The sequence below is a fragment of the Algoriphagus resistens genome, from assembly GCF_001442615.1.
Lineage (GTDB): Bacteria > Bacteroidota > Bacteroidia > Cytophagales > Cyclobacteriaceae > Algoriphagus > Algoriphagus resistens.
Map to the genome: position 1 here is coordinate 1 of NZ_LMXN01000014.1, position 57671 is coordinate 57671.

Consider the following 57671-nt stretch of genomic DNA (forward strand, 5'->3'; position numbering starts at 1 on the left):
CTTTGCCGCATTGACATCCCTATCATGAATCTCACCACAAGATCCACAGACCCACGCTCTTATGGAAAGGGTTAAGTCTTGTTTTATCCATCCACAGGTTGAACAGCTTTTGCTTGAGGGGAACCATCGGTCGATTTTAACGAATGCCCTATCGTTCCAATTGGCCTTATATTCAAGCATACTGTAAAATGCACCCAACGAAACATCGCCCATTGCTTGTGCCAGGCAATGGTTCTTCATTATATTCTTTACAGCAAGGTCTTCAACTGATAGTATGTCGTGGTTTTTGACAATTTCAGTTGATACCTTGTGCAGGTAATCCTTTCTGATATCCGTTAGTTGTTCGTGGACAGCTGCAAGTTTTTGTTTTTGCCTGCCCCTTGATCTGCTTCCTTTTGTTTTCTTCGAAAGCTGTCTTTGCCCAAACCGGAGCTTCTTTAAGTTGGCCTTAAGTGATCCGATGTTTTTATAGCTGCTTCCATCTGAACGAACGGCAAGCTTTTTTATGCCCGAATCAATACCTACCGATTTACCTGTTTTATTATAGGGTTCTGCATCCATCTACACTTGGTAAACACTATGGGGATCAGTATCTACTTTGGTTGGATGGAAATTTCGTTTGTTCAATAGGTGAAGCATCACCGAAAACGATCCGTCAGTACATTCTTTCACCAGGTTAGTGTTTGTCGCTTACATCCCACACACGCTAAGGCGATGGGTGGGTTTTACGGTACTATTTATAAAAAACAAAACCCCGCTCGATTGCTCAAGCGGGGTTATTTAGTTTAAATAGCTGGTTTAGCTTATAGGCTAGTTACGTAGCTTTCGAAGCCTGAGGCTGTTTTTACTTTGAAGTTGATGCCTGCTCCACTCACTTTATCAAAAGAGTAGATTTTGTGAAGTCCCTGAGGATTGTCGATTTTTTCCGTGTGTATCAATTTGTCTCCATCGTAAATCAATACTTCGATATCTTTCGCATCCAAGTTGCTTACAAGCAATCTGTATTTGTTATCGCCCATAGGAGATACTCTAGAGAAAACAGCTGGAGTTTCTACTACAAAGTTGTTGAAAGAAGCAGTTCTCAATACACCTGACTCATCTGTTACTTCTACTGAGTAGTTTCCATGAGGAAGAGCTTTAAGATCATATTTTTTTGCAAACGCTTCGTCTTTGTTGATTCTGTCTCTTAAGATCAAACGATCTTCAGAATCTGTGATTTTCACGATCACAGTTCCTTGTGGTGCTTCATTGAATGATACTGCTACTTTCGTGGTTTCAGTTTGTCTGATTTGAACAGCAGTGCTTTCAGATTTCGCAAACGCTCCTGCAGCGATCCCCGCTACAAAAAGCAAAGTGAATAATTTTTTCATTTTAATAATTGGTTTGAATAGGTTCTAGTTTTTGTTGTAACCGCCGGACGGCTGATCCGTCTCTAGGTGGGGTAATTTGGGCTACAGTTTCCATCGGGGTAACCGATTGGTTTGTTATTATGATTCAAAGGTACTATAGAAAACTTGAATTGCAAATATTTCAATGAAAAAAGATTATTGTTAATGATTTAGTAACAAATCATTGTAAATATTGCTGATTTAATAAAATGTTCCCGCAATCGATAGCGGAACTTCCTGTGTTTTGAATTTTGGGCATTTCAAAGAATAATTAACGGTTATTTGATTGATTACAGAATATAATAACTTATGAATCCGTTTATTTGCCTAGATTTCCAATGGAAATTCCGTTGAAAAAAAACATAAATTTTTTTTAAATCACTTTTATTTAAGGGGGTGAATCAAACTGATTTCTTTAAATTCATATGTTTTTCCGTAAATAAACCAGCTTTTATTAACCTTGTAATTCTAAAATTGACAAAAAAAACAGGTTTAGAAATTAATTTCTAAACCTGTAAATGGAAATCTTGCGAAAATTGAAGTTCTGTGTTTTTTTTGATTTTTACGACCGGGTTAGTTTTTCCCCTTATAATTTGTCGCTTTTGCTACCAATTCCTGGTCAAATGTACCCTTTAATTCCACTACCATTAAGTCTCCTTCATCACCTCCTACAAGTACCACCAAATCCGAAATGGTATTACCTCCTCTGGAATAAACCATCACCCCACCTTTTTTGCCTTCAGAGGCTTCCATCAGCAGCTCATACCTTTCTCGTTCCAAGCCCTTCTGTAGTGCTTTGTATTCTACCCGAGCTTCATCTGCATGGTCAGGTAGGGTAAAGAAGTTTAGTTTTTCGATAGACTTCGCCACTGTTGCCATGTCGTTTTTGTCAATGTCGATTTTAAAGCCTTCGGCAAAGTTCATGAAGTTGCCTCCCAGCTCCATGTGGAAGAAGTCATCATCGCTTTTATATTTTTCGTAGAGCGCTTTGACGCTTTTGCTTTGTGCCTGGACGGATATAACCGCTCCGATTAATGCCAGGGTTAGAATTAGCTTTTTCATAGTAGTGAGGATTAGTTCTAAAATCTTTGTTATAAATAATATGTGGATTTGTTCTCAATCATAGCACTGGGTCACTCCCGGATAAATTTGTAAATAATATAATTGCCAGCTCATCCTTTATAATTAAGGGGGTGTGAGTATAAAGAAAAGATGCTGCCGCGATGTATAAGGGGAAAAGGTTCATAGTTTATCCCTAGTTATTTTGCTTTCTATAGTGCTCCATTCCAGGGATATCCGTCTTCTCGGCGAGTAGGTTCAAGTCTTCGTAGGTGAAATTTCCCAGCATGGATAAGAGTGTGAAATCACCTTTTTCTCCCGAGATCATCATCAGTTCTTTGACTAACCCCCCTTCTTCACGGACCATAAATTTGAGGCTGCTACTTTTATCCTCCACTATCATCAGCTCCTCGTATTTATTTCTGGAAAGCGTGCCCATAGCCTCCTTATAAAAAGTCATTCCGTCCACCTCGTCTGAGGAAAGAATACGAATGCCCTTTACTTTTTGGATCAATACGCCGAGATCCTCAGATTCCTGATCTGTTCCGGCATTGCTTTTGAGAAAGCCTCCTGCCATTTGCATCATCTTCGGGCTGATATACACCCTGGAAAAGCGGTCATCATCCATGTATTTGGAAAAAAAGCGTTGAATGGCATCGTCCTGAGCTTGTGCCTTTATGATAAAGGCACATAGCAAAAGCGGAACTAGTAGGATTTTTTTCATGGCTTATTTAATTGTAGGATTGCCAAATAATTGGTTTGTTGTATTCAGGTATTTCATGTCATTCAATACCTTCATTTCTTCTTGTCCTTTAGAAAGGTTGGTTTGGATCAGTGCAAAGGCCTGCATCACTTCCATATAAGCTTGTTGCTCAGCTTGCTTTTGCTCGTATACTGTCCATCCCCATACAGACCCAAGAAGAATTGCCACTGACGCGGCCCAATTCAGCCAATTTCCGGATTTGATCGGGACGGTTTTAGTAGGCATCTTGAGACTTGGCTCCTGAGTAGAGAGATCTTTTAAGCCTGAAAATAAGGCTTTCTCGTCCTCATAGTCTTCAGTAGATTGAAGTAAGCGTTTCAGCTCTTGCTCTTCTGCCAGGCTGCTCTCAGCTTCCCAGTACTTTCCGAGTAATTCGTCTATTCGCCGATTCATGTGTTTATAATTGTTTTTTAATTGTCACATGGAACCTTCGCATGGTCTATGATCATCCCAATGTGTGACGGTTTCGTCATGCTCGATTTCATTTGGTTGATTTTTGGTTGAGCATCCGTTCCCGGATGCTTTTTCTGGCCCTGTGAAGGTTTACCTTCACTTGTTCCAGACTTATATCCAGGTGCTCGCAAATTTCCTCGTAACTCATTCCTTCTACTTCTCTGAGGTGGAAGATCTCCTGCTGCCTTAAAGGCAACCCCTTCACCAGATTCATTACCTGTCGAACCGAGTCCTTTATGTCCTCAGTGGTTGAATCCTCCGTTTTCAAGTCCTCCAAGCCTTCTAGGGACGCAAGTTTCTGGGTCTGTCGCAAGTGCATCAAAACTTCATTTTTCAGACTTTTGACCAACCAGCCTGCGAGGTTTGGATGATCCCGTAGTTCATGCTCTCTGCCAAAGGATTTCTCAAAGACATTCTGAAGCAAATCTTCCGCGAGGGAACGATCCCTTACCCAGAGATAACCCAGCCTGTAGAGCCTGCCTCTTTGCGGCCAGATATGTGCTTCAAAAAATGACTTCATTTACTACGGTAATGCATGGAAATGGGAAATGTTACACTTGTGAAGAAAAAAAAGTAAAAGTTTTTAAACATACTATAAAAGGAAGAGAGCTAAAGATTCTCAACAATTTAAGCTTTTGGCCGGGGGGATTTGCTAGACTAAATTGCTTCTAAATTAGAAAGGCATATAGTATGCATGCCGACTATTTGTTAATTTGCCTATCAGCATCCAAAAAAGGATTCAGTATCTTACGATAAAGAAATTGCAACACTAATGAATGTAGGGTATACAAACGGGATAAAAGCAGGGGTGATTGTTCTGGTTTTTAGTTCAGCATATAGAATTGTGTCCTCTGCGAAATCTTTGTGTTCTTTGTTGTTAAATAAGCACATAAAAAAAGCCATGAATTGCTTCATGGCTTGTGGTGATAAGTGGACTCGAACCACCGACTCACGGATTTTCAGTCCGATGCTCTACCAACTGAGCTATATCACCTTGTTCGTAAAGTGATGCAAAGGTAGGTATTTGAATATTTGAAGCAAGTCATTTTAGAAAAAAATATAGACTAACACCCAAGAATTACGCTAATAACGTCACTATGAGCTTTTTACCGCAACTTATATTTTTGATCATTTTAGGCGCTGCTAGCTTCTTTTTGATCAAACGGGTCAAATTCCTTCGTAGGAACATTTTGTTGGGCAGACCCGAAGAGAGGAATGATCAGCCTGGCACGCGCTGGAGGACAATGCTTTTGGTGGCTTTCGGGCAGCAAAAGATGTTTAAGCGGTTTATCCCTGCGTTTTTGCACTTCTTCGTATATGTGGGGTTTTTGGTGATCAACCTTGAAGTCCTGGAATTTGTCCTGGATGGGATCTTCGGTACACATCGGCTGTTTGCTCCTTACCTTGGGGGTGCTTATCTGGCTGCGATGAATTTCTTCGAATTTCTTGCGGTGACGGTTCTCATCTCCTGTGTGATATTTTTGATCAGACGGAATGTGGTCAAAGTACCCCGCTTCGTCAAGTCTGAGATGAAAGGTTGGCCGTCGATGGATGCCAATATTATTTTGGTTATAGAAATTGTGCTAATGATCGCCATCCTAAAGATGAATGCTGCTGATCAAATTCTAGCAGAGAGGGGAGTAGGACATTATGTGGTGGTGGGGCACCTTTTCTTCAGCAATCTGCTTCATCCACTTTTCGACAGTTTTAGTTCTGGGTTTCTGGTTTTCGTGGAGAGAGCAGCGTGGTGGTTCCATATTGTGGGAATACTTGCATTTGCCATCTATGTGACTTATTCCAAGCATTTGCATATTTTTCTAGCTTTCCCAAATACCTGGTACACTAGATTAAAGCCTAAAGGTGAAATGGAGAACATGCCAGCAGTCACTAATGAGGTGAATATGATGCTTGGAATTCCCGTAGATGCGCCTACTGATCCTGTAGCTGAGATCGGGAGATTTGGAGCCAAAGACATCAATGACCTGAGCTGGATCAATGTATTGAATGCCTATTCCTGTACCGAATGTGGTAGGTGTACGGCTGAATGCCCAGCCAACTTGACTGGTAAAAAGCTCTCTCCACGTAAAATCATGATGGATGTGCGGGATCGAACGGAGGAAGTTGGTAAAAGTTTGGATGCTGGAGGAAAAGGGCTTGAAGATGGAAAATCACTGCTGGGAGATTATATCACCAAGGAGGAATTAAACGCATGTACCAGTTGCAATGCCTGTGTGGAAGCCTGTCCGGTAAATATAGATCCACTGGCGATCATTCTGGAAATGAGACGTTATGTAGCCATGGAAGAGTCGGGTACGCCGGCACAGTGGAATGCGATGTTCCAAAATATGGAAACGAGTTTTGCCCCTTGGAAATTCAGTCCTGCAGATCGGTTTAATTGGGCAGAAAAGGTGAAAGAAGAAGAAATTGCAGATTGAAAAATTGGAAGATTTGAAAATTGAAAAATAATTAAGAGAAATATGAATTCACGAGAATAACCTCAGCTTTGAATTTGGCCTCGTAAATCGTACTTCCCAAAATCGTAAATCTAAACCATGTCAACATATAAAGTACCAACCATGGCCGAAATGGCCGGAAAGGGAGAAAATCCGGAAGTTCTGTTCTGGGTGGGATGCGCCGGATCATTTGATGACCGATACAAAGCCGTGACTCAGGCTTTTGTGAAGATATTGAATAAAGTCGGCGTGAGCTTTGCAGTCCTGGGGCCAGAAGAGGCCTGCACAGGCGACCCTGCAAGACGTGCGGGAAACGAATTTCTTTTCCAAATGCAAGCAGTGGCAAATATTCAGGTCATGAACGGTTACGACATCAAAAAAGTAGTCACTGCATGTCCACACTGCTTCAATACGATTAAAAATGAATATCCTGCTTTGGGTGGTAATTACCAAGTCATACACCACTCTCAATTTCTCCAGCAACTTATCAATGATGGTAAAATAGCGCTGAAAGGCGGAGGGGGGTTCAAGGGAAAGAAGATCACTTTTCACGATTCTTGCTTTTTAGGTAGAGCAAACAATGTATATGAAGCGCCGAGAGATGTTATTAAAGCCTTGGATGTAGAACTGGTGGAGATGAAGCGCTGCAAGACCAAAGGGCTTTGCTGTGGAGCCGGTGGCGCGCAGATGTTCAAAGAACCTGAACCAGGGAAAAAAGACATCAATGTGGAGCGGACTGAAGAAGCTTTGGCGACTGGTGCTAGTACAATTGCGGTAGGATGTCCTTTCTGTCTTACCATGATGACGGACGGGGTGAAGAATAAGGAGAAAGAAACTGAAGTGAAAGTCTATGACCTGGCAGAAATGATCGCCAGGGACATGGGGATTTAAGTTTTTTTCTTTGAATCAATTTGACCCTTTTTGCCGTTAGGTAGAAAGGGTTTTTCTTTGTCAATTAGTAACTAGCAACTATGTACGTAGAATTTAATGATATGCCGGAAGATTCGCGTGTTTGGGTTTACCAGGCCGCCCGTCAATTTTCTGAGCAGGAAAAAGAATTGATCGTCTCTAAGTTAGCCGCTTTCTGCGATGGCTGGAACACGCACGGCAACAGAATGCCGACATCTTTCCAGATCCTGGATGGCCAGATCTTGGTGCTGGCAGTCGATGAATCCGGTGTGGGAGCAAGCGGCTGTTCTATTGATAGTTCTGTCAGGGCTTTGCGTGAGCTCGAAAATGAAATTGAAAATAACATGACAGATCAAGGTAAAGTGACTTTTAAATCCGATTCCGGTGAAATCAGCGTAGCTTCAGCTCTAGGAATTAAGTCAAAAGTCACTGCTGGAGAGATAGATTCCCAGACCCTTGTGATCAACCCACTGGTGCAAAGCAAAAAAGACTTGAAAAGTGTGTGGATTTCAGCAGGGAATAGCTGGCTGAATAGATACTTTCCAAATTAATTTAGTAATATTCAGGATAGATCATCAATCACCTTTCAGATGAAAAACCATTTTTTGTGGATTTGTCTCTTATTCCTCATCGGAGTAAGCTCATGCAAAAGCCTTCAGGAAAAAGGGAATGACCAGTTTCTTTCCGGTCAGTACCAATATGCCATCAATTCTTTCTCTCAGATCTTAGCCGATGACCCGGATAATAAAGAGGCAAATCAGATCATAGCCGAGAGCTACAGGCTTTCCAATAGGATAGAAGATGCTGCTCCATATTATCAGAAGCTGGTTGATGAAGACCCTACATTTGAAAGTTATTATAGGTTAGGATTGAGCTTAAAGGCACAGGATAAGGACGAGCAGGCAAAAGAAGCTTTCGAAAAAGCGAAGGGATTTACCCAGGATGAGACTTACCTGGCGGAGACACAACGTCAATTGGAGGCAATTAAACTGTCGGAGGGAATAGAAGATTACTGGCCAAATCATGTGTTGGCTAATTACAAAGACCTCAATACTGCCGGTCCTGATTATGCACCGGTGATCAGTGAAGACTTTTTGTATTTCACTTCTGGACGTCAGGCAAGTGGGCTTTATCCTGCGGATGGTTCTCCTTACACCAAATTATTCCGCGCAAGAGCAGAAGGACTGCGGGTTGATGTGAGTGGAGCCCAGGCGCTTCCCGAATTCAAAAATGAAGAAGGCTTGAATCAGGCGGCGATTGCAATCAGTCCAGATGGCAACACAATCATCTACGCAAGAGGGAATTCTACATCTGATAAAGACCTACCCGAAACGGCACTTTTTGTTTCTTACTTCAGAGGAGGTGGATTCACCCAGCCTATCTGGATGCCTGTGAATGAGGATGAAACTTGGTGGAACTCCACTCCCGCATTCAGTGCTGATGGAAATGAACTTTATTTTGCTTCCAATAGGCCGGGAGGTTTTGGTGGAATAGATCTTTATAAAGCAACCAAACTGGCAAATGGGGATTTTGGAAATCCTACAAATCTAGGACCGAATGTAAATACTCCCGGAAATGAGCTTTTTCCAAGACCAATGGCTGATGGAAAGTTTTTCTTTTCATCTGACGGACATCCAGGTTATGGGAAGTTAGATCTATTTGTGGCAGAAAAAGATGGCTCAGGAGCTCAAGTGATCAAAAACCTGGGAGAAAACTTCAACAGTACAAAGGATGATTTTTCTCTGTTCTTCACAGAATATCCTAAGGCTGGATTCATTTCTTCCAACCGTGAGGGAGGAGTAGGAGATGATGATATCTATTTCTTTGAGGACAAGACGCCAAAGCCAAAAATCATCAATGTTTTACTTAACGTGTTTACCAAACAGCGAGTGGCGGGAGAAGAAGATGCAGTGCTGGAGCAAGCAAGAGTGGTGCTGTATGATAGCCTGAATAAACAGGCCGGAGGCGATTTCTCCAATACCAATGGTAGAGTCCGGTTTACGCTCACGCCTGACTCAGACTTTACTATTATCGCATCGAAGAGCGGGTATTTCTCTAAGTCTATTCCGTATACTACCACTGGCAAGACTCCGGATATTTCCACGCTGGTGCAGGATGTAACCAATATTACGTTGGATACTACGATCGTTTTGGACCAGCTAGTGCTTGATCGCTCTATCGTTCTGGAGAATATTTACTACGATTTGGATAAGGCGGAAATCAGACCGGATGCAGCCATTGAACTGGATAAGCTGGTGCAAATCTTAAAGGATAATCCAGCTATCAGAATAGAACTAAGCTCACATACAGATGATAGATCATCCGATGCGTATAACCAGGATCTATCGCAGCGAAGAGCACAGTCTGCAGTGGACTACATCATTTCACAAGGGATTTCTGTGGATAGACTAGTTGCCAAAGGGTATGGGGAAAGTCAGTTGATCGTCGAAAATGCAACTACCGAAGAAGAACATCAGACTAACCGAAGAACTGAATTTAAGGTGATAGAGATTCAGCAATAGGCGGTAGGGACCTAGTAGGGGGTAAGAGGTAAAAGGTGTCAAGTAAAATCTAAGCGTAAATCTTCCCACCTTCTACTTACCGGTCCATACCTATTTCACCTTTCCCGCAATATCCTTCACAATCATCCCGGCATGGACGACGCTGTTTTCGATGAAGAACTCACGCGTATTCAATCCTCCGCAAACTACACCTGCCAGATAAACTCCAGGTACATTGGATTCGTGGGTTAGCTCATTGTACTGAGGTTGGCATTTTTCGTCTTCACTGAGTTTTACGCCCAGTTGATTCAATAATCCGAAGTTTGGTTTATATCCCGTCATGGCTAATACAAAGTCATTTTCTATAGTCACCTCTCCATCCGGTGTGTCGATGACCACTTCATGCTCGCGGATTTCCTTAAGTTTTGATTTGGTAAAAGCTTTGATAGCCCCTTCTTTTATCCGGTTGACTATATCAGGGCGTACCCAGTATTTCACAGCTTGATCGACTTCCTCGTCGAGTAAAACCATGCTGACTTCAGCTCCTTTTCTCCAGGTCTCCAGAGCTGCATCTACGGCAGAATTTGCTCCACCTACAACCACAATTTTCTGGTTGATAAATGGCCAAGGCTCTTTGTAGTAGTGAAATACCTTCTGCAAGTCCTCACCCGGAATGTTCATCAGATTTGGCAGATCATAAAATCCCGTCGCCAATACGATGTTCTTAGAGAGGTATTCCCCTTTGGAAGTTTTGACATGGAACAATTCCTTTTTTTTCTTTAACCTCTGAACTGCTTCATAAAGTTTGACATTCAGATCGAAGTGCGAAAAAATCCTGCGGTAATATTCCAGCGCTTCGGTACGGTTGGGTTTGTTCCCTATCGACATAAAAGGAATCCCGGCCATCTCCAGTCTGTCCGAGGTAGAGAAAAAAGTCATGTTGATCGGGTAATTATAGATCGAATTGGTGAGAGCCCCTTTTTCAACAATCACATAGTCCAATCCAGCTTTTTTTGCTTCTACACCACAGGCAAGACCGATTGGTCCGCCGCCGATGATCAGCATATCGTATATCTTCGTCATTTCTGTCCAATAGGTTTTTGCAGTTGAAACTGAAATTCCCGATCTGCAAATCTATGGTAATCCCAGTCAAAAGTCCGCTCCTTAAGTTTGGTAAGTCCGGATTTGTGCTGTAACAAAGCAGTAGAAGAAACAGTGCCGTAATTTTCGTCAATTCTAATCAGCTGGGAAGAAAGTGCTAGCTCCAGGTCCCGCGCCACTCCGGTATAAGGAAGCGTTTCCGGCTCGGCAGTTTCAGTTGATTTAAGGATTCCAAGCAAACTGTTTGCGTCGAATTCCCTGGTTATCAACTGTTCTAACTGCATTTTTGCAAGGATCGATTTTGGCCATGGGGCATCGATCAGCCCATTGCTCAATCCATAGATTCCAGGCTGAATTTTTTTGATGCTTTCTCCGAAATTGCTGTAATAAAAAAGCCGGTTTCCATCGGATACCAGCAGATTAAAGCCATCATAAAGAGTTTTATTCTGCTCAATTTCTTTAAGGTAGTCATAAGGGTCGATTTGGCTTTCGAGGAAATTTTGTACAAGTTTTCCCCGACTGATTGTTGGTTCTCGCTGATGGATGAAATCCCTGTAGTTGGTTAGTAGTGACCATCTTCCATTGGGGTGGAAGCCCAGCCAAGTTCCTCCGCTCCGAAGGTCTTTTCCCCCATAAAAGCCACTTTCCCACTGATGGATCTTCTCAGTGGGACGATTGAAAAACTCATCACGATTTGCACTTATGATGATTGGGAATTCGGGATGGCTTTGCCAGGAAAATGCTACAAGACACATAGGCTAAAAATAAGGAAAAGGCCGGAATTTCCGGCCTTAGGTGAATTAACGAACTTGTGATTCCTTGAGTGCTGGGTAATCGGTATATCCTTTTTCTCCCGGGGTATAGAAAGTGTCCTTATCAGGACTTGCGAGCTCAGCATTTTGCTCAAAACGCTCAACTAAATCTGGATTGGAAATGTATAATTTGGCGTAAGCAACTGCATCTGCATCACCCTGCTCAATTACTTTGTTTCCTTTTTCCTGATCAAAACCCCCATTGATTACTAGCGTACCTTTATATAACGGTCGAAAGTGCTTTGCAATATGACTTACCAAATAGGTAATAGCTGAAACATCAGAAAATGGCTCTGAGAGATGCAAATAAGCCAAATCGTAATCATTAAGTTTTCTTACGATATACTCAAAAGTCGGGATAGTCTCCTGGTCAGCTGTCATTCCAAATGCACCATTAAGCGAGGGGTTTAGCCTCAATCCAATTTTTTGCTCTGGCATGACCTCTTTCAGCGCCTCTATGATTTCAAAAAGAATTTTTGCTCTATTCTCTATTGATCCGCCATATTCATCCCTTCTAACATTACTGGTAGCATTGAAGAATTGGTGCAGTAAGTAGCCATTCGAACTGTGGATTTCAATTCCATCAAAACCCGCTTCCATGGCATTTTTTCCAGCATTTTTAAAGTCTTCAATTGTTTGCTTGATTTCTGCCCGTGTCATTTCTTTGGGTGTGACAGTTTCTTTGAAGCCTTCTGGGGTAAAGGACTTTTCATTTGGGTTGATGGCAGAAGGAGCTAATGGCAAGTTTCCATCATGAAAGTCTGGATGCGAGATCCTACCAACATGCCAAAGTTGGATAAAAATTTTACCTCCTTTATCGTGAACAGCCTTTGTTACTCCTTTCCAGCCTTCCACTTGTGCATCTGAGTATATTCCCGGAGTATTGATATAGCCCACTCCCTCGGTGGAGACTTGCGATCCTTCCGTTATAATGAGACCAGCAGATGCCCGTTGGGCATAATATTTCTCATGGATTTCAAAGGGTTTGTTGGCAGGATTGTCGGCTCGGCTTCGGGTCATAGGAGCCATCCAAATTCTATTTTTTAGTTCGAGGCCGCCCGCTAAGGTGATAGGCTGTACTAGTGGTTGTTCGTAATTCATAGTCGTAGTTCGGTTAGAAGACAAAAATTCAATGTCTATACAACTAATGTTAAGAAGCATAGGTTCGTTTATACTATAGAATTTATCTTTTGGCGATCCAAATGATGCCATTCATTTAGGCCTTCAAAACCTTTCCAAATAAAGATGTTTCGACCATTTTGATCTTTAAGGGTGGTAGGTTTACCAGCATAAAGCTGGTGTTTTCTGAATAGGATGAAAAGATATTTTTAACTTCAAATATCTTTAAATCAGTAATTTAACACTTTTTAATACGATTAATTTCGTAGATGTTTTGAACTTACGATTCTCTTCGTATATCTTTGCTACGAAAGTCATCGTATACTATCCATGAGCAAGCCAACAGAATCAGAATTAGAAATACTTTCCCTATTGTGGGAATTGAAAGAAGCAAGTGTCCGTCAGGTCCATGAACGCTTGGCAGAAACTAAGGATACAGGATATACGACCACCCTGAAGACCATGCAGAATATGCATGCTAAACAGATGGTCAGCCGTAATGAAACACAGCGGACCCATATTTATAGTCCAGCTACCAACCAGAAGGATACCCAAAAATCCCTACTCAAAAATTTGGTGACAACTGCATTTGGTGGTTCTGCTCAGAAATTGGTGCTCCAAGCTTTGGGTGAAGAAAACCCTTCCAAGGAGGAATTAGATGAAATTCGCGCATTTTTGGACCAACTAGAAAATAAGAAATAATGAATCTGTTAAACGAATGGATTTCCGAAAGTTTGCTTTATGCCATGGGCTGGACACTAGTGCACTCACTTTGGCAATTGATTTTGATTGGAGCTGCGCTGTGGTTAGTGCTGAAAGTTTTTCACAAAAGCAGTCCTGGCTTTAAGTATAATCTCGCATTGGGTGGATTGGGGCTAAGCTTGCTTTTTGCAGTAGCCACTTTTCTATACGAATTATCCAGCTTTAACCCGACACCGTTATGGGAGCGAATAGCATTCGAAGGAATGGTACTAAACGAAGTACAAGCCTCGTCAAGTCTAGGAGTGGAGGGGTTGATCAAAATGCTGATAAATTGGATAGAACTTCAATTACCTCTCTTAGTGAATTTTTGGTTTCTGGGTGCTTTGTTGTTTTTGTTCCGTCTTTTCAACAGTCTTGCTGAAATCAGGACACTTAGAAAATCATCCTCTGAGCCAGAAGATTTCCAATTGGAAAAAATGCTTTATCGTCTTATGGGGAAAATGAATGTCTCCAAAAATGTGGAGATTAAGCTCACTTCTTACGGTGTTTCTCCTGTCACATTCGGCTATTTCAAGCCGATAATACTTATTCCTGCGGCACTTATTTTCCAGCTTACCCCGGTTCAGTTGGAGGCTATTATCGCTCATGAACTGGCTCATGTGAAGCGAAATGATTATTTCGCGAATCTACTTCAATCTGCTTTGGAAATTCTTTTTTTCTATCATCCTTGCTATTGGTGGATGAATCAAACTGTCAAAGAACTGAGAGAGAATGCTGCCGATGATGTAGCAGTGAAAGCAGGAGTTTCACCCCGGGAACTAGCCTACAGCTTGGCAGAAGTATTGAACTTTGCAAAGCAAAACCCGCCTGAGCTAGCCTTGGCAGCTGCTAAGAGAAGGAATCCAACCCTTCAAAGAATCAAAAGAATACTGGGCCACCCAGCCCAGACTTATCCACAAAATCCAATTATCTCTATTCCTATGTTACTTACACTATTATTGAGTGCTGGCCTAATGGCCACAGCACAGCAAGACGTTTCTGTCTCTGTGGAAAAAGCAAAACCGATTTCGGTGGATGTAAATGCCAATGTGAATCAGTCTGTCGAAGTTGACCAGAATGTTGTTACTAATCTTAACCAGAATATCAACACTGAAGTCAATGTTACTATTGATACGATTATCTCGAGTAGTGATACTCTTATAATCAAGAATAGCAATAAAGGATCATTCGTGTACCAGCACAATGGTAAGACTATGGTTTTAGATAGTATGCCTGACCTTGACCTTACCCCTATGCCGCCGTTTCCGGCTGAAGCCATGGCTCCTGTTATGGATTTTGTTATGGCTCCTATACCTCCAATGGACTTCGAGATGGTCCCAATGATGGGCTTTGATACGGGTGATATGCCAATCATGGATTTCATGGTTTCTCCACCGGTTTTCGATTTTGGCCCAGCTATTTATTCTCCGCAAGACACGGTAAATATGACCAAGGCGGAGAAGGATAAATGGAAACAAGAAATGGAGGAACGTGCAGTGGAGTATGCTAAAAAGATGGAGAATTGGGAAGATTCAATGAAGCCGAAATTGGAAGCTTATGAGAAAAAAATGGAGGAATGGCAGAAAGCATACCAACCGAAAATGGAGGCTTTTGAGGAAAAAATGGAAGAATGGCAGAGAGCTTACGAGCCAAAAATGAAGGAATTTGAGGCAAAAATGGAGGAATGGCAGAAAGCAAACGAGCCTAAGATGAAGGAATTTGAGGCGAAAATGAAGGCTTGGCAAGATTCGAACGAACCTAAAATGAAAGAGTACGAGGTGAAAATGAAAGCTTGGGAAAAAGAGATGCAGCCAAAAATGGAGGAATTCCACCGCAAAATGGAAGTTTGGCAAAAAGAGAATGCAGCCAAAATTGAGGAATATCAGAATAAGCTTAAACAAGAATCAGAGAAAAAAGACGATAACAACTAGACCTGCTGTTCTTCTTCTTTCAATGCATTCTTTAAGATAATTGTGTGTTGATGCTTTGAAAAAGACCTGTCCCTTGGGCGGGTCTTTTTTGTTTGGGTTTTCGGGTTTAGTGCAATGGGCAGAGTTGGTCAAGCCGCCATTGATGTAAAGCAGGATTTTTTTAAAGGCAATTGTCCGTCCTTTTTTATGGGCCAAATTTTAATCGGCTCCATTTATAGCACGCTGATCTAAGTTTATACCAAATTTATGGGGAAATACCCCACTTTTCTTTTGAGGTTCAGTGCACTGTGCCATAGATCTTCTTTGAAGACCTCCAAATTCAAGTATTATGGCCTGTATAGCCCCATTTTGGGGAATATCTAACCGCTTCCTAATCAAGATTATACCCTCACAATTATCCATGATTTTTTACGGTGAAATATTGGGATGGAATAAAGATTTGACTACTTTTAAGTCAAAGTGGTAAATTGTGGAGGAAAGTGGTAGAAAGTGGAGAGCATTTTGCTACTTTTGTTTTTACATCATTCTAAAGAGTTCAGGAAATTATGTTCAACAGTCAATACGATTGCAAGCTAGATCCCAAAGGGCGTCTGGTGTTGCCGGCCAAGATCAAGGCGGCAATTCCGGAGGCTAATGGAGCTACGCTTATGCTTCGGATGGCTGAAGATAGATGTTTGGCTCTTTATCCCATGGTGGAATACAAGAAACTTGAGAATCAGATCAAGTCTCTTTCCATCCACAACCCAGAGCAAAGGATGTTGCAGCGCTCCTTTTTCAATTCAGTCGTCGATATAGAGTTGGATAGTGCAGGTCGCTTGTTGATCCCAAAGGCCTACCAGGCCTATGCAGGTCTTGAAAAAGATGTGATAGTGATAGGAAATGGAGGGAGGATCGAATTCTGGAATCAAGAAAATTATAGCAAGAATATCATAGTTGATCCCGCGGACTTATCTGGTCTAATGGAGAAATATCTCTCATAAACTCATGACAGAGTCAGTTTACCATATCCCAGTGATGCTAGCCGAATGCATTGAAGGCTTGTCTATTGATCCCAATGGGATTTACGTAGATGTGACTTTTGGAGGAGGTGGGCATTCCCGCGAGATTCTCAAACATCTGGATAAGGGGCATTTGTATGCTTTTGATCAAGACCTGGATGCGGAGGCTAATAGTATTGCAAGCGGGAACTTCACTTTTGTCGCAGCCAATTTCAGGGATTTGAAAAAATACCTGAGGCTTCATGGGGTGAAGAAAGTTGATGGGATTTTGGCCGACTTGGGGATCTCATCTCATCAGATTGATGAGCCAAGCCGGGGCTTTTCTACCAGGTTCAGTGGCAGCTTGGATATGCGGATGAATCAATCTGCTGATATTTCTGCAAAAGAGGTCTTAAATACCTACGACGAGGGGAGGTTACATAAGATTTTCGGAATGTATGGTGAGGTGAAAAATGCCAAGACTTTGGCACAGGCTATCGTTTCCGAAAGGGCTTCACTGCCATTCGAAACCACAGAAGGGCTTACTGCCTTTTTGAAAAAATATGCTCCGCGGGGCAAAGACTTTAAATATTACGCTCAGGTCTTTCAGGCATTGAGGATAGAAGTAAACGATGAGATGGGGGCTTTAGAAGAAATGCTGGTGGATGCAGTCGATCTGCTTAAGCCTGAAGGGCGGTTGGTAGTGATGAGCTATCACAGTTTGGAAGACCGATTGGTTAAAAATCTGATGATCAAAGGAAAATACCAAGGTGAGGTGGAGAAGGATTTCTATGGAAATCTAATCAGGCCTCTAGAGCCAATCAGCAGGGGAGCGGTGGTGGCGGATGCAGATGAAATCGCATCTAATCCACGTGCAAGAAGTGCAAAACTCAGAATAGCGAAGAAGATAGAGGTATGAGCAATAATACTTTCAGAAAAAAACTAAAGTCAGGCAATAAGCCAAAAGTTGGCTCTCGCAAGTCCATCTTTAGCTGGATCGAAGAGAAGCTGGATATCACCGGGGTGTTGGGTGAAGGAGTGCCTGTTCAGTTGGTTCCTCCGGTTGGATTTGTTGCTTTTTTGGCTTTGATCTATATCTGGAGCAATCACCGCGCGGAAAATATGGTGCGAAAGATTGAAAAAGCACAGCAGGAAGTAGAAGATCTCCGTGCGGATGTCACTACGCTGGAGGCAGAATACATGCTGAGCAGCATGCAGTCTGAGGTGGCGAAGCGTGTTGCCGAACAAGGAATAGTTGAGCTCAATCAACCACCGATAAAAATCGAGGTAGAAAAGTGAATTTCAAGAGATCCATATTGATCCGAGTACGGGTGGTGTTCATCCTGATAGCACTGTGCTCAGCGGCTATACCGTTTAAGATCGCCAAGCTTCAGATGGCGGATGGAGATGTATGGCGTGAAAAAGCTGAGACTATTAATTTCCAATACAGAGAGGTGCCAGCCACCAGAGGTAATATTTATGCAAGTGATGGAAGTTTATTGGCAACCAGCTTACCTTTTTATAGAGTGGCGCTGGATCCTACCATAGCTAAGGCTGATAGCTACAAAGCCGGAATTGACTCGTTGGCAAAAATGCTGTCCTCTTATTATAAAGATAAGTCGGCAGCTTCCTATAAAAGAATGATCAATGATGCCAGGCTGGAGAATAAGCGCTACCTGGTGTTGAACAGAAAGCAGATCGGCTATCAGGGGATGCAGGAAATGTCCACTTGGCCGATTTTCAGAAATGGTAGATTGGGGGGTGGAGTGATCTTCGAGAAGGTAGAAAAAAGATATAGACCGTTTAATTCCCTTGCCAGCCGTACAGTTGGCTTTTTGAATGAAGATGAGTATGGAGCGGGGATAGAGTACAGTTTCAATAACTACCTACAGGGTCAGGATGGGAAGGCACTTTTCCAACGATTAGCTGGAGGGAGCTGGAAACCGGTTTTTGATGCAGAAGATGTAAAGCCTGAGAATGGCTATGATATTACCACTACGTTGGATGTTAATATTCAGGATGTTGCTGAAACTGCCTTAAGACGTCAATTGACAGACAGGGAAGCCGAATTTGGTGCAGTGATCGTGATGGAGGTAAAGACTGGGCAGATCAAGGCGATCACCAATTTGCAGCGCAATAAAAGTGGCAATGGCTATGGGGAGAATTACAATTTTGCCATCGGAGATCAGGGAAATACAGAGCCTGGATCAACATTCAAGCTTCTCTCTATGCTTGCGCTTTTGGAAGAAAATAAAATCACACTAGAAGAAACGGTAGAAACTGGAAATGGTGCCCACAAATTTTATAATCAGGTGATGCGTGATGCTAAGAATGGGGGGTTTGGCACATTGACGATCCGTGAGGCGTTTGAGAAATCTTCCAATGTAGGTATCTCCAAATTGGTCGATGAGCATTTCGGTTCTAGTCCTTCCAAATTTATGGCTTATATCGATAAAGTTGGGCTGAGGGAACCATTTGGTTTTCAGCTGGTCGGGGAGGGTAAGCCCTTTTTTAAAAAGCCGGGAGCGAAGGACTGGTACGGGACTTCACTCCCATGGATCTCCATAGGCTACGAGTCGAAGCTAAATCCTCTTCATACGCTAGCGCTGTATAATGCGGTGGCAAATGGCGGGAAAATGATGAAGCCCTATATCGTGAAATCTATTTCCAAAGGGAACATTCCAGAGCAGCAGTACGAGCCTGAAGTAGTGCGGAAACAAATTGCTTCAGAAAAAAACATCAAACTGCTACAGGGGCTATTAGAAGGCGTAGTGGAGCGGGGTACAGCTAAAAATATAGCGAATGCAGACTATAAGATTGCCGGCAAAACAGGAACCGCTCAGAAGCTGGTCAACGGAAGATATACGCGGAATTACTACACCAGTTTTGCAGGATATTTTCCTGCCGATCACCCCAAGTATTCCATGGTTGTGGTGATCGACAGCCCAAAAGGTTTTGCAGCTTACGGGGGCGATGTGTCAGCACCGGTATTCAAGGAAATCGCAGACAAGATCTACGCACTTGACATAGAATTGAATCCGGATAATCAACAGGAAATAGTAAGGGCAGAAGCAGCAGGAACCCAGCTGCCTTATGTGAAAGCAGGAAAAGCGGAAGAGCTGCAGGAAATCTTTCAAAAATTGGGGCTAAAAGCATCTGCAGCTAACCCGGAAGAGTGGGTGAAGACAGTGTCTCATGAAGCCAGCGTAGAAATGAATGTCAATGACACGGATCAATCATTTGTTCCTGATGTGTCGGGGCTTCCTCTTAGAGATGCGCTTTTCATTCTGGAGAATAAGGGCTTAAAAGTCAATTATTCAGGAAAAGGCAGAGTGAAAGGGCAGTCTATCTCGCCTGGATCAGCTTTGGTCCAAAATGCAACTATCAATCTGGTATTAGGATAAATGAAAGTACTCAAAGACATATTATATAAAGTATCACTTACCTCTACCACAGGAGACATGGAGTTGGGAGTGAAAGATATTGTCTTTGACAGCCGGAAGGTGACAGCCGGAAGTGTTTTTGTTGCAGTCAAAGGTACTCAGGCAGATGGACACGAATTTATTGACAAAGCAATTGGACTAGGTGCTCAGAGTATAGTTTGTGAGCATTTACCGGAAAAACTTCTCGACGGCGTGACTTATGTCGAAGTAGTGAACTCTGCGCGTGCGCTGGGTATCATGGCAAGTAATTACTTTGACAATCCATCCGAGACTATCAAAGTAGTAGCTATCACAGGAACCAATGGAAAGACTACGACAGCTACACTGTTGCATCAGTTATTTATGCGGATGGGCTACAGTACTGGCCTGCTTTCTACGGTGGAAAATAAAATCAACGAAACAGTAATCCATGCGACCCATACTACGCCGGATGCGGTGAGTGTACAGGCTTTGCTTCGCAAAATGGTCATGGATGGTTGTACCCATTGCTTTATGGAAGCCAGTTCTCATGCGATTGTGCAGGAAAGAATAGCGGGATTGAAGCTCGCAGGAGCTGTTTTTACAAACATCAGCCACGACCATTTGGATTATCATGGCACCTTTGATGAGTATATCAAAGCTAAGAAAAAGTTGTTTGATGAGCTTCCAAAGGATGCCTTTGCGTTGGTGAATGGCGATGATAAAAGGGGTTTAGTAATGCTTCAGAACTGCAAGGCGTCTCATCAGACATTTGCCTTAAAGTCACCGGCTGACTTTAAGGCAAAGATCATTTCTAACACCTTAGAAGGACTTGAATTGGATATCAATGGCAAGTTGATTTGGTTCAGGATGATTGGCGCATTCAATGCCTATAATCTCTTGGGGGTTCTGGGGGTCACGGTCCTGTTGGGTGAAGAGGAGGATGAAGTTCTTCGTGAGCTTTCCGGGATACGCGGAGCCAAAGGGCGTTTTGACAGGATTTCTATAGCGGGCATTACGGCAATTGTGGATTATGCACATACTCCTGATGCCTTGGACAATGTACTCAAGACCATAAATGGCGCAAGAACAGGTGGAGAGCAATTGATTACAGTAGTAGGATGTGGAGGAAATCGGGATAAAACAAAGCGTCCCGTCATGGCAAAAATTGCTGTTCAGGAAAGTGACAAAGCAATACTTACTTCTGACAATCCCCGATTTGAGGACCCCTCAGAAATATTAAAAGATATGCAGGCTGGTGTAGGTCCGTCTGAAATCAGGAAAACATTAACCATTGTGGATCGCAGAGAAGCTATTAAGACAGCATGTATGCTTTCGCAAAAAGGCGATATCATCCTGATTGCCGGTAAAGGACATGAGGATTATCAGGAAATAAAAGGAGTGAAACACCACTTCGACGATACTGAAGTAGTAACCGAATTTTTACAACAATTGACACAAAACTGAGATGTTATATCCGATTTTTGATTATTTGGACAAAGTGCTGGATATCCCTGGAGCAGGGGTGTTTAAATACATCTCGTTCCGTGCGGGTATGGCATCACTTTTTTCATTGGTCATTACCATCTCTTTTGGCCATAAAATCATCGCTTGGATCAGAAATCAGCAGATAGGAGAGACTGTGAGAGATCTTGGATTGGAAGGGCAAAATCAAAAGAAAGGAACACCTACGATGGGAGGCCTGATGATCATGGCTGCTATTCTGATTCCGACTTTACTTTTCGCTGACCTGAACAACATCTATATTATACTTCTGCTTATTACTACCGTTTGGTTGGGAACTATAGGCTTTATAGATGATTACATCAAGGTTTTTAAGAAAAACAAAGAAGGACTGGCCGGTAGGTTTAAAATTATAGGACAAGTCGGTATTGGCATTATCGTTGGTTCTACGCTTTATTTTAATGAGAGTGTAGTTATCCGCGAATTTACCAATCCTGTGTCCATAGAAGAAGGAGTAATAGAAACACCGGCTTTCAGAGATGTGAAGGTGGCTAAGACCACCATCCCGTTCACCAAAAATAATGAATTGAATTACGAGAAAATGCTCGGCTTTATGGGGGAAGCGATGACTCCGATCCTGTACATTTTCGTGGTGACATTTATTATTACAGCTGTCTCTAATGGAGCAAACATCACAGATGGAATAGACGGGCTGGCAGCTGGGACGTCGGCTATTATTGGATTGACTATAGCAATTTTCGCATATATATCCGGCAACGCCATTTTCTCTTCCTACCTCAACATCATGTATATCCCCAATTCAGGAGAGCTGGTAATATTCGCTTCGGCATTTATTGGTGCTTGTGTGGGATTCCTTTGGTACAATGCTTATCCGGCTCAGGTATTCATGGGGGATACAGGCAGCTTGATGCTGGGGGGAGTAATAGCTGTTTTGGCACTGACACTTCGCAAAGAATTGCTAATTCCGGTGATGTGCGGGGTGTTTGTAATCGAGAATGTCAGCGTAATGCTCCAGGTGGGCTACTTCAAATACACGAGAAAAAAATATGGTGAAGGCAGGAGAATATTCCTGATGTCTCCGCTTCATCATCATTACCAAAAGAAAAATATTCCCGAGGCCAAGATCGTAACCAGATTCTGGATCGTGGGGATTCTTCTTGCAGTAGTCACTTTAGCCACATTAAAATTGAGATAAAAGATATGAAACAATTGGCCATTCTGGGTGCAGGAGAAAGTGGATTGGGAGCAGCGATGCTTGCTAAGCAGAAGGGCTATGCTGTTTTTGTATCTGATGTCGGGCAGATTTCACCAGCGAGAAAAATTGAACTGGAGCGATTGGAGATTCCATTTGAAGAAGGAAAGCATTCAGAACAGCATATTCTAAATGCTGATCTAATCATCAAAAGCCCTGGTATTTCGCCTAAATCTGAACTTGTAGCAAAGGCAATGTTGGCAGGCATATCGATTATCGATGAGTTGGAGTTTGCCTTCGGATACAGCAATGGTAAAGTGATCGCTATCACCGGTACCAATGGAAAGACTACCACAACTCTCCTTACTTATCATCTGATGAAGGAAGCAGGGTTGGATGTAGGATTGGCTGGAAATGTGGGAAAAAGCTGGGCCGGCCAATTGTTGGAAGGGGATCATGAATGGTGGGTAATTGAATGCAGTAGTTTCCAGATTGATGGATTTGAAAGCTTCAGGCCACATATCGCTGTTCTAACGAATATCACCCCAGATCACTTAGATCGTTACGACTATCAGATTGATAAATACATAGATTCTAAAGTGGCGGTTTTCAAAAATATGAGAGCCACTGATCAGGCAATTCTGTACGCAGAAGACGTATTGACGCTGGAAGCGCTAAAGAACAGAACTATCCTTCCTATTCAAAATTGGATTTCATTAGAGACGGCCCAGCCTAAGGGAGGGCATTTTCATGGGGCTTCTCTAAGAATCAATATAGCCGATAAATCTGCGAGTATTCCACTTGCAGCCCTTCCTATCAAAGGAAAGCATAATATGTTAAATGCGTTTTTTGCCGGTTCTGCTGCCTTAGCAGCCGGAGTTGACGGGCAAGCGATGATTGCGGGATTCCAAACGTTCAAAAATGCACCTCACCGCATGGAGTTCATCAGGGAAGTTGATGGTGTGCAGTATGTAAATGATAGCAAAGGTACGAATGTAGAAGCTACAGTTTATGCTTTGGGAAGTTACGAAAACCCATTAATCTGGATCGCTGGAGGTGTGGACAAAGGGAATGATTACTCTATTCTGTTACCATGTGTAAACGAGAAGGTGAAATCGCTGATCTGTCTTGGAAAAGACAACGAGAAATTAAAAACGGCTTTTGTGACCGCTGTGCCGAATATCCGGGAGACTCAGGACATGGCCCAGGCAGTAAAGTGGGGACAAGAACTGGGGCAATCAGGTGACGTGGTCTTGCTTTCTCCGGCATGTGCAAGCTTTGACCTGTTTAAAAATTATGAAGACCGAGGGGAGCAGTTCCGTCAGGCAGTTGAAAATCTAAATCCAAAGTCTCCAAATGAATCAGTTTAAAGCATGGATCGACAGGAATTTCAAAGGCGACCCCATCATCTGGGGGATTGTAATTCTATTGTCTCTTTTTAGCATCCTGGTTGTGTATTCTGCTACTGGCTCGTTAGCATATAAGTATGCGGGAGGAAATACGGAAATCTACCTCATTAGACATTCTATGTTGATTTTTGTATCGCTGATAGTGATGTGGTTTGCGCATAAAATTCCTTATAGAAAGTATGCCATATATGCCAGGCTAGGAGTGATTATCTCTATCCCGCTTTTGTTGGTTACTTACCTTTTCGGTTCCAATATCAACGAAGCCAACCGCTGGATCACAATTCCGGTAATCAATCAGGCTTTCCAACCTTCAGATTTGGCAAAACTAGCCTTGATCGCCTCAATAGCTGGAATGCTGGCCAGGCGACAAAACAACATTAAAGACTTTAAAAGCACTTTTGTGCCCATCATTATCGCAATAGGCTTGATCAGTGGTTTGATTGCCATGGCAAACTTCTCTACAGCCATATTGCTTTTGATGACCTGTCTTTTGATTATGTTCATCGGTAGAGTCCCTGTCAAGTATTTGGCAATGGTGTTGATGGTTGGCATTTTGGGCTTGATTACGGCAGGGTTTATAGGACAAAGAGGTGCTACCCTTGTATCACGTGTGGAGGATTTCATGAACAAGGATGAAATTCCTTTTCAGGCTGAGCAGTCCTACATCGCCATTGCCACAGGTGGGATCGGCGGGAAAGGTCCCGGGAACAGTGAGCAGAGGAACTCGCTACCGCATCCATATTCAGATTTTATCTACGCGATCATCATCGAAGAATACGGGCTAATCGGGGGCTTTTCTGTACTCTTCCTTTACCTAGCACTTCTTTACAGGGGAATGCGAATCGTGGCCAATTCAAATAAAGCATTTGGAGGATTATTATCTGCGGGATTGAGTTTTGCTTTGGTTATTCAGGCCTTGGTAAATATGGCGGTGGCCGTAGGATTGGGCCCGATTACAGGGTTGCCTCTTCCGCTCTTAAGTATGGGAGGAACCTCCCTGATATTTACAGGGATATCCCTGGGGATTATTCTCTCGGTGAGCCGAGGTGATCATCAGGATGAGTCGCAGACTAGCTCGGCATTTGGAAATAGAACAAGACTTAAAACAGCCTAATTATTAACGAGCAACGCACATATCGCATTTTAATCAGTGGTGGAGGTACCGGGGGGCATATCTACCCGGCTATCGCTATCGCAAATGCCTGGAAAGAAAAGCATCCTTTCAGTGAGATCTTATTTGTTGGCGCGTTGGGGAAAATGGAGATGCAAAAAGTCCCTGAGGCTGGGTACAAAATAAAAGGGCTTCCTGTAGCTGGTCTGCAAAGGAGCTTGACTATTGAAAACCTCAAGTTTCCTTTCAAACTGTTGAAAAGCCTGACCCAAGCTTCACAAATCATCAAGGACTTCAACCCGGATGCAGTGGTAGGAGTCGGAGGATATGCAAGTGGACCGGTGCTTTACGCTGCTCAAGTGAAAGGTATTCCTACCCTGGTGCAGGAGCAAAATTCCTACGCAGGTTTGACTAATAAAATTCTGGCTAAAAGAGCAAAAAAAATCTGTGTGGCTTATCCGGAGATGGATCGCTTCTTTCCAACGGATAGAATTGCCTATACAGGGAATCCTGTTCGGAAGGACATTCTGGATTTGTCTGGAAAAAGAGAAAAGGCTCTTGCTCATTTTGGGTTGGACCCTGCTAAGAAAACCCTTCTGGTTTTGGGTGGGTCTCTGGGCGCCAGAACACTTAATCAAGCAGTGTTAGCCGATATGCAAAAACTGGATAATGAAGGCTATCAGGTGCTTTGGCAGTGCGGTAAGTTTTATTTCCAAGAAATGAAATCCCGGTTGGCTGATTCAGGGCTGAAGAAAATTCATCTACATGAATTTATCCGTGAGATGGATTTGGCCTATGCAGCGGCAGATGTGATCGTCTCAAGGGCCGGCGCCTTGTCGGTTTCAGAGCTTTCGCTTGTGGGCAAGCCGGTGATTTTTATTCCCTCTCCCAATGTGGCTGAAGATCATCAGACCAAAAATGCCATGGCCTATGTAAGTCATGAAGCGGCATTGTTAGTAAAAGACTCAGAAGCAGTAGGTGCATTGGAACAACAAGTAACTAAGCTAATGAAAGATGCTAAGCTCTCCGGGGAATTGGGGAGAAATATAAGGAATATGGCTAAGCCGGATGCGGCCGATGCCATAGTGAAAGAAATAGAACAATTGATTGCATGAGTTTCGAAGGTATAAATAGCGTCCATTTGCTCGGTATCGGAGGTATAGGCATGAGTGCCTTGGCCCGATGGTTCGGCCATGAAGGATTTGCTGTGTCTGGTTATGACCGCACACCTTCACCACTTACGGATGAATTGATCGCAGAAGGGATGCAGATTTCCTTCGTGGATGAGTTAGGTACTATTCCGAAGGCAATCGTAGATAGTCCTGAAAACGCGTTGATCATCTGGACTCCTGCTCTTCCAAAGGAGAGTGTGCAACTGAACTTCTTCCGAGGGAATGATTTCCAACTCAGGAAGAGATCTGAAGTGCTGGGGATGTTGACAAGTGCCTATTACACCATTGCCGTAGCAGGAACGCATGGCAAGACTACTACTTCTTCCCTGGTGGCCCATATGCTGAAATCTGCTGGAAAGCCCGTAGTGGCATTTCTAGGTGGAATCACCCAGAACTACCAGAGTAATCTGATTTTGGGAGATAAAAAGTCCAAAGAACCAGCCTTGGTAGTAGTAGAAGCCGATGAGTTTGACCGCTCATTCCTAAGACTTCATCCGAATGAAATCGTGCTTACCAGCGTAGATCCGGATCATTTGGATGTCTATGGAGATGAACAGCAGATACTTGCTGGATTTCTGGAGTTTGTCAAACTGGTAGATAACAAAGGAAGAGTATATATACAACATACTGCAGCGCAGCGGCTGGGTGACGAAAAGCTTCCCAGAGTATCCACCCGGGAATACGGACTTCGCTCTTCAGGGATTCGTGCAGAGAACATTCAGGCTAAGTCAGGGTCTTTTGTGTTCGATTATATTGATGGAAAGCAGGAGATTAAAGGGTTGGAGTTATTTATTCCAGGCTTTCATAATGTGGAAAATGCATTGGCTGCAATTGCCATAGCCTTGGATCACCAGATTTCAGAAGAGCAGATCAGAGAAGGGATCAGCTCCTTTAGGGGAGTAAAGAGAAGATTTGAGATTCATGTAAATGAAGGAAATCATGTCTTCATCGATGACTATGCGCACCATCCTGAAGAGATCAGGGCTTGTTTGAGTTCGGTGAGGGCAATGTTTCCGACGAAGAAATTGACAGTGATTTTCCAGCCGCATTTGTTCACGCGCACAAGGGATTTTGCGGAAGGATTCTCTGAAAGTCTCTCGTTGGCAGATTCAGTGATTTTGCTTGATATCTATCCTGCAAGAGAGCTCCCTATTGAAGGAGTGACTGCTGCCATGCTTTTGGATGGAATCAATACCAGTCACAAGGTATTGGTGGAGAAAGAGAATCTGATGCGGCATTTGGATCAGGCTTCGCCTGAAGTTTTGGTGACACTAGGCGCCGGAGATATAGATCGCTTGGTTCCTGCAATCGCTGCCTGGATGAAAGAAGGACTTAACAGATACGCAATATGAAAAAGGCAAACATAAAGAGAATGCTCGCTTTTGTAGTGCTCAGTCTGGTGCTGGTCGGCTTTATAGGTTTTGTGGAAAAGCAAACGCTATATAAGACCTTCCAGGGAACTGAAATAAATATTGAAGGAGTGAGTGGAGTCTATTTCGTAGAGGATGATGAAATCACTAAAATCCTGAATGAGGCATTCCCTGAGTTGAAGCCAGGGCTGATGCTAGATGAAGTGCCGATGAAAGAGATTGAAACCAGGCTGCTAGGCCATCCTTTTGTAAGGACAGTGGAAGCGATGCTGGGACAAAAAGGTATTCTGAATCTCAGTATCAGCCAGCATCAACCGATTGCGAGGATTGCCCAGCCTATGGCTGCAGATGGCTACATCACAACGGAAGGCAAAGTAATTCCCACTTCTACTTCATACACTAGCCGTGTGCTGATTTTGGAAGGAGACTATGCAGAAATTCTAATGGATAAGGGAAACATCAGCACTGATATGCCGGAGTTGATGGACCTGATCACTTTCATCACTGAAGATGAATTCTGGAATGCTCAGATTACTGAATTGGAAGTGAATTCAAGGGATAATATCCGTCTCTTTCAGCAAGTAGGGAGGCAAGTCATTGAGTTTGGAGATGCTCATGATATAGCAAATAAGTTTGACCGTATTGCGGTCTTTTATAAAGAAATATTGCCCCGTAAGGGCTGGAATGCTTACCACCGGGTAAGTGTAAAGTTTAAGGATCAAATCGTCTGTGAATAATAGCTTGGATATGGAAAACAAAGAATTAATTGTAGGACTGGACATTGGGACAACCAAGATCTGTGTCATTGTGGGACGCAAAAATGAGTATGGCAAGCTCGAGGTGCTGGGCATGGGCAAAGCTGTTTCTGACGGAGTTGATCGCGGGGTAGTTACCAATATCGACAAAACTGTCCATGCGATAGAAAAAGCTGTAGAAGAAGCCTCAGAAATGGCTAACGTGGATATCGTCGATGTTATTGTAGGGATTGCAGGTCAGCATATCCAAAGTAAGATTCAAAGTGGTAGCATCATGCGCCAGCCAACGGATGATGAGATTACCATCGAAGATGTAAGAAGACTTTCCAGTGAAATGGAGAACATCCTGATTCCTCCGGGAAATACAATTATTCACGTAATGCCGCAAGATTATACTGTGGATTACGAAGGTGGTATCAAAGATCCTGTAGGGATGTCGGGTACACGTCTGGAAGCTGATTTCCATATCATAACAGCTCAGACCACTGCTATTAATAATATCAACAGGTGTGTTCGGCGTGCAGATTTAGTTTCCAAGCAACTGATTCTGGAACCATTGGCGAGTTCACTGTCCGTACTGAGCGATGATGAAAAAGAAGCAGGTGTTTGCCTGATTGATATTGGAGGCGGTACCACAGACATTGCCATTTTCTACGAGAATATTATCCGTCATACCGCAGTAATTCCTTTGGGTGGTAACATTATTACCAAAGACATCAAAGAAGGATGTATGGTGATGCAAAATCAGGCAGAACTCCTGAAGACAAAATTTGGCAAAGCGATCACAGAAGAAGCTAATCCAAATGAAATCGTGTCAATTCCTGGTTTAAGAAATAGAGCCCCAAAGGAAATTTCCATACGAAATCTGGCTTCCATCATTCAGGCGAGGATGGAAGAAATCATTGAGATCGTACAGAATGAGATTATGCAAAGCGGGCATTACAAAAAACTTGCAGGTGGAATAGTCCTGACAGGCGGTGGCTCACAATTGCAATTTATAAGTCAGCTATTTGAATATATGACTGGGCTGGATACAAGAATAGGTTACCCCAATGAGCATTTGGGCAAGTCTGTGATTGAGGAGGTGAAGAGTCCAATGTACGCAACTTCTGTAGGGCTGGTACTTGCGGGTTTCAAAGCGCTTGATGATAGAGATCAGGGATATGCAAATCGTACTGCCAATGGAAAACATATAAAAAGACCAAAAAATATAGAGATCAATCCAAGAGATATTTTCGATAAAATCGCCGGAAGACTGAAAGGTATTCTGAGCGATGACATCGGTGATGATATTAACTACTAGGGCTTATGATTGGGGGAGATTGCTGGCACTGCCGTCAATTTCCCTATTTATAAATCCACTAATAACAACCATAGAAAATTTCACCAATAACAATAAATATGTCAGATAACATGAAAGATTACAGATTTGATTTACACAAAAACCCCAAGTCGATTATAAAAGTAATCGGCGTAGGTGGAGGCGGCTCTAATGCCGTAAACCACATGTTTGGACTAGGGATTAAGGACGTAGAGTTTGTGGTAGTCAATACCGATGCGCAGGCACTTAAGTCTAGTCCGGTACCTCTTAGGTTGCAACTTGGCGCTAATTTGACCGAAGGTTTAGGTGCTGGTGCAAATCCTGAACAAGGAAAGAATGCCGCCATAGAATCAGAGGATGAGATCCGCGAGCTACTGGCTGATAATACCAAGATGGTGTTTATCACAGCTGGAATGGGCGGAGGAACCGGTACGGGTGCAGCTCCTGTAGTAGCTAGGATAGCAAAAGAGCTTAATATCCTGACCGTTGGTATTGTGACCGCTCCGTTCATGTTTGAAGGGAAGAAAAAAATGAATGTTGCCCAGTCCGGTATCGAAGCACTACGTGAGAATTGCGATACGGTGTTGGTTATTTTGAATGACAAGTTGAGAGAGATCTATGGCAATCTTGCTATCAGAACTGCTTTCAGTAAAGCAGATGATATTTTATCTACTGCGGCAAGATCTATTGCTGAAATCATCACTGTTCACCAGGATGTCAACGTGGATTTTGAAGATGTAAAGACAGTAATGAAAGACGCGGGCGCTGCTGTGATGGGTTCTTCTACTGAGGAAGGTGAAGGACGTGCGATCCGAGCCGCAGGTGCTGCGATCTCCTCTCCATTACTCAATAATGTAGATATCAAAGGAGCAGAGAAAATCTTGCTTTCTATCATGTCTGGTGAAGACGAGGAATTATCAATGGACGAATTGAGTGAAATCACTGAGTACATCCAGGAGAAAGCGGGTGACAATGCAGAAGTGATCTTCGGTCAAGGTATTGATGCAGAATTGGGCAGAGCTATCCGTGTGACGGTGATTGCCACAGGTTTTCAAATGGACAGATTGCAAGGGACTACCAAGAAAGTAGAAGCCCCTAAAGCAGTAGTAACCCCGACTCCCGCACCAGCGGAAAGCACTCCCGTGCAAGAAGAGGAAAAGACAGTGATCAATTTGGACTCGGGAAAATCCGAAAAAGTAAAGGAAGAGTCTGTTGCTAACGGATCTACTTTCGTGTTTTCTATGCCAAAAACTCCAGCACCTGCGCCTGCCCCAGAAGTAAAGCCAGTTGCTGAAACTCCAAGAGAAGAAGAGCCAATCGAAGAGGCTAAACCAGCTGCAAAGAAAGAAAGCCTATTTACTTTCATGAAGCCTAAGGAAGAAGTGAAAGCTGAAGCCCCAAAGCCTGCTCAGGAAAAAATTGTGCATGATCTTTTCGAAGAGGAAGAAGAAAAGAAAAAGGTAGAAGAACCTCAGAAAGAGGAGCCGGCATCACCAGCTTTTGCAAATGATTATTATGAGCAAATGAAGCAAAAGGCGATTCAAAGAGCGCACGAGCGTTTTGAAAAGCTCAAAGGAAACCGCGCTTTCAACCCGACTCCGGAAGAATTGAAGGAGAAAATGGAAGTGCCGGCTTATCAGCGTAAGAATGTAGTTCTAAATGAACCTCAGCATAGCTCAGAGCCAAGTATCAGCAAGTACAATTTGAGCGATGACAATGAGATACTAGGAAATAATAGATTCCTGCACGATAATGTGGACTAAATCCTAGAAATCAAGCAGCATGTCTGCCTGGGTCTGCAGCAAGTCCATGTACAGCCTGTTGGTGAGCAGGTTATCTGACATATTTTGCTCTATTTTAGCCAGTTTTGGCTTGAGAGCTAGGACATGCATTCCCAGATAGTGGAAGATGTCGGTAAGGTGGCTCATTGCGATGCCACCGCCGCCTATTCCAGATGAAATGCCCACTAAAGCACATTTTTTGTTCCTAAAGGTATTAGGATAAGTCATCCCGTCTATAAAGGTTTTTAGAATTCCCGGGAAAGAGCCGTTATATTCTGGCACGATGAAAACAAATTTTTTCCCATCCACCAGTTGATCGTGAAACTCATTATATAAGTCATGCTTTCCATTATTTTCATACAAAGCATTCTCAATAAAGTCACTGGGTAAGTTTTCCAATTCAAGGATTTCGGATTCCTCACCTCTATCTTTGAGAATAGTTTGATATAGCTCAGCGATGGTTTTTGAAACAGAATTCTTGCGGTTGGTTCCTACGATTATCTTGATCATTTTTCTGGTTTTTCTGAAAGGAATACATTCTTGCCTAGGCAAAAGTTCGAAGCTAGCAGGTAATTTATATATTTAGGGCTGGCAAAATACTACTTATGAACTACCTAAATCAAATCTCAGAAGCAGCATCTTTTATTCGCTCACAATATACCAGTGAAGTGTCAACAGCGATCATTCTCGGAACAGGACTCGGACATTTGGGGGATCAAATCACCATTGAAAGGGAAATTGATTACGCTGATATCCCAAATTTCCCACTTTCTACTGTAGAGAGCCATTCCGGTAAATTGATTTTTGGCGAGCTTTCGGGGAAAAAAGTCATGGCGATGAAAGGTCGCTTTCATTATTACGAAGGTTATTCTATGCAGGAAGTTACTTTTCCGATCCGTGTGATGAAAAAACTCGGAGTGAAAACGTTGCTTATCTCCAACGCTTCAGGAGGTCTCAATCCAGATCAGGAGGTAGGTGATGTGATGGTAATTCGTGACCAGATAGACTTATTTCCAGAAAGCCCACTGCGAGGAAAGCATTACGAGGAATTTGGTCCAAGATTTCCGGATATGAGCGATGCTTATTCTACAGATTTGAACGCAATAGCATTAGGTTACGCTAAAGAAAATAATTTTAGGGTTCATACTGGGATTTATGTGGGAGTTCAAGGGCCAAATCTGGAAACTCCTGCAGAATACAAGTATCTGCGGGGATTAGGAGCAGATGCTGTAGGGATGAGTACAGTGCCCGAAGTGATCGTGGCCAGACAAATGGGAATAGCCGTTTTTGGTGTTTCTGCAATTACTGATTTGGGGGTAGAAGGTAAAATTGAACCAGTTACCATAGCTGCAGTACTTGCTGCCGCTGCGAAAGCTGAACCTGTGATGGCTGAGCTCATCAAGGAATTGCTGAGGCACATTGGTTGAAAAGAGAACTTCTCAGCTGCCCTGCTTCTGCAGTAGTAGGTCTAATTGGATTTTTAAACCATGTAGTCACGAAGAGATCCTAGATTAGATCCATTCCTTTCTGCACAAACACTAATGTTTTTCTATAGCATCAAAGGGTGAACTTCATATCTAGGGTTGTTTCTATGCTTGTACCTCGCTTTTAATAATGAGGAAATCCTAAATTTTGATACAGCTAAGACTATGCATTGGAGTGAAGAAACATTTGCCAAAATCTTCTAGGTGATCCTGAGACCTTGCGACATTCAGAATTATACCACAAGGGTTTCTTACTCCGTTCGGTACGGGAGACGCCTACCAGCTCGTCGGCTTATAATCTTTCAGAAACTTACCGTTCCAGTGTTTTCCCGAATTGATCCCATCAAATAACGGATCCAGCACCCGGGCAGCTCCATCGACTATATCCAGTGGGGGCTGGAAGTCGTGCACTTCCTGCTTTCGCTTCGCAAGTTCGGCGGGATCTTCATCCGTCACCCATCCTGTATCTACTGCATTGGTATAAATACCGAATTTGGGTAATTCAGCGGCAGAAGTGAGTGTAAGCATGTTCAGTGCTGCCTTTGCCATATTGGTATGGGGATGTCGGGCTTCTTTGTGAAATTGATGAAATTTACCTTCCATGGCTGACACATTGATGATGTGTTTTTTTCCTGTATTGGATTTCTTCATGATGTTCACCAGCCGGTTACAAAGGACAAAAGGTGCTACAGAATTGACCAACTGGACTTCCAGCATTTCATTGGTGTGGATTTCCCCTAGCTTTAGCCGCCAGCTGTTGGTTTTTCGCAGATCTACTTGTTGGAGATCAGCATCGAGTTTGCCGATAGGGAAAATTTCTTCCGAGCTCAAAGAGTCATCGATACTATACGGGATCTGAGTAAGCTGGGCGGAAGAAGTCAATCCTATTCCAAGTTGCTTTCCATGCCAGGAAACAGGCAGATTTTTGCTTTCTCCTTCGGAAAATTCCTTACTCCAGGTGCGTATCTCTTGCAAGCAATTATGATGACGGGAAAGCAATTTTTGTGAAGCTGAAGAAAGATCAGCCCATGATAATGACTCATTTTCCATCAAATGCTGGTAAAAACCACTTGGTCGACGAACTGTCTGGGCGGCATTATTGATCAGCACATCCAAATGCTCATATTGCTGCTCGATGTAATTGCAAAAAATCTCTACACTCGGGATATGTCTCAGGTCCAATCCATGAATGTGGAGACGATCCTCCCATTCACAGAAATCAGGCTCCTTGGCGTAGCGCAATGCAGAATCCACAGGGAATCTAGTCGTAGCAATTACGGTCGCACCTGCACGAAGCATCATTAGTGTGATATGATATCCTATCTTCAATCTTGAGCCAGTCACCAGAGCCACTTGACCCTGAAGGTCAGCAGTCTGGAAACGTTTGGCATAATTGAAATTCCCACAACCCGTACACATGGTGTCGTAGAAATGATGCAGTCGGTCAAAGGATTCCTTGCAGACATAGCATTCCCGGGGGGATTCAAGTAGGACAGCTTCATCAGTTTCCTTACCAGTCAAAGCGATCATGCTAGGAGCTATAAAAATTGAAGCTTCCCGCGCAGAACGAATACCGGTGGATTTCCGCGCTTGAGCATCCTTGGCAATTACTTTCTTTCGGTGGATTTTTTTAGCGCCCTTTTTCCGCTCTGCAAGTTCTTCCTTACCAGGTCGCGAAAATTGCCCGGCAGCTATTAGCAGAGCAAGCCTGCTTTCGGTTGGAATGTCAAAAATCTGATCTGTATCTGCATTCAACCCCTCAAGCACCGCAATACATTGTGCAATTTGTTCGGTAGTGATTTTCACCGGTGTTACAGATTTTGGTTCCTCGTCCATGGTAGTTACTTACAAGGCCGCAAAAGTAGAGATTTAAAAAATGGAAAATGGCATGGAACAGCAAGATGGAATTTGGATACGTTTTAATTTAAGAAAAAATTGTTCGATTTGTTTTACCCGGGTTTTTGGGGTGCTTGATTTTCCGATTGATATTCCCCCATTTCAGAACTAATGTTGTAGATATTTCTATTCCATTGGTTCCGGAAAATTCAGATGGGGCTACCCATAGTTGACAATTTGCAATCAAAAATGATTGAGCTGCTGCCCCTTCGCGGGAGACCTCAAAATGAGATGGGTAGGTTGCTTCGTTGCGCAGCAAGAAATTCCACAAATAACTAAGGGTATATCCAAATTCCCTTGTCATAGAACCAAACTAAACCAATTAGGATGAATTCGTTTACTAAAGTTCTTGGGATACTATTTTTCATGGCTACCAATCCTCTGCAAGCACAGCAACTCACGCAGACGGTACGTGGCACGGTAATCGACCAGATTACCAAAGCTCCTATGCCTGGCGCAACGGTAATGATTTTAGGTTCAGACCCAGTAATTGGGACTACCACAGATGTGGATGGATATTTCAAACTCGCTGGATTGCCCTTAGGCAGTTACTCGCTTAAAGTAGATTTTATGGGATTTAAGGAAATTATTATTCCCAATGTTCAGCTGAACTCAGGTAAGGAAGTAGTTTTGACAATTTCTTTGGAAGAGGATATCACCCAAGTAGAGGAGTTTGTAGTTACGGCCACTGAAAAAGACAGGACTATCAACGATATGGTCCAGGTCAGTGGAAGAACGTTCTCGGTGGAAGAGGCCAGAAAATTTGCAGCTGCAGTAAATGATCCAGGACGGATGGCAGCCTCTTTCTCTGGGGTTACTAGCACAGATGACGGGAACAATAATATCTCCATCCGCGGTAACAGCCCGAATGGTTTGCTTTGGAGAATGGAGGGGGTAGACATTCCAAATCCCAATCACTTTGTCAATCCCGGAACCTCTGGCGGTGGCGTGTCTATCTTGAGTTCTCAGTTACTGGCCAATTCCGATTTTCTTACAGGAGCTTTTCCGGCGGAATATGGCAATGCATTGTCTGGGGTTTTTGATCTGAATCTTAGAAAAGGGAATAATGAAAACCGGGAATTCACACTTCAGGCAGGATTTCTAGGCTTGGACCTGGCAGCCGAGGGGCCGATTGCCAAAGGTTACAAAGGTTCCTATCTGATCAATTACCGATATTCCACGCTTTCTATGCTTTCAAAAATTGGTCTTCCGCTGGGTGACTTTGTGACCAATTTTCAGGATTTGTCCTTTAACCTATACATGCCTACTGGGACGAAAAGCAACATCACCCTTTTTGGCTTTGGCGGGCTGAGTGACCAGAAAGGAGATGCGCAGCAGGATTCTCTGGAGTGGGAATCTGAAGAAGATCGCTACGGAAGCACATTCTTTTCCAATACAGGTGCCGTGGGAATCAAGCATTCTTATATAGTGAATGAAGGGAATTTTCTCCAAACAACTCTTCTTGCCTCAGGGAATTCACTTGGTACAACAGAGTCGCGATTGGACGACAACTTACAGTTTCAGGATCGTTTTTATGAAAATTATAGCAATTCAAAAATCACCTTAAGTTCAGTTCTGAATACCAAATTTTCTTCGAAGACAAGCTTAAGAAGCGGATTCTATTTGAACCAACTTTATTATAATCTGCGCGAGGACGACTTTGAGGAAGATACGCAAGGCTTGCAAACGAACATCAGCTCTAAAGGAAGTACCCAGAGTATCCAGGCTTTTTCCCAATTGAATTACCGTGCCAACGAGAAGCTCACACTTAATTTCGGACTGCACTACCTGCAGCTTTTACTGAACAATTCTAACTCGATCGAGCCACGCCTCAGTGCTTCCTATGTACTGGATGAAAAGCAGCGACTAAGCTTCGGATATGGCTTGCATAGCCAGGTGCAGCCGTTGGGGACGTATTTCGCGGAGCAAGTTATTGCCAGCAAAATAATTCTTCCAAACGAAGACCTTGGGCTAAGTAAATCACATCATTTTGTGTTTGGTTATGATCGGGCGCTTACTTCTTTCCTGCGTTTGAAGGTGGAAACTTATTACCAGCATTTATTTGATGTTCCAATCAAAAGAGGCGTGGATGAGACCTATTCTATCATCAATCAGCAATGGACTTTTGCCACTGATCCGCTGGTAAATGAGGGTTTTGGAAAGAACTATGGTGTTGAGCTTACCCTGGAGCAGTTTACCCACAATGATCTTTACTTTCTGCTTTCCACTTCTCTATATAACTCCAAGTATAAAACCAACGAGAATGTCTGGAGAAATACAGCGTACAATGGAAATTTCAATGTGACGCTTACAGCAGGAAAAGAATATCAGCTGAAAAAAGAGCGCGTACTTGGCTGAACCTTCGTGCGATCTACTCCGGTGGCCTTCGCACCACACCGATCGACCTGCAGCAATCCATCGAAAAAGGAGAGGGGGTTTATAATGAAAAACTGGCCTACTCAACTCAGAATCCAGCTTATTTTCGTGCGGATCTTCGCTTAAGCCTAAAGAAGAATAAACCTAAATCCACTAGAACCTGGGCTCTGGATATCCAAAATGCCAGCAACCGACAAAATGTCTACGGCAGTTATTTTGAACCGATGGACGGAGAAATCAAAATTTCATATCAAGCTCCATTGATCCCGATTTTGAGCTATAGGGTAGAGTTCTAACACTAATCTCATTCTTTGCACGGGCGATATTTAATGGATAAACCTGTGAATTATTAAAGCGCATTAATAATATCGTTGCTAATTGTAGCATATTTGGGCTGTAATAACTGCTAGAATCCATTATTGGATCCAAAATCCTGTCTTACATGAAAAACAGAAGTCTACTACTGTATTATGAAAAGTCTTAAATCTACACTTCTTGTAAGTGTTTTTCTTTTTAGTCTCTTTGGATGTAACTCTGATGATGATATCCCTTTCCAGACCAAATATTCATCAGAGGATCTAATAAAACTATTCGGTGGGGATTCCAAGCATTGGGGGATTCAGGCTTTTTATGATAACTACAATCAGAAGATCTTTAATGACAAAAGTGACTGTTATACTGATGATACTTTTGTTTTTCAGAAAGGCTCCAATGAAATAATGGTCATTTTAGGGCAAGAAAGTTGTAATTTAGGTGATCCTGAAGACGAGATCACTACCGCTTCTTATGAATTTTATGAAAACGATGGTCTGATTTTTATATCGATTGGCAAAGCGGTTTCTGTCAATGGCGCCATTAAGAACACCTTTTTCTCGTTGCAACTAGTGGAGCTTACAGATACTCAGATGATTTTCGCAAGTGGGGGAAAAGGAGATTATAAGAGTGCAATAGTCTTTATAGCTGTTTAAGAGTCGGTTATGTAGTCTTTGGGAACTTCCGGATCCATATCCATTTTCTCTGTCTACCGCCATTTATTCTAGTTCTTGAGCAAATTTTGACTCTGGGGGATTGCAAGAACATGTGTTATCCCCCATTTTAGGCAGCATTGACTCTCTTAGTTATTGTTATTCTTTTTGAAGACTTCGTAATCATGGGGCAGAGATTCTCTCGCAGTTGAGCATAAGTATTTGTGCATACACTGAAACTTGAGAAATCCCTTTAAATCACCAATCGTTTTCAGAATAGAATTTCGGCCAAACCCGATTTGCTCCTAATTTAATCCGTTCAATCTCCTTAGTTGATAATCTTCTTTTCCAGGCTTTTATATTTTTTATAGAATTCCGGGTCAGATCTGTTCTTGCTTCTGAGCTCGTCGATTCCTGTATATACTTCTTTACTCCGTTATCAAAATCCAAATTCAAAAATGAAAACATCTTTTCGAACTCAGCCATAGGGTCCATGGACAGATCTTCATGCTTAACGAAATACCAATTGCTGTGTTTCTGGCGATAATAGGCAATAATGTCATGGATAATGTTCCAGAGCAATATTCCCTGGTCCACAAGATCTTTTTTGTGCTCAATGTACTCATCAATCATATCTGAGTAGTCCGTCATATAATCCTTCATTAGCAAATTCTGATCTCTATATTGCCTGAAATTAAACTGCCAGTTTTTGACTTTTAGGCTGGCGACAAATGCGGCCGGATGCCTGATTAATATAACTATATCCCAGTCGAAGTTTTTATCAATCCACTCAGCAGACATCAGAGCAATGGGATCCTTGATGATCGCCCTGTCTGCGAATACTGCATTGAAGTCATCTAAAGCATGCTTTCTATCCCGTAATGGATTAAAGTTCAAGAGTTTTTTTAAGTTGTAGGGACTAAACAGAGTGGAGAAAGAATCTATGTAGTTCTTTACTTCTTCCTGATGGGATTTAGGAGTACCATTTAAATACTCGAAGGTGTATTTTAGCGGCGAATAAGGCCTATAAATCCTGATATTGAAAGGTTCATGAACATAACGTACACCTTTTGCCTTGGCAATAACCTTTCCAGTCCAAGTAGAACCGGATCTGTGGGATCCTGATACTAAAATATTATTTTTCATGTGAGTAGTTGGTTGGTGGTCTATAAAAACGTCAAAACCTATTTTCTAGTTTTTTTCAGCTCCTGAATCATAGGTGTGAGAGGCAACTATGTCTGGACACCATTCAAAAAATGTAGGGGACAGGACTAAGTCCCGATGTGTATAAGAGGTTGGATTTTCGGTATGATTTCTTACATATGATCTTCAATACCCATTCCTATGGAGAGTTTAGTTCGTTTGCACCTATGGTATGCCCAAAAGCAGTTCTGCTTACTGGTTTTTTATCAGGCGATATAATTTAGGGCTTTGTTGTCTTATTTCTCCTTGTATTCCATCCAGTCTACTTCCAGCTCAAAGGGAAATTCCGGTTTTTCAACAGCACTTGGTTTCCCTTCCACAGCCCAATCCTCTGTATGCCAAAAGTTCATCCGGTACTTAGATGCATGTTGGGGAATTCCGACTTGGGAACCTTGATAATCCCATAGTACAAGTGTGTCGGGAGATTCTGGGTGAATCATCCACCACCTGATCCGGTCACTTTCCCAATCAAACCCATAGGTGTGAAACTGATCCGAGGCATTGTAACCTTCAATAACCGGGATGCTTTCTGGGATATTTTGTAAGCCTGTTAAAGGGGTTGGGTTTCCATCGAAACCAATTTTTGTGATTGTCTCCAGGATTTTTCCTTCTGCCAGATTGATGATCCTTCCAATGCGCTGCAACTTGCCAGGCTCGCCGGTCCAAGTGCCTACATAAATGATTCTTGGATCAGCTAGCAGCCATTCGAAGTCAATTTCACTCAGACCTTCTAGGGGATCCTCATGGTAGGTAAAATAGCCTGCTACAGCACCAATATTAGGCTGCTTTTTTGTCGCATCAGGGATTTTAAGCCGCGTGGAGTAAGTCCCAAAATGGGTGAAATGCTTGGATATAATCTCAGGCCCCTTTCCTGGGCCAGCCTGTTCTTCAGGGTTTAGGTTGAAGCTAAGTATTTCTGTGTCAGGCTCAGAAAGAGAGTTAGCCCCCATTTTGTATTTAAAATCTGCGGTTGTTCCAGTTGAGCCATAGTGAAAATATCTTGATTTAGCTCTGGAAAAATCTTCCCGAAAAGACCTATGCTTTTGACCGGATTTAGTTGGAATTAAGTTAGCCATCAGCAAAAAAAGCAAAATGAGTACCTGTTTCATAGGATTGAAGATAAGAGGATTTATTGGTAAGGATAGTTTGACTAATTGATTCCAAATACCAATTGTCTTCTTGATCCCTATAGTGTATTGAAAACCATTTGACTGAATGGTGAAATGTAAAATATCATCAGTTTTATCGATGCATATTGGGGCACTTGAGCTGTGTACAAACTCGCGTTGAGGAGAAAAGAAGTGGGACTAACAGTAGAAAATTGACTTTTTTACCATTTCTAGGATCAAGGTTCAACTTTCCAATACTGACAGGCTAATCACATCTAATACAATACATTACATTTTCCTTTAATTGATACTTTTTTGAACATTAATCCATTCTGCTAATAATTGCTTGTTTGTGGATTGACATATTCTCGAATTAATGAGCTAATTTTTAAGGCTTTAAATTTTCATGGAAATGAAGTCACATTTTTTCATAATGTTTCTTTTACTACAAGCCTATTCGGGTTGTGCGCAAAATGGACTTGATTCACTCCGTACACTTCTGGAGGTAGGGGATTTGCATGATTCTACAAAGATTTCAGTTTATAATGAACTGGCATTTTATTTTGCATCACGCGATCCAGAGCAGGGGTTAAAGTATGCCGATTCTGCTTTGTTCCTTTCCAAAGCCCAAGGATTGATTTCACTGGAGGCAGCTTCCTACAATAATCAGGGCGTTAATTATTGGTATCAGGGGGCGGATAGTCTCGCTCTTTTATCTTATCAAAAGGCTTTGGGGATTTTTCAGAAGCTAAAAAATCGAAAAAGGGAAGCCGTTGCTTTCAATAACCTGGCATTGCTTTCCTACAACAGGGAAGATTACGCGAGTGCATTGGATTATCATCAAAAGGCAGAAGCGATTTTCCGGGAACTGGATTTGAAAAAGAACCTGATCAGCAGTCTTTCCAACATCGGCGTGGTGTTTTTGGCTTTGGCAGATTATCCAAAAGCGCTCGAGTACTTTTTGGAAGCCTCTTTCCAGGCAAAAGATGAGGAGGTGGGAATTAGAGGAAATCTGTTGACAAATCTGGGCTTAGTGTCCAAAAATATGAACCAACTGGACAATGCACTGGAATATCACTCCAAAGCACTGGAAATATTTCAAGAGAATCAGCAAAAGCAGGAGGAAGCCAATACCTTGGCTAATCTGGGGAATATTTATCAGCAATTGGGTGAATTGCAGGAAGCCGACAGTTTGCTGAACCTTGCTTTGTCCATCAATTTGCAAATAGGGAATACCAGAAGAATTGCATCGGATTATTCCAACCTTGGCATTTTGTACAGCGCATTTGGTGAACTGACGAAAGCGGAACATTCACTGCTTCAGGCACAAAAACTCTATGAAGAATTAAATGACCGGGTCAATCTGTCCTTGGTGAAGCTGGAGCTTTCAGGCTTGGAAATTGACAAAAATCCAGGCAAACCCGATTGGAATAAAGTGCTGGACCTACAGCGTGAGTCTATGGATCTGGCGGATGAGTCGCAGTCAATTCTAAGAAAACAATTGGCTTTGGAAGCAATTTCGAAAACTTATCAAAAGCTAGGCGACCCGACCAAATCCTTGGAAGCTTATCGTGAAAGTGTGTCCTTGCGGGACAGTATTTTCAATGATGAAAATGAAAAGAAACTGTTACGCCTGCGGATAGAATACGACGTCAAAGCCAAGAATGCGTCGATTTTAGCAACTAGCGAACTGGAAAAGGAGCAGTTGAAAGCAGAAAAAGCAGCAGAAAGTTTTCGTGCTAAGCTCTATTTGATGGTTCTGGTCTTCCTGTTACTTTGCTTGGGTGTAGGGATGTATTTGCTGCGAAAAAGGAATCAGGTTCGTCGGGCAGTTTACCGAAGTAAAATTGCCGAACTACAGTTGAAATCCCTAAGGGCACAGATGGATCCACATTTTATTTTCAATGCGTTAAGTTCCATCAGTAATTTTCTTCTCAAAAACCGTACAGAAGACGCTGAGTATTATCTGGGTAAGTTTGCCAAACTCATACGGATGATCCTGGAATCGTCGGAACTGCAATTGGTCAGCCTCTCTAACGAAATGGAACTTTTGCAAGCATATGTTAGCCTTGAAAGTATGAGATTGGGAAAGGGAATTCACCTGCGCTGGGAACTTCCCAAAGAAATAGATGCTGAGGAGATTTATATTCCCCCTATGTTGCTCCAGCCCTTGGTGGAAAACAGCATCTGGCATGGGTTTTCCGGAATGGAGCAAGAAGGTGAGATCGTGATCAAAGTCCGAACAGATACAGGCTCCCTGTATTTATCTGTGATAGATAATGGTCAAGGGGGAGCTACTGCGGACCATGAAAAGGGTGAAAATCCTAGCCGCCAGTCTATGGCGCTGAAAATAATGCAGGAACGAATAGAATTACTTGGTACGAGTCAGGCGGGGAGCCACATAAATTCAATATCTTGGAAGTCTTTGAATAGAGGTTTTCAGGTTGAAATAGTTATTCCAGATTTTTCAATGGTATGATCAGAGCAGTCCTAGTTGAAGATGAACAGCAATCCTATGAGAGGCTAAACTTATTATTAGAACGGGACCATTCGGATAAATTGAAGGTGATAGCGCATGCCAAAACTTCTGATGAAGCGATAGGGATTTTGAGGTCAAAAGATGCAGACCTGGTGTTTTTGGATGTGGAATTAGGTGGTGGAAGCAATGCTTTTGAAATTCTCCGTCAGCTCGATCAAATAGATTTCAAAATCATTTTTACTACAGCGCACGAGCGTTTTGCGCTCCAGGCGATTAAGTTTTCTGCACTGGATTACCTGCTGAAGCCCATTGATCCAAGTGAGCTTTCTGAAGCAGTGAATACTTTTATTACGCTTGGAAGAGATAATGATTTTTCTAAAAAAATGGAGAATTTCTTCCGGCATTATTCAGAAAGTCCAACACAGAAAAAGTTGGGACTGCCTACGCTGTCAGGAATTGAATTTGTAATGATTGCAGATATTATACGCTGTCAGGCGGATGTGAATTATACTCACTTTTTTCTGCGGGATGGCAGGAAGATTTTGGTGTCCAAGACCCTGAAGGAATTTGAGATGCTTTTGTCAGGTTTTCAGTTTTTCAGGATTCATAATTCCCATTTAATCAACCTCCAAGAGGTGAAAGCTTACCAGCGTGGCAAAGGGGGATTTGTAGTGCTCAATGATGGAGCTGAGCTGGAAGTCGCACAGCGAAGAAAAGAAGGCTTGATGGAAGCACTGAAGAGAATTTAGAGCCCTCGGTTCAACAGAAAGCCGTTTAGCGCGGCTGTTCAATTTTGGAAAAGTGTATATAAAAGGGCAGTCATTGGTTCAGATGAGAAAAGGAGTGGGGAATACTATGATTCAGAGGAGAATTCCAGAATCCTGTTTTTGTACCAGTCTAAAAGTTGAGGTGAATAAATAGGTATGGAAATTAGCTCAACCAGAATTCCTTCTTTGATGATATAATGTGTTGGAGACAATTCTATGTTGAAGTTTTCATTTACCCATTTTCTGTCTACACTAGCTGTCTTATATCCAAAATCTCCCCTTTTTGAGAAATACCTTTCGATTTTTTGAGGAGAGGACATCGCAAAACTGAGGAAAACAATGTCTTCTCTATCCTTTAATTCTTCGGTAAGCTTTTTAAGATTCTCTTCTTCCTGCTTGCAGCCTGTACATCCCACAAACCAAGTGTTAAGCACTATCAATTTGTCTCTCAGCTCTGAATATTCAATTCTGTTTCCAGCTAAATCTACATAGTCAAACTCAGGAAATTTCGATCCTATAGGTAATCCTAGCGTAACTTTTCTTGCGTTTTCAACTGTACTTTCAAGTACTTCTGGATTTGATAAGGTGTTGCTTTGGCTCATAGAAAAGGTGTATGAACCTAGAAGAGCAAACAGTACTAAGGTTATTTTTTTCATTTTATAAGAAAGCAGATCGGTAACAAGATAGTTAGTTTGAAGTAGAATCAAAATCTGTATCCAAAACGGAGATGTAAATTCACTGTTAAATTCCCCTCATCATAAGAGTAGCCTTGTGATTTGTAGAAATAATGTAGGTAACCGAATCCTATTCCCGTCTCAAATACAAAATTCGTGGATATAGGTCGGCGGACTCCCCAAGTAGGCACAATTGATAAATCAGGTATGACAACATCATCGTATTGGGAAATCACAAAGAGATCAGGATGAAAACTGGTTTTTAATGAAAAGAAATTCCCAAAGTTCCCTTTGGTGGGTTTTCCTTTATTACTACGTTTTTCTAAATTATAGTACCACCTGGGTTCTGCTGTAAAAACAGTTAAAAACACATAGCTACTTGAATAGTTTAAATCTCCCCAAGCCTGCATATCAAGGCCAACTTCTGCTCTCAAAGCGAATTGATCCGAAAGCCTATATTCGTTATTCAGCCAAACTCCTAAAAAACCAACATGAAGCTCGGGTTTATTGGTAGACACAACAGCCTCTTGAGCATTCGCTAAAGGCATTGAACATAGAAAGGCAAAGAATGCGAAAAGATTTTTCATTGAGGCTATAGGATTAATTTCGGCAAAACTAATCTTTTTTTATATCCCACTTCCAACCGCTCACTTCCTTGGATGAAAATCAGTCAGCACCTGCCTTAAATAATCCCGGTCCAAGTGGGTATAGACTTCTGTGGTTGTGATGCTTTCATGACCGAGCATTTCCTGAACTGCCCGAAGATCTGCTCCTCCTTCGATTAGATGAGTGGCAAAGGAATGCCGGAATGTATGGGGTGAGATGTTCTTTTCTATTCCTGCCTGTTGCGCAGTTTTCTTGATAATCAGAAAAATCATTACACGTGAGAGTTTTTTTCCTCTACGGTTTAGAAACACATATTCTTCGTGTCCTTTTGTGATAGTTTGATGAATGCGAACTTCATTTTTATAAATATTCAGGTACTTCAAAGCGTCTTTTCCAATGGGAACGAGCCGTTCTTTATTGCCTTTACCAACTACTTTCAAAAAACCTACATCTTCAAAAACCTGCCCTTTTTTCAGTTCTATCAGTTCGGAAACGCGAAGACCAGAACTATAGAGCATTTCCAACATGGCGCGGTTGCGATGACCTTCCGGTTCGCCGAGAGGAATCGCCTCCAGAAGCTGTACGATTTCCTGATAGCTCAGCGTGTCAGGTAGTTTCCGGCCTAGTTTAGGAGCTTCTAGCAGCTGTGCGGGATCTTCGGTGATTTTATCCTCATACATCAGGAAACGGTAAAAAGCTTTGATTCCCGAGATGATCCGAGCGTGGGTATATTCCGAAATTTCCAGCTTGGACAGCTCTGTTACAAATTTTCTTAGATGCTCCAGTTCCAGTGCCAGCGGGCTCTGATCAGGGAAAGCTGTCTCGCTGTATTTCGCGAGTTTTTCCACATCACGGGAGTAAGCTTCAATAGAATTTCCGCTTAACGATCGCTCCAGTTTGAGATAATGGCGGAATTGCTTGATGTGGTTTTCCCAGATTTTGTGCATTCAGGTTGTAAAGTTGTAATGTGGCAAAGTTAAAAGTTTAGATTGACCGAACCCTACCACTTTATAAACTGAAAATCCTTTTAACTTTGACTCAGCAACCAACAAACCGAATTTTGTTTTGAAAATAATGATCATTAACGGGCCAAACCTCAATCTTCTCGGTAAAAGAGAGCCTGAAGTCTATGGCAGCTCTTCTTTTGAAGAATATTTTGAGGGATTGAAAAAGGCCTTCCATGACGTTGATCTGCATTATTACCAGAGTAATGTGGAGGGCGAGCTGATCAATAAAATCCACGAAGTAGGCTTTTCTTTTGATGCCATTTTACTCAATGCGGGTGGCTATACCCATACTTCAGTGGCTATCTCTGATGCCATCGCCGCGGTGACCACCCCTACGCTGGAGGTACATATTTCGAACATTTACAAGCGGGAAGAATTCCGCCATAAAAGTATTATTTCCAAATCCTGTGTCGGAATGATATCTGGGCTTGGCCTGAAAGGCTACGCCCTGGGAATACTCTATTTTCAATAACCTATTTCTACCTATGCTCACATTTGCGCCTGGGCCATCTAAAGTATATGATGCCCTTCCTAGTTATTTGCAAGATGCTTACACCGAAGGCATCCTGAGTGCCAATCACCGCAGCAATGCTTTTATGCATCTATATCAGGAGACTGAACAACTGATGCGTGAAAAGCTGCATATGCCGGAAGATTACAAATTGCTTTTCACTTCCTCAGCCACAGAAAATTGGGAGATCATAACCCAATCTGTGGTGCAGCAAGCGGGTTTTCATATTTACTCAGGGTCATTTGGCAAAAAGTGGATAAGCTTTGCAAAGCATATCAATCCCGCGACGGACGGCTTGAAAATCGAAGCAAACCAGGCAATCGATGTGGCAAGTTTGGAGATCAGTGAGGATTTCGACGTGATTGCGCTGACGCAAAATGAAACCGCAAATGCGACTCAGGTGCCAATGTCTGTGATTGAAGCCATTAAGGGGAAATACCCGGAAAAAATGATTGCAGTGGATACCACTTCTTCTATGGCCGGAATCGAGCTGGACTTTAGCTTGGCTGATATCTGGTATGCTTCCGTGCAGAAATGTTTTGGACTTCCTGCAGGTTTGGGGATTTTGATTCTGTCTCCTAAAGCCATAGAAAAATGTGAATCCAAGGGTGAAAAAGGGCGATACAATAGCCTAAGTTTTATTCTGGAAAATGCGGCTGGATATCAGACTCACTATACTCCTAATGTCTTTGGAATCTATCTTTTAAACCGTGTACTCAAGGATCTGGAAGAAATCCAGCATATAGATGCGAACCTTAGGGATCGGATGCAAAAGCTCGAAAATGCCGTAGCTCAGTCAAAATCACTAAGGATGCTGGTGGACAATGCAGAGACAAGAAGCACTACGGTTCTGGCTGTCACTGGAACGGAGGAATTGATTGCTTCGGTAAAAAAAGATGCCGAAAAAGAGGGTATGCAGCTGGGGTCGGGATATGGGCCACATAAGCCAACCAGCTTCCGGATTGCTAATTTCCCTGCGATCACCAATGCAGAGATGGATAAGTTGATCGGGTTTTTGGGAAGATATTAACCACAGGAGGTGGAGCTTTAACTCAAGGACACGGAGTTTAAATACTGAATCGGTTCGAGTCTTCAGATTCGGGCCTTTTCTATTGCTTATCCTCAGCTTTGCAAATATTTCAGTGACTTTATTGTTCACCATTTCATAATTTCAAAACCTTCGTTCTTCTGTAATAATCTCCCTACTTTCGCGGAATGTTTGATTTGAAAGAAATATTGTCGGTTTCCCTGATTCTTTTTTCTGTGATTGATATCCTTGGTTCTATCCCGATTATAGTCAACCTAAGACAGAAGGTAGGGCATATCCAGTCCGAAAAAGCCACTTTGGTAGCAGGGGTGCTTATGATTCTCTTTCTTTTTGCGGGCAAATCCATTTTGAGTCTGTTTGGAATAGGAGTGGAGGACTTTGCTATCGCAGGTGCTTTGATAATTTTCGCCATTGGTGCGGAGATGATTCTGGGGGTTGAACTTTTCAAATCGGATCCTGATGCCAAAGACAGTGCTTCCATAGTACCTATAGCTTTTCCTTTGATAGCTGGAGCGGGTACGCTTACTACTATTTTAACATTAAAGGCTGAATTTGCTCAGATTAATATCGCCATAGGAATATTACTGAATCTGATCTTGGTCTATATTGTACTGAAAAGTACAGGCTGGCTGGAGCGAAAGATTGGAAAAACAGGTTTAGACGTGCTGAGGAGGATTTTTGGAATTATTTTGCTTTCCATCGCTGTGAAAATTTTCAAGACAAACGCTTTTCCGCTAAGCATGGAGTCGGGGATTTAAGCCCTATCTTTTACGTATTTTCATTTACTTTACCCCATGATTACCATTTATACTGATGGCGCTGCCAAAGGAAATCCCGGCCCGGGAGGCTACGGAGCTGTGCTAAAATTCGGAAAACACCGAAAGGAACTTTCTGAAGGCTTTCGCCTCACCACAAATAACCGCATGGAGCTTTTGGCAGTGATCCGTGCCCTGCAGGCTTTGAACACGAATGAATTTCCTGTACAGATTTATTCCGATAGCAAATATGTAGTGGATTCTGTGGAGAAAGGCTGGATTTGGGGATGGCAGAAAAAGGGCTTCAAGGACAAGAAAAACCCCGACCTCTGGCTACGGTATATTCCGCTTCACCTGAAGTACAAGCCCAAATTCATCTGGGTAAGAGGGCATGCCGGCAATATCGAAAATGAGCGCTGCGATGTGCTGGCAGTACAAGCAGCAGAAGGCTTTGACCTAAAGCCCGATCAGGGGTATGAAGCGAGTTTGTGAGGAGCTTTTGATAAAATATGGAGTTTACTTTTATAAAGAACACTAGTTTACATTAGCATCGTAAACCTCTGGGTGCTTGGGCTTATTTCTTGAGACTTCGGATTTGATACTTTATAATTTGTCCATCGACACGAAGGGAGTATCAGCACGATCTACATCCAAAAGTGGTCTGTATTCCGAGTCTGGATATTGCCAGCCTTGCTCTCCCAATTCATAAAGCAAAGGAGCTAGATTCTGGACTGCGGCTTTGCAACCTTGGATAATTGCTCCCATTTTTCCGGTTTGCTTGGAGAGTACAGCTTCGTTTTCGATTTCAAAAGGGCCTGAAAAATTTTTCTCTTTCAAAACATTCACAAAAGCTCTCCAGTCCATGGAATCACCCAACCCAAATCCCGGTAGTGTAGCTTCATAGTGATGCCTGTCCCAAGGATTGGTGCTGGATGAAATCCCGGCTTTTTCTGCCCATTCGGCAGGAACCTGCTGCATCGGATACATATTTCCCCAGAATGGATCAGGATTATTTCGGGTGGACTTCACATGGATTCTCTTGAGGCGGTTCATGTCGGTATTTTTGATCACTTCCACTGGATCGGTATGCTGCCAGATGTCATGTGAAGGATCGTAGATTTCGCCATGATTGGATTCGGGGACGAGTTCATACATGAGTTTTCTCGCTGCCAGAACCCCTGTAAGATTGTTGAAAGTACCAAAGTGGCCTGAACTTCTCCAGCCTTCCATGGGACAGTTTTCATAGAGAATGGTTACTCCCAAGCTATTGGCATAACGGATAATTGGCCCAAAGATCTTCTGATATTCCAGCAGGTTTTTCTCGAAACCACCGTCCTGATTTCCCAGTTCGTGATTGTAGCCTACGAAAGTCCCGACTTTCACGTCGTTCTCATCTCCGCCAAGCAGATATGCCATTCGGACTAATCGCAAAAGATGGTTTTGATTTTTGATCCGCTCAGCTGGATCTCCTCCGATAAGATTGTCAAAAGCTCCTATGGATAGCCGAAGTTTAGCTCTATTGAATTTTTCGATCAGTTTTTTTGCTTCTCCTGAACCGAAATTTTCATAGTCCAGATGAGTGGCGACAAAATCATCCCGTGTACCATCCCTTCTGAAAACGCATAAGTCTAAGCCTTGTACGTCTATTTCCAGTGCTTTTTCTACCGTTTGATCCAGGGTTAGCTGGTCAAAAGCGGATGTCATAATCCAGATTGGGTTTACCATATTCAGCTTGTTTGGGTTCTATCAAAAAAAGGAAATAAACCAGCCGATGACAAGGACTATGTTTATTTCCTTTGAAGGAATAATAAGTTTACTCTTTGTATATCAATGTACCAAAGTCAGGGTTACTTCCTGCGTACCGAAGCTTGATAAATCCACATTTTGTGTAAGCACCATATTGTCTGCATCCACGCTTACCATTTTTAAATCTCCAGTGGCACCTGGAATATCAATAAGATCAGTATCTACAGAAAGCACCTTGGTTGACTCGTTATATGTCCAGACAAAATCGCTTGATTGAGGCTCTGATTCATCGCATTTAATTGCACCAGCATTTACTACACCTGTGTTGCCAGACTCGTTATAGTTAAAGGTGATCGTATTATCCAGAAAGCATTCGGGGATTTCCGAAGTGATTGGGACGCCACCCACTGATGCACTGCTGAATTTCCAGGCTACACCTGACCCAATAAGTTCGGCATCCGTCTTCGGTGGGTCCTTATCATCATCGCTACATGAGCTTAAAGTGATGAGGCTGGCGAGGACGATGAGGAAGGAGAGTTTCTGAAAAATTTTCATAGGGAAAAATGGTTAGTTCTGGAAAATCTAAATTACAGAAATAATGCTAAAATCCTGGTTTAATTTGACTCTAGACAATTATTCCTTTCCAGAATACCGTTTGCGTATTTCCACTTTTTGCTTCTGTCTATTCCAAAGCGCACAGGCCAAATCAGGCGCGACTTGGTCTGGGTCGGATACATGAAGGATTTTTTTGAGCTTTTCCTCACCTAGATCTATTCGGTAACATATCTGAAGCAAGCGCTCAAACTCCCTATCCAGCATATAAGCGATGACTTTGGAGAGCATAGCAATGGCTTTTTCTTCATCAAATTCATCAGCTTTCTCTGGGAGATCAAAATCCTTTCTCAGTAATAAAAAAGTTTCTTTAGATAGGGTTTCACTCATATCTGCTGCCAAAAAAGCCCCTTGGAATAGGGGCTGGTTTATTAATTATCTGATTTTTCTTCAGACTTAGCTTCTTCAGGTTTTTCCTCTTCCGGTTTTTGCAACACTTCAGGAGCCTGTATTCGAAGTAAGTTGTACCAGGTGATCAACTTCTTAATATCTGAGGTATAAACTCTCGCTTCGTCTACTTCCGGAAGCACATGCTTCATAAATGCTCTAAGCTCAGAATCATCAGGATTGGCATCCAGACCCAAATCACCTTGGAATTCCGCTTCTATCTTCTGCATCACGGATTCCAGCGGCTCAGCACCCTCTTCTGTCAGGGTATAGATGGAAATATCACTTAGAATAGATACACGCTGGGACATGCCGGCAACGAGTTTCGTTTTTTTTGCATCCATGCTTTCGAGGATCACTCCTGTGCGTGAAGGTTTCAAAACTTTGAACAAACCGGGTTTCCCGGCTACGGTGGCAAGATCTTTAAAATTCATTTGGTTTATTTTTTCGAGGCTACAAATATAGGACTATCAATTAAATGATTTACCTGGCTTCATATTCAGTTACTAGTTCTTCCATAAACTTCGTCAGTTCCACTTTACCTGTACCGTCTTCGGCACTGCTGATAAAGTAATCCGGTTCTTCTTCGAAGATCTCCCGGGTTTTGTTTAAAAATTTCTGGATATTCTGATGGGTTTTTGATTTTGACTGCTTGTCAGCTTTAGTAAATACCAAAGCTGTAGGCACACCCTGAGAACCACACCAAAGCAAAAATTCCAAATCAATCTGCTGAGGCTCTAAGCGGCTATCTATCAATACAAATACACCACAAAGATTCTCCCGTTTGGTAAGGTAAGTAGTAATCATGCTTTCCCAGCCCTGCTTGACTTTCAGATTTACTTTGGCAAAGCCATAGCCGGGAAGATCGACCAGGTACCATTTGTCATTGATTAGAAAGTGGTTGATTAACTGGGTTTTACCTGGTTTCTGTGAGGTCTTTGCAAGTCCTTTTTGGTTAACTAGCATGTTGATCAGAGAGCTTTTGCCCACATTTGATCTGCCGATAAAAGCAATCTCCGCGCGGTCTGGCTTCGGACAATTTCCGGGGTTGGAATTACTGATTACAAAGGTGGCTTTCTGGATCATCTGCTGGTGTTTGTATGCAAAAGTAGCACATTATCCGAAAAGGGAAGGATGAAAGCAAAGTGGAACATTTTTCCTTTCCTCGTGTTTCTTGTCTATTATTGTTCTTTCAAAGACAGAATTCTGATGGCCGTAGTACCTTATAAAGACAAGCAAGATTCCAAAAAAGATCAAGTTGCTGAGATGTTCAATAACATTTCGGGCAAATATGATTTGCTCAATCATGTGCTCAGCATGGGAATTGACATCACCTGGAGAAAAAAAGCGATTAAATATCTTAAAGACGATCAACCCAAATTGATTCTGGATATCGCTACAGGCACGGGTGATTTTGCAATTGAGGCGCTTTCTCTGAATCCGGATAAGATCATTGGAGTGGATATCTCTGAAGGGATGCTCGAGGAGGGACGAAAGAAAATGAAGAAAAAAGGGCTGGAAGATAAAATTGAGCTTCAGCTTGGTGATTCCGAAGGACTGCTTTTTGAAGATAATAAGTTTGATGCGGTCATCGTTTCTTTTGGGGTCAGGAACTTCGAAAACCTGGAGAAAGGGTTAGCTGATATGTACCGGGTACTGAAGCCAGGTGGAAAGGCAGTGATATTGGAATTCAGTAAACCTCGAAAAGCTCCGATGAAGCAGGCATATGCTTTCTATTCCAAAGCCATTTTGCCGCAGATAGGAAAGATTGTATCCAAGGACAATTCTGCTTATACTTATCTTCCTGAGTCAGTACAGGCCTTTCCGGATGGAATGGATTTCCTGAGAATTATGAACAACGTCGGATTCACCAGCAACCTATGCAAACCACTTACATTTGGAATAAGCTCGATCTACGTAGGAACAAAGTAATCTTACTGGGTTTATTATTTTTCTTGGCGTCAATTCCATCGTTTGGGCAGGGGATGTTTGGCTTGACATCTACGGCTGGTTCTGATAATCGTACCCTTTCCTATGGCTTTTTCCTTGCTGCTCATAACAGTACGTTGCAGCTGAAGTATACGGATGCTTTTCTTAATTCTACCTCAACAAATGCATTCACAGATGTGCGAAGTGTTCAGACTAAATTTTCCCCCGGGTTTTCACTTGGATTTATTGGGATTCTGAGGCTTCATGATCAGGTGCAGTTGCTTTTTACTCCAAAAGTGGGTTTTTATGAGTATAAGACAATGGTGACCTATTTTGATAATCAAGTTGATGAGGAAATAATAGGAGGGGATGTAATTGTAAGCTCAGAAGATCTCGGGAAGGTTTTGGAGTACAGCTCTGAAGCTACCATGGTAGAATTACCTTTGCTTTTTAAATACAGATCTGTAAGATTCAACAATACCCGCATGTATTTCATCGGAGGTGGGAGCTACCAGTTCCGTACCAAAAGCCAGGATGAAGCCAATGTGGATGATATTGTATTGACAGGTCAGGATGTTTCTATTGAAGCAGGAATGGGTTTCGAAATTTATTTCAAATACTTCAAGTTTGCTCCGGAAATCCGTTTTTCGCATGGCCTTATAAATGCTTATCAGGCAGAAAATACACTTCCTGAACTTCAGGATGCAATCTCGTCCATCAAAAGAAAGAGTATTACTGTTTATTTGAATTTTCAGTAGAAGTTAGCTGCTGAAAAATTGTAGAATTTGAAAATTAGGACGTTTACGTTGATAGTGTAAATTTCTTGTTTGTCTTTTTAAGGAAGTACCATCTTCATGATTTTTTTATAAAACGAAGCGTAAAACCCATCCATCGTTTTTACGTGGATGGGATGTAAGCGACTAACCCTGATTGAGAATATACTCTCGAATAGTATCAGGAGAAGCCTCACCGATTGAGCAAACAAAATAACCATCTGACCAAAGTAGATGCTGATACCAATATTTCTTACGAAGAGTAGAAGGATGTAATAACCAAATTTGACGATTAGATTCTTGTTTTAACCTACGGACAATTTGAGCAATAGACAAACCAGGAATGTAACGGATGAGAAAATGAATGTGGTCAATATCGCTCTCAAATACTTCAATTTCAAAATCAGAGCCATCAGTAATAGATTGAAAGATGCGTTTAATATCAGTATTTAACTGACCGACAAGTAACTTTTTGCGATATTTACAAACAAAGATTAGATGACATTTGAGGTAATGTTTAGACCGGTTTGTGCTGATGTAATTAGATTTTTTAGACATAGTAGCGAAGTTTTTTGTGAATGTTTCTCAATCAAAATGGAGATATTTACAAAAAACGTAACGGTGGTATAAAAATAATTACTATTTTTCCATAAGTGAAAACAATACATAAGACATATCGCTTTGCAATAATGCCAAATCAGGAACAACAAATCCTATTAAGCAAACATTTTGGATGTGTTAGATGGGCTTATAATCACTTTCTAAATGAGAGAAAGGAACAGTATGAGTTGAGTAAGAAATCAGACAATTATTATGCACAGGCAAAGACATTGACTGAAATTAAAAAGAAAGAAGAAACTATATGGCTGAAAGAAGTAAACAGTCAAACTCTGCAATTTGCTTTAAGATGCTTAGATACTGCATACCTAAACTTTTTCCGTGGCAATGCTAAGTTTCCACGCTTTAAAAGCAGGAGAGATAAAAATACATTCACTGTTCCACAATTTGTAACAGTTGAAAAAGACTTATTGTATATTCCAAAATTCAAAGATGGAATTAAGGTCAATCTTCACAGAGAAATAAAAGGTGAAGTAAAACATTGCACCATTAGCAAAACACCAACAGGTAACTATTTTGTTTCAATACTTTGTGAAACCCAATATGAACCGAAACAAAAAACAGGTAAAGAAGTTGGAATAGATTTAGGCTTGAAAGATTTTGTAATTACTTCGGATGGAATTAAATTTAAAAATAATCGTTACACAAAACACCATGAACGTGCTTTAGCAAAAGCGCAAAAACACCTTTCTCGTAAAACAAAAGGCAGTAATCGGTATGAAAATCAAAGACTGAAAGTTGCCATGTTACATGAGAAAACAGCCAATTCAAGATTAGATAATTTACACAAAGTAAGTTCTCAAATCATTTCTGATAATGATGTGATTTGTTTAGAAGATTTACACATAAAAGGAATGATTAAAAATCATAAACTTGCAAAACATATCGCAGATGCAAGCTGGGGAAACTTTGTAAGATTGTTGGAATACAAAGCGGAATGGAATGATAAGCAAATAGTAAAAATAAACCGCTTCTTTCCCTCTTCTAAAACCTGTAATTCTTGTGGTTGGATAAATCAAAACTTAAACCTTTCAGAAAGAGAATGGACTTGCAAATGTGGAGTAATCCATGATAGGGATGATAACGCTGCAATAAATATCTTGAAAGAAGGAGAAAATAATCGGGGCGGGACTCTCCGATAACACTCTTCGAGGCTCAAATCAGACTTCTGCAAAGAGGCGCAAGCCGTTGAAAAGAGAAGCCCATCCCATCAGCTTTGCTGTGGGTGGGTAGTTCACTAGAAGGTTGTAGCTAAGTTTTAGCAACTAATATTTCTGTTTTAGCCTAAATCTATTTCTGTTTATCTTTCAGCATGAAAAATAAAATTGCTTTAGTCACCGGAGCAACTTCAGGAATAGGCAGAGCCGCTGCAATTACGCTTGCCAAGATTGGCTACAACATCATTGCAACAGGCCGACGTGGGAACCGACTGGAAGAACTCAAATCAGAGCTGCCCAAAGGAGTTGATTTTTTACCTTTGATATTCGATGTGCGTGATCGGGAAAAAGTAAAGGAAATCCTGGATAATCTTCCCCAGAAATGGAAGGCAGTAGACGTACTGATAAATAATGCAGGAAATGCGCATGGGATTGATCCAGTCCAAGCAGCCAATCTGGATGATTGGGATGCGATGATAGATATCAATGTCAAAGGGCTGCTCTACGTGTCCCGGGCGATTATTCCCGGAATGACCGATCGGAAATCAGGGATGATTATCAATATTGGCTCCATAGCAGGAAAAGAAGTCTACCCAAACGGCAGTGTTTACTGTGGTAGCAAGCATGCTGTAGATGCGATTACCAAAGGCATGAGAATCGATCTAAATCCCTTCGGTATTCGTGTGGTAGCTATTCATCCGGGATTAGTTGAAACCGAGTTTTCACTAGTTCGTTTTAAAGGAGATGATAGCCGGGCAGATGCTGTCTATCAGGGAATAGAGCCATTGGTCGCTCAGGACATTGCAGATATCGTGGAGTTTGCCGTAACTAGACCTGCGCATGTGACAATTGCCGATGTGGTGGTATTACCGACCGCGCAGGCTTCTGCCACTATAGTTAAACGAGATTCCTGATTGTGAGCAGATTTTATATTCCTTTATTCTTACTTTTAGCCGCCTGCGGGACCGCCCGGAAGAGCGATCAAGAGGTGTTTTCAGAACAGCAGCGGGAAGAGTTGGGTCCTGTGAAAGATATTGAGCTGGAATCAGGGAAAACTGAATTAGAAGAGAAGTTGGTCGCACAAGGATTGGTGAATGTGGAGGAAGCTATTTCCGGGATTAAGGTGGAGCTGAGGTATTCTACCACAGACAATTTCTTCGGACAGGATGTATATGGAGACCTGACTAAAGCTTATCTTCAACCCCAAGTAGCGGAGCGGTTGAAAAATGCCCAACAAATGCTTAAAAGTCAGTTTCCGGATTATACTTTGCTGGTTTATGATGGAGTTCGTCCTTTGAGTGTACAACAGATTCTGTGGGATAATTTGGACAAACCTGATAGTCTTAAACCTTTATATGTGGCAGATCCGAAAAAAGGTAGCTTACATAATTTTGGTGTGGCCGTGGATCTGACCATTTTTGATCTCAAAGTGGATTCTACGTTGGATATGGGGACACATTATGATTACTTTGGCTATCCGGCCTACCCTGATCGGGAAAAACAAATGCTTGACGAAGGTAAGATTACCAAAGTTCAAGTTGCGAACCGGGAAATTTTACGGAAAGTAATGATGGCAAACGGTTTCACGGGAATCGGTTCAGAGTGGTGGCATTTCAATGCCTTCTCCAGAAAAGAAGCCGGGGAAAAATTTGAAATTATCAAGTGAGGAATCCAATTATCTGTGCCCTAGATGACAGTATTCAATTTTCAATAATTAATAACACCCAAGAACTCAAATCCTATGAACTTAAAACGAACACTTTTCTCGCTCATGCTGATTTTCAGCGTAGCTTCTTTGGCATCAGCACAGCAATTCAAAGCATTGGTTTTTAGCAAAACTGCCGGTTTCCGCCATCAATCAATTCCTGAGGCTGTAGCGGCGTTGAAAAAAATGGGGAAAACCCAGGTTTTCAGTGTATACACAACTGAAGATGCGGGAGAATTTACTGATGAAAAATTAGCGAAGTATGATGTGGTGATTTTGACATCAACCACCGGTACGATCTTTAATGACGAGCAGAAGGCTGCATTTCAGCGATACGTTCAAAGCGGTAAAGGTGTAGTAGGGATTCACTCTGCCACTGATACCGAATACGAATGGCCATGGTATAATAAAATGATGGGAGCTTATTTCCTTTCTCATCCTGCTCAGCAGACGCTTAGACTCGATGTAGTGGATCAGACGCATCCATCTACATGGCATTTACCAAAAAACTGGCTATGGACGGATGAATTGTATGAATTCAAAGAAATTAACCCCGATATCAAGGTTTTAATCAAAGCTGATGAAAGCACCTACAAAGTGGCTAAGGGAAATGGTGAGAACCATCCAATGGCTTGGTATCACGATTTTGATGGGGGTAGA

At 42.3% G+C, this 57671-nt stretch carries 56 protein-coding genes and 1 tRNA gene (1 of these 57 running past the window's edge); 34 read left to right on the forward strand and 23 right to left on the reverse strand.

Annotated elements, in window-relative coordinates; all coding sequences use genetic code 11:
* The 7 genes from AS141_RS20435 to AS141_RS20465 all read right to left on the reverse strand — a co-directional run.
* On the reverse strand, positions 1 to 561 hold a 561-nt coding region (locus AS141_RS20435; protein WP_157243542.1), incomplete at its 3' end, for an RNA-guided endonuclease TnpB family protein.
* A 242-nt stretch (positions 562 to 803) separates the two neighbouring features.
* The gene (locus tag AS141_RS20440) at positions 804 to 1370 is read right to left on the reverse strand and encodes a hypothetical protein (RefSeq protein WP_057939565.1); all 567 of its coding nucleotides are present in this window, start codon (positions 1368 to 1370) and stop codon (positions 804 to 806) included.
* A gap of 591 nt (positions 1371 to 1961) precedes the next feature.
* Positions 1962 to 2450, reverse strand: a complete 489-nt coding sequence (locus tag AS141_RS20445) for a DUF4252 domain-containing protein (protein ID WP_057939566.1) — start codon at positions 2448 to 2450, stop codon at positions 1962 to 1964.
* Between the two features lie 193 nt (positions 2451 to 2643).
* Positions 2644 to 3171: a DUF4252 domain-containing protein gene (locus AS141_RS20450; protein ID WP_057939567.1), complete on the reverse strand. Its 528-nt coding sequence runs from the start codon at positions 3169 to 3171 to the stop codon at positions 2644 to 2646.
* 3 nt (positions 3172 to 3174) lie between these two features.
* Positions 3175 to 3603 (reverse strand): hypothetical protein, encoded by a 429-nt coding sequence (locus AS141_RS20455; protein WP_057939568.1) that lies wholly within the window; start codon positions 3601 to 3603, stop codon positions 3175 to 3177.
* An 88-nt stretch (positions 3604 to 3691) separates the two neighbouring features.
* Entirely contained in the window at positions 3692 to 4183 is a 492-nt protein-coding gene (locus AS141_RS20460; protein WP_057939569.1) for an RNA polymerase sigma factor, read from the reverse strand.
* 401 nt (positions 4184 to 4584) lie between these two features.
* Positions 4585 to 4657 (reverse strand) — tRNA-Phe (locus tag AS141_RS20465).
* A 103-nt stretch (positions 4658 to 4760) separates the two neighbouring features.
* Here AS141_RS20465 and AS141_RS20470 point away from each other — a divergent pair.
* From AS141_RS20470 to AS141_RS27300, 4 genes are all read left to right on the forward strand, one after another.
* Positions 4761 to 6098, forward strand: coding sequence for a 4Fe-4S dicluster domain-containing protein (locus AS141_RS20470; protein ID WP_057939570.1), 1338 nt, complete (start codon positions 4761 to 4763; stop codon positions 6096 to 6098).
* A gap of 117 nt (positions 6099 to 6215) precedes the next feature.
* Complete coding sequence (locus AS141_RS20475; protein WP_057939571.1) at positions 6216 to 7007, forward strand: (Fe-S)-binding protein; 792 nt, start codon at positions 6216 to 6218, stop codon at positions 7005 to 7007.
* Positions 7008 to 7087: 80 nt separating this feature from the next.
* Positions 7088 to 7576 carry a hypothetical protein gene (locus tag AS141_RS20480; RefSeq protein WP_057939572.1) on the forward strand — a complete coding sequence of 163 codons (489 nt, stop codon included), beginning with the start codon at positions 7088 to 7090 and terminating at the stop codon, positions 7574 to 7576.
* A gap of 39 nt (positions 7577 to 7615) precedes the next feature.
* Positions 7616 to 9547 carry an OmpA family protein gene (locus tag AS141_RS27300; protein ID WP_057939573.1) on the forward strand — a complete coding sequence of 644 codons (1932 nt, stop codon included), beginning with the start codon at positions 7616 to 7618 and terminating at the stop codon, positions 9545 to 9547.
* Between the two features lie 90 nt (positions 9548 to 9637).
* On the opposite strand, the gene AS141_RS20490 is transcribed toward AS141_RS27300, so the two are convergent.
* The 3 genes from AS141_RS20490 to AS141_RS20500 are packed head-to-tail and all read right to left on the reverse strand — an operon-like array spanning position 9638 to position 12540.
* Positions 9638 to 10609, reverse strand: a complete 972-nt coding sequence (locus AS141_RS20490; RefSeq protein ID WP_057939574.1) for a YpdA family putative bacillithiol disulfide reductase — start codon at positions 10607 to 10609, stop codon at positions 9638 to 9640.
* Positions 10606 to 11382, reverse strand: coding sequence for an NRDE family protein (locus tag AS141_RS20495; RefSeq protein ID WP_057939575.1), 777 nt, complete (start codon positions 11380 to 11382; stop codon positions 10606 to 10608). Before AS141_RS20495 ends, AS141_RS20490 begins: the two co-directional genes overlap by 4 nt.
* A gap of 45 nt (positions 11383 to 11427) precedes the next feature.
* The gene (locus tag AS141_RS20500) at positions 11428 to 12540 is read right to left on the reverse strand and encodes an alkene reductase (protein WP_057939576.1); all 1113 of its coding nucleotides are present in this window, start codon (positions 12538 to 12540) and stop codon (positions 11428 to 11430) included.
* 348 nt (positions 12541 to 12888) lie between these two features.
* On the opposite strand from AS141_RS20500, the gene AS141_RS20505 reads away from it, so the two are divergent.
* The 15 genes from AS141_RS20505 to ftsZ all read left to right on the forward strand — a co-directional run bounded on the left by AS141_RS20505 (position 12889) and on the right by ftsZ (position 31186).
* Positions 12889 to 13260 (forward strand): BlaI/MecI/CopY family transcriptional regulator, encoded by a 372-nt coding sequence (locus AS141_RS20505; RefSeq protein ID WP_057939577.1) that lies wholly within the window; start codon positions 12889 to 12891, stop codon positions 13258 to 13260.
* Positions 13260 to 15230, forward strand: coding sequence for a M56 family metallopeptidase (locus AS141_RS20510; protein ID WP_057939578.1), 1971 nt, complete (start codon positions 13260 to 13262; stop codon positions 15228 to 15230). The genes AS141_RS20505 and AS141_RS20510 overlap by 1 nt, the downstream gene beginning before the upstream one ends.
* A gap of 545 nt (positions 15231 to 15775) precedes the next feature.
* Complete coding sequence (mraZ, locus tag AS141_RS20520) at positions 15776 to 16210, forward strand: division/cell wall cluster transcriptional repressor MraZ (protein WP_057939580.1); 435 nt, start codon at positions 15776 to 15778, stop codon at positions 16208 to 16210.
* Positions 16211 to 16214: 4 nt separating this feature from the next.
* A complete protein-coding gene (rsmH, locus tag AS141_RS20525; protein WP_057939581.1) occupies positions 16215 to 17126 on the forward strand; it encodes a 16S rRNA (cytosine(1402)-N(4))-methyltransferase RsmH in 912 nt (303 codons plus the stop codon).
* The gene (locus AS141_RS20530; protein WP_057939582.1) at positions 17123 to 17506 is read left to right on the forward strand and encodes an FtsL-like putative cell division protein; all 384 of its coding nucleotides are present in this window, start codon (positions 17123 to 17125) and stop codon (positions 17504 to 17506) included. The genes rsmH and AS141_RS20530 overlap by 4 nt, the downstream gene beginning before the upstream one ends.
* Positions 17503 to 19611, forward strand: a complete 2109-nt coding sequence (locus tag AS141_RS20535) for a penicillin-binding protein (RefSeq protein WP_057939583.1) — start codon at positions 17503 to 17505, stop codon at positions 19609 to 19611. Before AS141_RS20530 ends, AS141_RS20535 begins: the two co-directional genes overlap by 4 nt.
* A complete protein-coding gene (locus AS141_RS20540; RefSeq protein WP_057939584.1) occupies positions 19612 to 21075 on the forward strand; it encodes a UDP-N-acetylmuramoyl-L-alanyl-D-glutamate--2,6-diaminopimelate ligase in 1464 nt (487 codons plus the stop codon).
* Position 21076: 1 nt separating this feature from the next.
* Positions 21077 to 22288 carry a phospho-N-acetylmuramoyl-pentapeptide-transferase gene (mraY, locus tag AS141_RS20545; protein ID WP_057939585.1) on the forward strand — a complete coding sequence of 404 codons (1212 nt, stop codon included), beginning with the start codon at positions 21077 to 21079 and terminating at the stop codon, positions 22286 to 22288.
* Positions 22289 to 22293: 5 nt separating this feature from the next.
* Entirely contained in the window at positions 22294 to 23655 is a 1362-nt protein-coding gene (murD, locus tag AS141_RS20550; RefSeq protein ID WP_057939586.1) for a UDP-N-acetylmuramoyl-L-alanine--D-glutamate ligase, read from the forward strand.
* A complete protein-coding gene (locus tag AS141_RS20555; protein WP_057939587.1) occupies positions 23642 to 24808 on the forward strand; it encodes an FtsW/RodA/SpoVE family cell cycle protein in 1167 nt (388 codons plus the stop codon). Before murD ends, AS141_RS20555 begins: the two co-directional genes overlap by 14 nt.
* Positions 24808 to 25920, forward strand: coding sequence for an undecaprenyldiphospho-muramoylpentapeptide beta-N-acetylglucosaminyltransferase (gene murG / locus AS141_RS20560; protein WP_087149453.1), 1113 nt, complete (start codon positions 24808 to 24810; stop codon positions 25918 to 25920). The genes AS141_RS20555 and murG overlap by 1 nt, the downstream gene beginning before the upstream one ends.
* The gene (gene murC, locus AS141_RS20565) at positions 25917 to 27329 is read left to right on the forward strand and encodes a UDP-N-acetylmuramate--L-alanine ligase (protein ID WP_057939589.1); all 1413 of its coding nucleotides are present in this window, start codon (positions 25917 to 25919) and stop codon (positions 27327 to 27329) included. The genes murG and murC overlap by 4 nt, the downstream gene beginning before the upstream one ends.
* On the forward strand, positions 27326 to 28084 hold the full coding sequence (locus AS141_RS20570; RefSeq protein ID WP_057939590.1) for a cell division protein FtsQ/DivIB: 759 nt from the start codon (positions 27326 to 27328) through the stop codon (positions 28082 to 28084). The genes murC and AS141_RS20570 overlap by 4 nt, the downstream gene beginning before the upstream one ends.
* A 10-nt stretch (positions 28085 to 28094) precedes the next feature.
* Positions 28095 to 29405, forward strand: a complete 1311-nt coding sequence (gene ftsA / locus AS141_RS20575) for a cell division protein FtsA (RefSeq protein ID WP_057939591.1) — start codon at positions 28095 to 28097, stop codon at positions 29403 to 29405.
* Between the two features lie 110 nt (positions 29406 to 29515).
* A complete protein-coding gene (gene ftsZ / locus AS141_RS20580) occupies positions 29516 to 31186 on the forward strand; it encodes a cell division protein FtsZ (protein WP_057939715.1) in 1671 nt (556 codons plus the stop codon).
* 3 nt (positions 31187 to 31189) lie between these two features.
* On the opposite strand, the gene AS141_RS20585 is transcribed toward ftsZ, so the two are convergent.
* Positions 31190 to 31714, reverse strand: a complete 525-nt coding sequence (locus tag AS141_RS20585; protein ID WP_057939592.1) for an NADPH-dependent FMN reductase — start codon at positions 31712 to 31714, stop codon at positions 31190 to 31192.
* Positions 31715 to 31809: 95 nt separating this feature from the next.
* Between AS141_RS20585 and AS141_RS20590 the strand changes: the two genes are divergently transcribed.
* The gene (locus AS141_RS20590; protein WP_057939593.1) at positions 31810 to 32631 is read left to right on the forward strand and encodes a purine-nucleoside phosphorylase; all 822 of its coding nucleotides are present in this window, start codon (positions 31810 to 31812) and stop codon (positions 32629 to 32631) included.
* 333 nt (positions 32632 to 32964) lie between these two features.
* On the opposite strand, the gene AS141_RS20595 is transcribed toward AS141_RS20590, so the two are convergent.
* On the reverse strand, positions 32965 to 34524 hold the full coding sequence (locus tag AS141_RS20595) for an SDR family NAD(P)-dependent oxidoreductase (protein WP_057939594.1): 1560 nt from the start codon (positions 34522 to 34524) through the stop codon (positions 32965 to 32967).
* 387 nt (positions 34525 to 34911) lie between these two features.
* Here AS141_RS20595 and AS141_RS20605 point away from each other — a divergent pair, with 387 nt between their 5' ends.
* The gene (locus AS141_RS20605; RefSeq protein WP_232424972.1) at positions 34912 to 36942 is read left to right on the forward strand and encodes a TonB-dependent receptor; all 2031 of its coding nucleotides are present in this window, start codon (positions 34912 to 34914) and stop codon (positions 36940 to 36942) included.
* 488 nt (positions 36943 to 37430) lie between these two features.
* The gene (locus AS141_RS20610; RefSeq protein ID WP_057939596.1) at positions 37431 to 37928 is read left to right on the forward strand and encodes a hypothetical protein; all 498 of its coding nucleotides are present in this window, start codon (positions 37431 to 37433) and stop codon (positions 37926 to 37928) included.
* A gap of 255 nt (positions 37929 to 38183) precedes the next feature.
* On the opposite strand, the gene AS141_RS20615 is transcribed toward AS141_RS20610, so the two are convergent.
* Both AS141_RS20615 and AS141_RS20620 read right to left on the reverse strand, forming a co-directional pair.
* Positions 38184 to 39071: a sulfotransferase gene (locus tag AS141_RS20615; RefSeq protein ID WP_057939597.1), complete on the reverse strand. Its 888-nt coding sequence runs from the start codon at positions 39069 to 39071 to the stop codon at positions 38184 to 38186.
* 293 nt (positions 39072 to 39364) lie between these two features.
* Positions 39365 to 40237 (reverse strand): glycoside hydrolase family 16 protein, encoded by an 873-nt coding sequence (locus tag AS141_RS20620; protein WP_057939598.1) that lies wholly within the window; start codon positions 40235 to 40237, stop codon positions 39365 to 39367.
* Between the two features lie 412 nt (positions 40238 to 40649).
* On the opposite strand from AS141_RS20620, the gene AS141_RS20625 reads away from it, so the two are divergent.
* Together AS141_RS20625 and AS141_RS20630 are read left to right on the forward strand one after the other, a co-directional pair.
* Positions 40650 to 42716 carry a tetratricopeptide repeat-containing sensor histidine kinase gene (locus AS141_RS20625; protein WP_198293591.1) on the forward strand — a complete coding sequence of 689 codons (2067 nt, stop codon included), beginning with the start codon at positions 40650 to 40652 and terminating at the stop codon, positions 42714 to 42716.
* Positions 42713 to 43465, forward strand: coding sequence for a LytR/AlgR family response regulator transcription factor (locus AS141_RS20630; RefSeq protein WP_057939600.1), 753 nt, complete (start codon positions 42713 to 42715; stop codon positions 43463 to 43465). The genes AS141_RS20625 and AS141_RS20630 overlap by 4 nt, the downstream gene beginning before the upstream one ends.
* Before the next feature lie 104 nt (positions 43466 to 43569).
* Here AS141_RS20630 and AS141_RS20635 read toward each other — a convergent pair whose 3' ends face one another.
* The 3 genes from AS141_RS20635 to xerD all read right to left on the reverse strand — a co-directional run bounded on the left by AS141_RS20635 (position 43570) and on the right by xerD (position 45710).
* Entirely contained in the window at positions 43570 to 44085 is a 516-nt protein-coding gene (locus tag AS141_RS20635) for a TlpA family protein disulfide reductase (RefSeq protein WP_157243543.1), read from the reverse strand.
* A 101-nt stretch (positions 44086 to 44186) separates the two neighbouring features.
* A complete protein-coding gene (locus AS141_RS20640) occupies positions 44187 to 44744 on the reverse strand; it encodes a hypothetical protein (protein ID WP_057939602.1) in 558 nt (185 codons plus the stop codon).
* A gap of 60 nt (positions 44745 to 44804) precedes the next feature.
* Entirely contained in the window at positions 44805 to 45710 is a 906-nt protein-coding gene (gene xerD / locus AS141_RS20645; protein WP_057939603.1) for a site-specific tyrosine recombinase XerD, read from the reverse strand.
* Between the two features lie 118 nt (positions 45711 to 45828).
* On the opposite strand from xerD, the gene aroQ reads away from it, so the two are divergent.
* The 4 genes from aroQ to rnhA all read left to right on the forward strand — a co-directional run bounded on the left by aroQ (position 45829) and on the right by rnhA (position 48576).
* Positions 45829 to 46242 (forward strand): type II 3-dehydroquinate dehydratase, encoded by a 414-nt coding sequence (aroQ, locus tag AS141_RS20650; protein WP_057939604.1) that lies wholly within the window; start codon positions 45829 to 45831, stop codon positions 46240 to 46242.
* 13 nt (positions 46243 to 46255) lie between these two features.
* Complete coding sequence (locus tag AS141_RS20655) at positions 46256 to 47311, forward strand: aminotransferase class V-fold PLP-dependent enzyme (RefSeq protein WP_057939605.1); 1056 nt, start codon at positions 46256 to 46258, stop codon at positions 47309 to 47311.
* 185 nt (positions 47312 to 47496) lie between these two features.
* A complete protein-coding gene (locus AS141_RS20660; protein ID WP_057939606.1) occupies positions 47497 to 48087 on the forward strand; it encodes a MarC family protein in 591 nt (196 codons plus the stop codon).
* 36 nt (positions 48088 to 48123) lie between these two features.
* Positions 48124 to 48576 (forward strand): ribonuclease HI, encoded by a 453-nt coding sequence (rnhA, locus tag AS141_RS20665; protein WP_057939607.1) that lies wholly within the window; start codon positions 48124 to 48126, stop codon positions 48574 to 48576.
* A gap of 111 nt (positions 48577 to 48687) precedes the next feature.
* Here rnhA and AS141_RS20670 read toward each other — a convergent pair whose 3' ends face one another.
* The 5 genes from AS141_RS20670 to yihA form a co-directional block, all read right to left on the reverse strand.
* Entirely contained in the window at positions 48688 to 49809 is a 1122-nt protein-coding gene (locus tag AS141_RS20670; RefSeq protein WP_057939608.1) for a sugar phosphate isomerase/epimerase family protein, read from the reverse strand.
* A 102-nt stretch (positions 49810 to 49911) separates the two neighbouring features.
* Positions 49912 to 50385: a lipocalin-like domain-containing protein gene (locus AS141_RS20675; RefSeq protein ID WP_057939609.1), complete on the reverse strand. Its 474-nt coding sequence runs from the start codon at positions 50383 to 50385 to the stop codon at positions 49912 to 49914.
* A gap of 78 nt (positions 50386 to 50463) precedes the next feature.
* On the reverse strand, positions 50464 to 50772 hold the full coding sequence (locus AS141_RS20680; RefSeq protein WP_057939610.1) for a hypothetical protein: 309 nt from the start codon (positions 50770 to 50772) through the stop codon (positions 50464 to 50466).
* A 41-nt stretch (positions 50773 to 50813) separates the two neighbouring features.
* The gene (locus AS141_RS20685) at positions 50814 to 51263 is read right to left on the reverse strand and encodes a DUF5606 family protein (RefSeq protein ID WP_057939611.1); all 450 of its coding nucleotides are present in this window, start codon (positions 51261 to 51263) and stop codon (positions 50814 to 50816) included.
* Positions 51264 to 51312: 49 nt separating this feature from the next.
* Complete coding sequence (gene yihA, locus AS141_RS20690) at positions 51313 to 51915, reverse strand: ribosome biogenesis GTP-binding protein YihA/YsxC (protein WP_057939612.1); 603 nt, start codon at positions 51913 to 51915, stop codon at positions 51313 to 51315.
* A gap of 123 nt (positions 51916 to 52038) precedes the next feature.
* On the opposite strand from yihA, the gene ubiE reads away from it, so the two are divergent.
* Positions 52039 to 52761, forward strand: a complete 723-nt coding sequence (gene ubiE / locus AS141_RS20695; RefSeq protein ID WP_057939716.1) for a bifunctional demethylmenaquinone methyltransferase/2-methoxy-6-polyprenyl-1,4-benzoquinol methylase UbiE — start codon at positions 52039 to 52041, stop codon at positions 52759 to 52761.
* Positions 52710 to 53516, forward strand: a complete 807-nt coding sequence (porT, locus tag AS141_RS20700; RefSeq protein WP_057939613.1) for a type IX secretion/gliding motility protein PorT/SprT — start codon at positions 52710 to 52712, stop codon at positions 53514 to 53516. The genes ubiE and porT overlap by 52 nt, the downstream gene beginning before the upstream one ends.
* Before the next feature lie 162 nt (positions 53517 to 53678).
* Here the strand turns inward: porT and tnpA are convergent, their stop codons facing one another.
* Complete coding sequence (gene tnpA / locus AS141_RS20705) at positions 53679 to 54089, reverse strand: IS200/IS605 family transposase (protein ID WP_057939614.1); 411 nt, start codon at positions 54087 to 54089, stop codon at positions 53679 to 53681.
* Between the two features lie 95 nt (positions 54090 to 54184).
* Between tnpA and tnpB the strand changes: the two genes are divergently transcribed.
* The 4 genes from tnpB to AS141_RS20725 all read left to right on the forward strand — a co-directional run.
* Entirely contained in the window at positions 54185 to 55291 is a 1107-nt protein-coding gene (tnpB, locus tag AS141_RS20710) for an IS200/IS605 family element RNA-guided endonuclease TnpB (RefSeq protein WP_157243544.1), read from the forward strand.
* A gap of 170 nt (positions 55292 to 55461) precedes the next feature.
* The gene (locus tag AS141_RS20715) at positions 55462 to 56220 is read left to right on the forward strand and encodes an SDR family NAD(P)-dependent oxidoreductase (protein WP_057939616.1); all 759 of its coding nucleotides are present in this window, start codon (positions 55462 to 55464) and stop codon (positions 56218 to 56220) included.
* Between the two features lie 2 nt (positions 56221 to 56222).
* Positions 56223 to 56972: a M15 family metallopeptidase gene (locus AS141_RS20720; RefSeq protein ID WP_057939617.1), complete on the forward strand. Its 750-nt coding sequence runs from the start codon at positions 56223 to 56225 to the stop codon at positions 56970 to 56972.
* A 75-nt stretch (positions 56973 to 57047) separates the two neighbouring features.
* Positions 57048 to 57671, forward strand: partial view of a ThuA domain-containing protein gene (locus AS141_RS20725; protein ID WP_057939618.1) — the 5' portion only. Its footprint extends 111 nt past the window's final position; only the first 624 of its 735 coding nucleotides appear in the window; the start codon lies at positions 57048 to 57050; its stop codon lies off the right edge, out of view.

What these genes read in the sequence shown, in the direction of transcription:
- AS141_RS20680 (WP_057939610.1), bottom strand. Translation starts at nt 50,772, where the DNA reads ATGAGTGAAACCCTATCTAAAGAAACTTTTTTATTACTGAGAAAGGAT.
- AS141_RS27300 (WP_057939573.1), top strand. Translation starts at nt 7,616, where the DNA reads ATGAAAAACCATTTTTTGTGGATTTGTCTCTTATTCCTCATCGGAGTA.
- AS141_RS20555 (WP_057939587.1), top strand. Translation starts at nt 23,642, where the DNA reads ATGAATCAGTTTAAAGCATGGATCGACAGGAATTTCAAAGGCGACCCC.
- AS141_RS20715 (WP_057939616.1), top strand. Translation starts at nt 55,462, where the DNA reads ATGAAAAATAAAATTGCTTTAGTCACCGGAGCAACTTCAGGAATAGGC.
- AS141_RS20440 (WP_057939565.1), bottom strand. Translation starts at nt 1,370, where the DNA reads ATGAAAAAATTATTCACTTTGCTTTTTGTAGCGGGGATCGCTGCAGGA.
- AS141_RS20505 (WP_057939577.1), top strand. Translation starts at nt 12,889, where the DNA reads ATGAGCAAGCCAACAGAATCAGAATTAGAAATACTTTCCCTATTGTGG.
- AS141_RS20460 (WP_057939569.1), bottom strand. Translation starts at nt 4,183, where the DNA reads ATGAAGTCATTTTTTGAAGCACATATCTGGCCGCAAAGAGGCAGGCTC.
- AS141_RS20495 (WP_057939575.1), bottom strand. Translation starts at nt 11,382, where the DNA reads ATGTGTCTTGTAGCATTTTCCTGGCAAAGCCATCCCGAATTCCCAATC.
- mraY (WP_057939585.1), top strand. Translation starts at nt 21,077, where the DNA reads ATGTTATATCCGATTTTTGATTATTTGGACAAAGTGCTGGATATCCCT.
- AS141_RS20500 (WP_057939576.1), bottom strand. Translation starts at nt 12,540, where the DNA reads ATGAATTACGAACAACCACTAGTACAGCCTATCACCTTAGCGGGCGGC.
- tnpA (WP_057939614.1), bottom strand. Translation starts at nt 54,089, where the DNA reads ATGTCTAAAAAATCTAATTACATCAGCACAAACCGGTCTAAACATTAC.
- porT (WP_057939613.1), top strand. Translation starts at nt 52,710, where the DNA reads ATGCAAACCACTTACATTTGGAATAAGCTCGATCTACGTAGGAACAAA.
- AS141_RS20490 (WP_057939574.1), bottom strand. Translation starts at nt 10,609, where the DNA reads ATGACGAAGATATACGATATGCTGATCATCGGCGGCGGACCAATCGGT.
- AS141_RS20470 (WP_057939570.1), top strand. Translation starts at nt 4,761, where the DNA reads ATGAGCTTTTTACCGCAACTTATATTTTTGATCATTTTAGGCGCTGCT.
- AS141_RS20685 (WP_057939611.1), bottom strand. Translation starts at nt 51,263, where the DNA reads ATGAATTTTAAAGATCTTGCCACCGTAGCCGGGAAACCCGGTTTGTTC.
- AS141_RS20595 (WP_057939594.1), bottom strand. Translation starts at nt 34,524, where the DNA reads ATGGACGAGGAACCAAAATCTGTAACACCGGTGAAAATCACTACCGAA.
- AS141_RS20660 (WP_057939606.1), top strand. Translation starts at nt 47,497, where the DNA reads ATGTTTGATTTGAAAGAAATATTGTCGGTTTCCCTGATTCTTTTTTCT.
- AS141_RS20455 (WP_057939568.1), bottom strand. Translation starts at nt 3,603, where the DNA reads ATGAATCGGCGAATAGACGAATTACTCGGAAAGTACTGGGAAGCTGAG.
- AS141_RS20540 (WP_057939584.1), top strand. Translation starts at nt 19,612, where the DNA reads ATGAAAGTACTCAAAGACATATTATATAAAGTATCACTTACCTCTACC.
- AS141_RS20570 (WP_057939590.1), top strand. Translation starts at nt 27,326, where the DNA reads ATGAAAAAGGCAAACATAAAGAGAATGCTCGCTTTTGTAGTGCTCAGT.
- murC (WP_057939589.1), top strand. Translation starts at nt 25,917, where the DNA reads ATGAGTTTCGAAGGTATAAATAGCGTCCATTTGCTCGGTATCGGAGGT.
- AS141_RS20675 (WP_057939609.1), bottom strand. Translation starts at nt 50,385, where the DNA reads ATGAAAATTTTTCAGAAACTCTCCTTCCTCATCGTCCTCGCCAGCCTC.
- AS141_RS20605 (WP_232424972.1), top strand. Translation starts at nt 34,912, where the DNA reads ATGAATTCGTTTACTAAAGTTCTTGGGATACTATTTTTCATGGCTACC.
- AS141_RS20625 (WP_198293591.1), top strand. Translation starts at nt 40,650, where the DNA reads ATGAAGTCACATTTTTTCATAATGTTTCTTTTACTACAAGCCTATTCG.
- AS141_RS20445 (WP_057939566.1), bottom strand. Translation starts at nt 2,450, where the DNA reads ATGAAAAAGCTAATTCTAACCCTGGCATTAATCGGAGCGGTTATATCC.
- AS141_RS20450 (WP_057939567.1), bottom strand. Translation starts at nt 3,171, where the DNA reads ATGAAAAAAATCCTACTAGTTCCGCTTTTGCTATGTGCCTTTATCATA.
- AS141_RS20615 (WP_057939597.1), bottom strand. Translation starts at nt 39,071, where the DNA reads ATGAAAAATAATATTTTAGTATCAGGATCCCACAGATCCGGTTCTACT.
- AS141_RS20590 (WP_057939593.1), top strand. Translation starts at nt 31,810, where the DNA reads ATGAACTACCTAAATCAAATCTCAGAAGCAGCATCTTTTATTCGCTCA.
- xerD (WP_057939603.1), bottom strand. Translation starts at nt 45,710, where the DNA reads ATGCACAAAATCTGGGAAAACCACATCAAGCAATTCCGCCATTATCTC.
- AS141_RS20630 (WP_057939600.1), top strand. Translation starts at nt 42,713, where the DNA reads ATGATCAGAGCAGTCCTAGTTGAAGATGAACAGCAATCCTATGAGAGG.
- ftsA (WP_057939591.1), top strand. Translation starts at nt 28,095, where the DNA reads ATGGAAAACAAAGAATTAATTGTAGGACTGGACATTGGGACAACCAAG.
- murD (WP_057939586.1), top strand. Translation starts at nt 22,294, where the DNA reads ATGAAACAATTGGCCATTCTGGGTGCAGGAGAAAGTGGATTGGGAGCA.
- AS141_RS20480 (WP_057939572.1), top strand. Translation starts at nt 7,088, where the DNA reads ATGTACGTAGAATTTAATGATATGCCGGAAGATTCGCGTGTTTGGGTT.
- AS141_RS20670 (WP_057939608.1), bottom strand. Translation starts at nt 49,809, where the DNA reads ATGGTAAACCCAATCTGGATTATGACATCCGCTTTTGACCAGCTAACC.
- AS141_RS20655 (WP_057939605.1), top strand. Translation starts at nt 46,256, where the DNA reads ATGCTCACATTTGCGCCTGGGCCATCTAAAGTATATGATGCCCTTCCT.
- rsmH (WP_057939581.1), top strand. Translation starts at nt 16,215, where the DNA reads ATGACAGAGTCAGTTTACCATATCCCAGTGATGCTAGCCGAATGCATT.
- ubiE (WP_057939716.1), top strand. Translation starts at nt 52,039, where the DNA reads ATGGCCGTAGTACCTTATAAAGACAAGCAAGATTCCAAAAAAGATCAA.
- AS141_RS20610 (WP_057939596.1), top strand. Translation starts at nt 37,431, where the DNA reads ATGAAAAGTCTTAAATCTACACTTCTTGTAAGTGTTTTTCTTTTTAGT.
- AS141_RS20530 (WP_057939582.1), top strand. Translation starts at nt 17,123, where the DNA reads ATGAGCAATAATACTTTCAGAAAAAAACTAAAGTCAGGCAATAAGCCA.
- ftsZ (WP_057939715.1), top strand. Translation starts at nt 29,516, where the DNA reads ATGAAAGATTACAGATTTGATTTACACAAAAACCCCAAGTCGATTATA.
- AS141_RS20585 (WP_057939592.1), bottom strand. Translation starts at nt 31,714, where the DNA reads ATGATCAAGATAATCGTAGGAACCAACCGCAAGAATTCTGTTTCAAAA.
- yihA (WP_057939612.1), bottom strand. Translation starts at nt 51,915, where the DNA reads ATGATCCAGAAAGCCACCTTTGTAATCAGTAATTCCAACCCCGGAAAT.
- AS141_RS20510 (WP_057939578.1), top strand. Translation starts at nt 13,260, where the DNA reads ATGAATCTGTTAAACGAATGGATTTCCGAAAGTTTGCTTTATGCCATG.
- AS141_RS20475 (WP_057939571.1), top strand. Translation starts at nt 6,216, where the DNA reads ATGTCAACATATAAAGTACCAACCATGGCCGAAATGGCCGGAAAGGGA.
- rnhA (WP_057939607.1), top strand. Translation starts at nt 48,124, where the DNA reads ATGATTACCATTTATACTGATGGCGCTGCCAAAGGAAATCCCGGCCCG.
- AS141_RS20620 (WP_057939598.1), bottom strand. Translation starts at nt 40,237, where the DNA reads ATGAAACAGGTACTCATTTTGCTTTTTTTGCTGATGGCTAACTTAATT.
- mraZ (WP_057939580.1), top strand. Translation starts at nt 15,776, where the DNA reads ATGTTCAACAGTCAATACGATTGCAAGCTAGATCCCAAAGGGCGTCTG.
- AS141_RS20640 (WP_057939602.1), bottom strand. Translation starts at nt 44,744, where the DNA reads ATGAAAAATCTTTTCGCATTCTTTGCCTTTCTATGTTCAATGCCTTTA.
- AS141_RS20635 (WP_157243543.1), bottom strand. Translation starts at nt 44,085, where the DNA reads ATGAGCCAAAGCAACACCTTATCAAATCCAGAAGTACTTGAAAGTACA.